The sequence below is a fragment of the Flavobacterium sp. UBA6135 genome (assembly GCF_002428305.1).
In the GTDB taxonomy this organism is placed as follows: Bacteria; Bacteroidota; Bacteroidia; order Flavobacteriales; family Flavobacteriaceae; genus Flavobacterium.
This window is the reverse complement of the sequence record NZ_DIVJ01000018.1, coordinates 1-57671: the sequence shown is the minus strand read 5'-3', so window position 1 is coordinate 57671 and position 57671 is coordinate 1. Positions and strand designations below refer to the sequence as shown.

The following is a 57671-nucleotide window of genomic DNA, read 5'->3' as shown; positions in this document are numbered from 1 at the left end:
AATCCCAATCAATATCCTGACCCGGCATATAAAAAATTTCATCTATCGAATCAAAAGCCCAAGGTTTGTTTCGCAACTTTTCGGAAGTAATTAAGAATACTTTGTTTCCTAATTTTTTCATATTGATTAAAAAATCATTCCCTTTAAAGTAATTGGAAATACAGATAAAAGTTTTAACAGTCGTATCCATAAGCTACAGGTTTTCAATAAAATTGGTTAGTAAATGCACCCCAAATGCTGAGGCGTGTTTTGTTTTTGCAAATTCATCATCAATAAATGTTACTCCAGCTACATCAATGTGTGCCCAAGAAGTATGATTATTAGTAAAAAATTCTAAAAATTTTGCTGCTGAAATAGCTCCTGCAACCGGTTTTCCTGAATAATTTTTAACATCCGCAATATCACTTTCAATATCCGATTTATAAGCATCCCATAAAGGTAATTGCCACAAACGTTCTCCAATTTCATCTCCGGATTGTTGCAATTGTTTAGATAAGGATTCATTGTTCGTAAACAACGCTCCACATTCATTGCCTAAAGTGGCTACACTACTTCCTGTTAAAGTGGCAATATCAATAACCGTTTCCGGATTGTAGTTTTTAATTAAATAAGACAATCCATCGGCCAAGATTAATCTTCCTTCGGCATCTGTATCAATGATTTCAATAGAATGTCCGCTGTAACTTCCAATCACATCACTGGGTAAAAAAGAATTGGCATCCACCGAATTTTCACAAGCCGGAACAATAGCCGTAACATGATACGGTAATTTCAAATCAGCAATCAATTGCATGGCACCTAAAACTGCCGCAGCACCCGCCATGTCACACTTCATATGAACCATTCCGGCAGTTTTGATATTCAAACCTCCTGTGTCAAAAGTAATTCCTTTGCCAACCAAGCCAATGTGCTTTTTGGAATTTTCGGGCTTATAATCAATGATAATGAATTGCGATTCATTTGCACTTCCTTTTCCTACGGAATAAAAGGCTTCCAAACCTAGTTCTTTTGATCTTTTGTTGCCAAAAACTTCAACAGAAAAACCGTATTTTTTTCCGGCTTCAACAGCCCAATCCGCTAAATGTTTTGGAGTAATTTTATTTGGAGGTAAATCTACCAAATGAAACGTTTCCAATTGGGCGTTGGCAATCTTGATACCGCGTTCAATGGCTTGTGTGTTATCCAAATACGAATTAATTTCTAAAACAAATTCTTCTGCCTCAAACGGATGTTGCTTTTTATCTTTTTTATAATGCCCCAATTGATACGTTCCCAACCATAAACCGGATATAATCGCTTCAATCATGTCATTAGATAATTCTGATGAGAGAAACAATTTGGCCTCATTTTTAAAATGTGAAAACTGTTTGGCTGAAATTCTTCGTAAAGCAGTTTTAATAGCTTTATAATCTTGATCTTTTCCCAAACCAATAAATAAAAAGATATTTTCATCTTTTTCTAAAGTATAAAGACTGTCCTTTTTTCCCGAAAAAATAGATTTTGACAGATGGATAGTATCAAAAATAATGTCTTCTTCTGTTTCCAAAAGCGGAATTAAATTTACTTTCTTAAAGATTAGGTTATTCGTGTAATGAATTTTCATTTATAAACTTTTGATTTTTTTAATTTTTGCTTTTTGCCATTGCTATTGTCATTGTCATTGTTATTGTTATTGCCATTGTAATTGTTATTGCCATTGAAATTGTTATTCTTCTTTCGTACTAAAAAACAACCACTCAATGGCTTTTGGAAATTCGTCACTCCAAAAAACTTCATTGTGTTTTCCTTGTTCGTTAATGCTTAATCGTACTTTCATTTTATCATTCAATGCATCTTTTTTTAATAATCGCTTCTTGAAATTTTTAACATGATCAATCATTGTGGCACTTTCATCGCCACCGGCATACAAATAAATTCGAGTGTCTTGAGGTTCATCCATATCTAAAAATGACAACTTGATTTTAGGAACCACCCATAAAGAAGGTGAAAAAATCATCAACTTACCAAATACTTCAGGATACATGATTCCACTGAAAATACTTACCAAACCACCCATTGAACTCCCCCCTATTCCGGTATGCTCGCGTTCGGGTTTGGTTCTGAAATTAGTGTCAACAAAAGGCTTTAAGGTGTCTGTTAAAAATCGAATGTATTTTTTTCCTTGACCGGCACCCAAAACAGTGTTGCCTACATTGTATTCTATGATTCTTTCATTATCGGCATGTTCAACTGCAATAACGATGATTTTTCCAATTTTATACTCCGCCATTACGGCTAACTTTTTATCAATTTCCCAATTGCCATACCTGGCTTTTTCATTAAATAAATTTTGAGCATCTTGCAAATACATCACAGGATAATGTTCTGTTGACGTTTCATAATCATATGGCAACAAAGCCCAAACTTTTCGTTTTTTATTCAATTGAGGGATTTCAAATTCTTCAGAAATCAAATGCACTTTTGGTAAAAAATTCGGTTTGAAAGGAAGCCAATTTTTTCTCCATTTTGCAACATGTTCTTTTTTAACGCCATTGTGTTGCTTACACGAACGATTTTCTGTTTTGTTTCCGTATTGGTCAATTTCAACTTCACTCCAATCGCCCCGAGTGAATTTGTAGAGCAATTCATCAGGATAGTTAAAATCATTTGGAAACTTGAAATGATAAAGACCTTTTCCAACTTTTTCCATTTGGAATTTTTTATCTTGAGTAACCCAAAGATTAAAATTTCCGGAAATATAAACCGGCCGTTCATCATCTTCATCAGTAGTCAGTATAAAATTGAGTTGGGGCTCTATTATATTTTTATCAGCTTGTTGTGGTATTGTATTTTCTTCTGGCTTCATGCTCGTTAATAAAGGAAAACGTAAAAATTTAAAAAGTAAATATAGGGTATTAGGATTGTGAATGAAAATATTTTTTAACAGAAATTCAATTTATGCAAGAATTGTTAGAGATTGAATGGATTAGTAACAATTAAACAAATTTGACACCTTAACTAGGCATTAAATCGCATTATTTTTAATAAATTAGCCACTTCAAATTTTATTCAACAAACAAATGAAAAATACTGCATTATCTCACATTCACGAAAGCTTAGGTGCAAAAATGGTTCCTTTTGCCGGTTATAACATGCCTGTTCAATATGAAGGCGTAACTGCAGAACATGAAACCGTTAGAAACGGCGTGGGTGTTTTTGACGTATCACATATGGGCGAATTTATTTTATCAGGTCCCAACGCATTGGCATTAATACAGAAAGTAACTTCAAATGATGCTTCCGTTTTAACGGTTGGAAGGGCACAATATTCTTGCTTACCTAATGATAACGGAGGAATTGTTGATGATTTGATTGTCTATAAATTAGAAGAAGAACAATATCTTTTGGTGGTGAATGCATCAAACATTGAAAAGGACTGGAACTGGATTGCGTCGCATAATGATTTAGGTGTTGACATGAGAAATCTATCTGAAAATTATTCTTTATTAGCCATTCAAGGTCCTAAAAGTGTAGAAGCAATGCAAACGCTTACTTCAATCGATTTAAGTGCCATAAAATATTACCATTTTGAAGTGGCCGATTTTGCCGGAATTGAAAATGTAATCATTTCAGCAACCGGATATACAGGCTCCGGTGGTTTTGAAATTTATTGCAAAAATGACGAAGTGGAACACATTTGGAAAAAAGTGTTTGAAGCCGGTGCTTCTTTTGGCATCAAACCAATCGGATTAGCAGCTCGCGACACCTTGCGTTTGGAAATGGGATTTTGCTTATACGGAAATGACATCAACGATACCACTTCGCCACTTGAAGCAGGTTTGGGATGGATTACAAAATTTACAAAAGAATTTACCAATTCCGAAAACCTTAAAAAACAAAAAGAAGAAGGCGTTACAAAGAAATTAGTAGGTTTTGAATTGTTGGAAAGAGGAATTCCACGTCATGATTACCAAATTGTGGATGCTGACGGTACTACTATTGGAATCGTAACCTCAGGAACAATGGCTCCAACTGTAGGTAAAGGGATTGGAATGGGCTATGTAAATACTGAATTTGCTGCAGAAGGTTCTGAAATTTTTATTCAAATTCGAAATAATAAAGTAAAAGCAAAAGTGGTGAAATTACCTTTTTATAAAAAGTAAAAAGGATTTTAAAATATTAGTTTTAATACTATTTTTGCAACACAAATTTTGAACAAGTAATTTCGAATAAAGAATACTGAAATAAATAGAAATGGGAAGAGCATTTGAATTTAGAAAAGCACGAAAGATGAAACGTTGGTCAGCCATGGCAAAAACGTTTACAAGAATTGGAAAAGATATCGTAATGGCCGTGAAAGAAGGTGGTCCGAATCCGGAAACCAACTCTCGTTTGCGTGCTGTTATTCAAAATGCAAAAGCCGCCAACATGCCAAAAGACAATGTGGAGCGTGCCATCAAGAAAGCATCGGATAAAGATACTGCCAATTTCAAAGAAGTATTGTTTGAAGGCTATGCACCTCACGGCATAGCAATATTGATAGAAACGGCTACTGATAATAACAATAGAACGGTGGCTAATATAAGAAGCTATTTTAATAAATGTAACGGTACGCTGGGAACACAAGGTTCAGTTGAATTTATGTTTGACCATACCTGTAATTTCAGAATTCCTGCTGAAGGTCAAGATGTAGATGAATTAGAATTAGAGATGATTGACTTTGGTGTTGAAGAAATTTTTGCTGATGAAGATGGAATTCTAATGTATGCTCCTTTTGAAAGTTTTGGTTCCATTCAAAAAGAATTGGAAAACAGAAATATTGAAATATTATCTTCCGGTTTTGAACGAATTCCTCAAATAACCAAAGAAGTTACAGCAGAACAAATGGCCGATGTTGAAAAATTATTAGAAAAAATTGAAGAAGATGATGATGTGATGAATGTATATCATACAATGCAGGAATAGATATAACAGAAACCACTTAAATACTAAAATTTTGAAGCATTTTTAATCTGAAGAAATTTGATAAGAAATTTTATTTTTAAAATTTGAAAAAAAATTACCTTTTAGGCGATAATTTTCTTTCTAAATATATGTGCTAAAGTAATTCAAACTCTCTATCTTTTCTATTTATTTTTAATGAAAATTATGGCTAATTCAATTTTTATAGAAGAATACGTGTTAGCCATGTAAACACTCAAGACAACTTTTTATCAACATTTTGGTTGACCTGTTAGAATGCCTTTCTTTTTCCATATACCTTCATAAAGGTTGAATGGTAATAACTCCAACAATGCTGTCAACACCTCTAAAGGGATGCTTATCGGAAATAAAGTTGTCAAACTAATAAGGTAAAAGTGTTGCTTCAAAATGATTACAGCATTTAAAATATAGATATAAAAACCTGTAAGTCAGGCATGAATTCATCAAACACTACTTTTTAAATAAAAAAAAATAAAAAAAACCGCCTCAAGGTGAGAGACGGTTTCGTTTATTAATTATTTAATTCATTGTAGATTTTAATGTTTTGTATTTATCTGTTAAGTCAAGTATAGAATATAAATTTAGAAGCGTCTTTTTAGATTCTACATCCTTTGAATCTAATTCAATAACTTTTTCTAAAATAGGGATTACAGTAGAAAATAATTTCTCTCTCTCTTTTCTTAAAACTTCATATCGTTTATTATCACTAGCTGACCCACCTAGTTTATTCATCTCATCAACAATTTTTGTATCAGCTTCTAATCGTAATATTGCTAAATTCTTATAAGCATTCTTATAATCATTTTTAATTTCAATAGCTTTTAAATAATACATTTCAGCATCAATATTATTATTAGCTTTAGATGAAACCACCCCTAAGTTATACAATAAATCAGCATCATTAGGACTTTTAATAAGTAATTCACTTACTACTCTCTTATAATTTTCAAAATCACCTTCATCCAAATATAAATTCGCTTCTGAAATTGCTAACGAAGCATCATTTGGATTTGATTTTCTTGCTTCAGCAATTGCTATTTTCGCTTTTTCAACCTCTCCCTTTTCAACTAAAATTAAAGCATAATTTCTATAAATCTCTCCTCTTTTAGAAGATGTTTTTTCTTGTCTGGGTTTAACATGAGTCCCCGCTTTGACAAATAAATCTCTTTCTGTCTTAGAATCAAAAGAAACTTCCTCTCCAGTAGTTTTTTCTGTTGCATAATATTGAATTGAAATTCCTGAAAAATTCATTTTCTTCAACTCATCATAATACCTTAATGCAGTATCATAATCACCTCCATTTACAGCTCCGTTTGCAGCATAATACAGATATATAGTGTCTTTTTTATTGATATTATAGGCCTCATATAATTTCAAAGTTCCTTGACTAAAACGACTTGCATTATTATCATTGATGGCTTGATGTACTAGTCCATTTTGCACTTCAACTAATGATGATTGTGATTGAGGAGTAAATTTAGATTTACCTATCTTTTTTTCAATTTCTACTACTTCTTGATACGATTTAGATGCTTGTAAAAGCTTTTCTCCTTTATCAGGTGAACGTTTTGATAACAGCATCATTGCATTACCTTTTAAAAAGTAAAATTGAGCTTTTTCAGCATCTGTAGCATTTGCTAATACCTTTTCTGCATTGGTTAATGATGTTTTAATCATTTGGTCATCAGTTGATTTCAAAGCTTTTTCAAGTGCTTTTAGTTCATCTTTCTGAGCAAATGTGCCCATGGTAATCATCGAAATAGCCAGAGCGATTGCATATTTGCTTTTCATTTTTAATTTAATTTAGTTGTTATTTATTCTTGGGTTTCATTGTTCTCTTCTGTTGGATTTTCATCTGTTGTATCATTTGAATTTTCTGAGTTATCAACAGCTTTAATTTCCTCGCTCACGTCTTCAAATTCAACTTCTTCAGCTTGTTCCTCTCGCATTACTTTTGTAACTGCAGCAATAGAATCATTTCCTTTGATGTTAATTAATCGAACACCTTGTGTTGCTCTTCCCATTACTCGTAAATCGGAAACTTCCATTCTGATTGTTAATCCTGACTTATTAATAATCATTAAATCATCGGCATCCGTAACATTATTGATGGATACTAATCTTCCTGTTTTATCAGTAATGTTTAGGGTTTTAACCCCTTTTCCACCTCGGTTTGTTATTCTGTAATCTTCCAAAGAAGAACGTTTTCCATAACCGTTTTCGGAAACTACCAAAATCTCACTGCTCATGTCATTCACAGAAACCATGCCAATCACCTCGTCTTTGTCATCTGCAAGGGTGATACCTCGAACTCCTGAAGCATTTCTTCCCATTGGTCGAGTTTTCCCTTCTTCAAACCGAACTAACTTACCGGATTTAACCGCTATCAAAATTTGACTGTTACCGTTTGTTAATTTTGCTTCTAACAATTCATCATCCTCTCTAATAGTAATGGCAGCAATTCCGTTTTGTCTCGGACGTGAATATTGTTCTAACAAGGTCTTTTTTACAATTCCTTGTTTTGTGGCCATGATTACATAATGATTGTTGATATATTCTTCATTTTTCAAATCTTGTGTACAGATGAAGGCCTTTACTTTATCATCATTTTCAATATTAATCAAGTTTTGAATGGCTCTTCCTTTTGATGTTTTACTACCTTCTGGAATTTCATAAACCCTCATCCAGAAACATTTTCCTTTTTGAGTAAAGAACAACATGTATTGGTGATTGGTGGCTACAAACAAATGCTCTAAGAAATCTTGATCTCTTGTTCCTGCACTTTTCTGACCGACTCCTCCTCTATTTTGAGTTTTGTATTCTGAAAGATTTGTACGTTTAATATATCCCGCATGAGAAATTGTAATCACCACATTTTCATCTGCAATTAAATCTTCAATGCTTACATCACCTCCTGAATATTCAATAATAGAACGTCTTTCATCTCCATATTTATCACGAATTTCAACCAATTCATCTTTGATTACTTGCATTCTCAAATCTTTGTTTGCCAACAATTCTCTCAAATGTGTAATCAATTTCATGATTTCTTCATATTCCGCACGTAATTTATCTTGCTCAAGACCGGTAAGTTGACGCAAACGCATTTCAACAATAGCTCTAGCTTGAATTTCACTTAATGAAAAACGTTCAATCAATTTCGTTCTTGCTTCATCACCATCTTTCGAACCTCTAATCAAAGCAATTACTTCATCAATATTATCTGAAGCGATGATTAAACCTTCTAAAATGTGAGCTCTTTCTTCAGCTTTACGCAAATCAAATTTAGCTCTTCGAACAACTACTTCATGACGGTGTTCCACAAAATAATGAATCAATTCTTTCAGATTCAACATTTGTGGACGACCATTTACTAATGCAATATTGTTTACACTAAAAGAAGATTGTAGTTGCGTAAACTTATATAACGTATTCAAAACCACATTTGGAACTGCATCACGTTTTAATTCATAAACAATTCGCATTCCGTTTCTATCCGATTCATCACGGATATTTGAAATACCTTCAATTTTTTTATCATTAACTAAATCGGCTGTTTTTTTTATCATATCAGCCTTGTTTACCTGATATGGAATTTCCGTTACAACAATCGCTTCTTTTCCGTTACTTTCTTCAAAACTTGTTTTGGCACGCATGACAATACGTCCACGACCTGTTTTGAATGCTTCACGGACACCTTCATAACCATAAATAATTCCTCCGGTAGGAAAATCAGGAGCTTTTATATGATTCATCAGCTCATCAATTTCAATTTCGTTATTATCAATGTAGGCCAAAGTACCATCAATAACTTCTGTCAAATTGTGAGGAGGCATGTTTGTTGCCATACCAACCGCAATTCCGGAGGCTCCATTAATCAAAAGATTCGGAACCTTTGTTGGCATTACTTTTGGTTCATATAACGTATCATCAAAGTTCAATTGAAAATCAACAGTCTCCTTTTCAATGTCGGCCATAATTTCTTCCGAAATCTTTTGCATTCTGGCTTCTGTATAACGCATGGCGGCAGGGCTATCTCCATCAACTGAACCAAAGTTACCTTGACCGTCTACCAAAAGATAACGCAAACTCCATTCTTGAGCCATACGAACCATTGCATCATAAACCGATGTATCGCCGTGTGGGTGATATTTACCTAAAACTTCTCCGACAATTCTTGCAGACTTCTTGTGAGCTCTATTCGAAAAAACTCCTAAATCATACATTCCGTAAAGAACTCTACGGTGCACAGGTTTTAAACCATCTCTAACATCAGGCAAAGCACGTGACACAATAACAGACATCGAATAATCGATGTAAGCTGATTTCATCTCATCTTCAATGTTAATAGGAATTAACTTTTCTCCTTCAGACATAAGTATTTATATTTTAAAAATTATATTTTAACAAAACGTGCTAATATAAGGAATTTGAACATTTTTTAAGATAAAAAAACGAACAAATTTCAAAGATTTATTAACAAAAAGACCTCGGTTTTTGGTTGATAAGTATATAGCATTTTAGCTTTTATTTTTGAAATATTTTTTGTCAATTTACTGTCAGCAGATTAGTCAAGGAATGGTTTTTGCTTATTTTAATCATATTCACTAAATTTACCTATAAAAAACAATTGCTATGGACGATAATTTTTCACCAAGAGTCAAAGATGTAATTAGTTACAGTAAGGAAGAAGCCCTTCGTTTGGGTCACGACTTTATTGGAACTGAACATCTGATGTTAGGTATTTTGAGAGATGGAAATGGAAAAGCGATAAACATTTTAAACAATTTAGATATAGATTTAGAGCATCTTCGAAGAAAAGTTGAGATTTTAAGTCCGCCAAATCCTATTGCCGAGATTGGCAATGAAAAGAAAAACCTACACTTAACCCGTCAAGCGGAAAGAGCGTTAAAAACTACGTTTCTAGAAGCCAAAGTTTTCCAGAGTTCTTCTATCAGTACGGCACATCTTTTGCTTTGTATCTTGAGGAACGAGAACGATCCGACAACAAAATTACTTAACAAGCTAAAAATCGATTACGATATAGCTAAAGAACAATATTTGAATATGATACCAAATAACAATGAAGAAGATTTTAATGAAAATTTTCCAAAAGCAGAATCATTTAATGATGACTCAGGACAAGATGACAGTTTAAAAGAAGGCTCTTTTAATAACCCGGGAAGCAAAACCAATAAAAAATCGAAAACACCTGTTTTAGACAATTTTGGTCGCGATTTAACAGAAATGGCCGAAGAAGGAAAACTTGATCCGGTTGTGGGTCGTGAAAAAGAAATCGAACGTGTTTCACAAATTTTAAGCCGAAGAAAGAAAAATAATCCGCTTTTAATTGGTGAACCCGGTGTTGGTAAATCTGCCATTGCAGAAGGTTTAGCGTTGCGAATCATACAAAAAAAAGTATCCCGAATTTTATTTAATAAACGAGTAGTTACACTTGATTTAGCAAGTTTAGTTGCGGGAACAAAATACCGCGGACAGTTTGAAGAACGAATGAAAGCGGTAATGAATGAATTGGAAAAAAACGATGACATTATTTTGTTTATCGATGAAATCCATACGATTGTTGGTGCCGGTGGAGCAACAGGTTCGTTGGATGCTTCGAATATGTTTAAACCCGCTTTAGCCAGAGGCGAAATTCAATGTATTGGTGCTACAACGTTAGACGAATACCGTCAATATATTGAAAAGGATGGTGCTTTGGAAAGACGTTTTCAAAAAGTAATTGTTGAACCAACTTCGATTGAAGAAACCATTACAATTTTAAATAATATTAAAGGTAAATATGAAGAACATCATAGTGTAACTTACACATCGGAAGCAATTGATGCTTGTGTAAAATTAACAAGTCGTTATATGTCTGATCGATTTTTACCGGACAAAGCCATTGATGCATTAGACGAAGCCGGTTCTCGTGTTCACATCACCAATATTGAAGTTCCAAAACAAATTTTGGAACTTGAAAAACAATTAGAAGATGTTCGTGAATTGAAAAACACCGTCGTTAAAAAACAAAAATACGAAGAAGCAGCGAAGTTGCGAGATGATGAAAAACGTATTGAAAAAGAATTAGCAATTGCTCAAGAACAATGGGAAATTGATTCTAAAAATAACCGAATTACCGTTACCGAAGATAATGTTGCCGATGTGGTTTCAATGATGACCGGAATTCCTGTGAACAGAATTGCTCAAACAGAAAGCAATAAATTAGCTCATTTACCTGAATTAATCAGAGGAAAAGTAATTGGTCAAGACGAAGCAGTAATGAAAATTGCTCGTTCGATTCAACGGAATCGTGCCGGGTTGAAAGATCCAAACCGCCCCATTGGTTCCTTTATTTTCTTAGGTCAAACCGGAGTCGGAAAAACACAATTAGCCAAAGTATTAGCTAAAGAATTATTTGATTCTGAAGATGCGTTGGTTCGTATCGACATGAGTGAGTACATGGAAAAATTTGCAATTTCCAGATTAGTCGGAGCACCTCCGGGATATGTTGGCTACGAAGAAGGCGGTCAATTAACCGAAAAAGTACGTCGCAAACCGTATTGTGTTGTTCTCTTAGATGAAATTGAAAAAGCTCATCCTGACGTTTTCAATATGATGCTGCAAGTGTTGGATGATGGTTATTTAACGGATAGTTTAGGTCGAAAAATCGATTTTAGAAATACCATTATCATTATGACTTCCAATGTGGGAGCTCGTCAATTGAAAGATTTTGGTCAAGGTGTTGGATTTGGAACTGCTGCAAAAGTTTCGCAAGCAGATGATCATTCGAAAAGTGTTGTTGAAAATGCTTTGAAAAAAACCTTTGCTCCTGAATTTCTAAATCGTATTGATGATGTGATTGTGTTTAATGCATTAGAAAAAGAACACATCGATTTAATCATCGAAATTGAATTGAAAAAATTGTATGCTCGTATTAAAGACCTGGGTTATACTTTGAATTTATCGGATAAAGCTAAAGCATTTATTGCAGAAAAAGGTTTTGATAAACAATTTGGAGCACGTCCATTAAAAAGAGCCATTCAAAAATATGTGGAAGATTCATTAGCAGAAGAAATCATTACTTCCAAAATTGGAGAAGGTGACGAAATTTTTATGGATATTGAGGAGGATGCTCAAGAATTGAGTGTAAAAATCCAAAAAGCAGAAAAACCTACGAGTTAGATATAACTAAATTATAAGCCACGAATTCGCGAATTAAAGTAAAACTATTTGTGAATTCGTGGCTTTTTTTATACCATCAATAAATGTTAGACAACAAATTAATTTTAGGTAGCGAAGAATGGTGTTCATTTCCAGAACTTGGAATTCCAACTATCAAAGCTCGCGTAGATTCCGGAGCCAAAACCTCTGCTCTACATGCCATCAACATCAGTCCGTTTATTAAAGAGGGTGAACATTGGGTGAAATTTGATATTAATCCGATTCAGAATAATGTCAAAACCATCATTCATTGTCAAGCTCCTTTGATTGATAAACGTGTGGTAAAAAGTTCTAGTGGATTTCGTGAGCAACGTTTTGTGATTCAAACGCAACTCAAATTAGGCGATTCAAATTGGGTAATAGAAATGACACTGACCAACCGAGATTCCATGGGTTTCAGAATGTTATTGGGTCGAGAAGCAATGAGCGGACGAGCAATGGTTGATCCGGAACGGAAATATTTGTTAGGTGATAATTCAACCGATAAATTAAAAGACTTGTATCCTGATGTTTTGAAAGAACGTTCGGGTTTAAAAATCGGGCTTTTGGCCAGTAATCCTGAACTGTACAGTAATAAAAGAATAATGGAAGCCGGTGAACGCCGTGGTCATGAAATGCAATTTTTAAATATCAAAGAATGTTACATGAAATTGGATGCCGACACGCCTGAAATTCATTACCGTGGTGGAAAAATTTTAAATGAATTAGATGCAGTCATTCCCAGAATTCGTCCTAATATTACGTTTTATGGTTGTGCGTTAACACGTCAATTTGAAGCGTTAAAGATTTTTTGTTTGAATTCTTCTTCCGCCATTACGCAATCCAGAGATAAATTGTATTCATTGCAATTGCTTTTGAATAATGGAATCGACATTCCAACGACAGGATTCGCCAATTCACCATTAGATACCGATGATTTAATAAAAATGGTTGGCGGAACTCCTTTAATAGTAAAACTTTTAGAAGGAACCCAAGGAAAAGGAGTTGTTTTGGCTGAAACCAAAAAAGCAGCAGAAAGTGTTATTAATGCTTTTAAAAGTTTGAATGCAAACATTTTAGTACAAGAATTCATCAAAGAAGCCAACGGTAAAGATTTACGTTTATTTGTGATTGACGGAAAAGTAGTAGCGACTATTCAACGGGAAGCATTGGCAGGAGAATTTAGAGCGAACATTCATTTAGGTGGAACAGCTTCAGTTATCAAACCAACTCGTGAAGAAAAAATTATCGCCGTCAAAGCTGCAAAAGCAATGGGCTTAAAAGTAGCCGGAGTTGATATTATCCGTTCAAGTAAAGGACCACTTTTGTTGGAAGTAAACTCTTCTCCAGGTTTAGAAGGAATTGAAGGTGCTACTAACAAAGACATTGCAGGGGAAATGATTAAGGCGATTGAGAAGAATTTTAGGGTGAAAAGCTGAATTATAAAAAAAATAATCCAAACATAAAAAACCTTCAACTATAAAATAATTTGAAAATAAAAATATTGTTTTGAATTTCAAAATTTTATATATATTTGTATAAAATAATTTTCATGCGAATTGTAACTTTCAAAAGAATAAAAGAATTTTCTGAGAATCATAATGATGCCGAAAGTGCTTTATTTGTTTGGTATTACACAGTAACTTCTAAAGATTGGAATTCGCTAAATGATATTAAAAAGGATTTTAATACGGTTGATTATGTTGGCAATAATCGTTTTGTTTTTAATATAAAAGGAAACTCGTATCGATTAGTTGCAATCATTTCGTTCAACGCAAAAAAAGTGTACATCCGATTTATTGGAACACATTCAGAATACGACAAAATAAAAGACATCAAAAATATATAGTGATGATTAAAACAGAAAAAGAATATAATGTATTGCTTCAAAGAATTGAAGAGCTTTTACGAAATAATGAAAACATTGAAAATCAAGATGCTGAAGGCTATATTGAACTAAATATTTTGTCTGACCTTGTGGCAGATTATGAGGAAACCAATTTTCCCGTTAAAAAACCAACGTTAATTGAAACAATGAAATTGCGTATGTATGAACGTGGATTAAACCAAAAGCGTTTATCGGAATTACTAGGTGTAAGCACTTCAAGAGTTAGTGAATATTTAACTGGAAAAACGGAACCAACATTAAAAACGGCAAGAGACATCAGTAAAAAATTAGATATCGATCCTACTATTGTTTTAGGTTTATAAAAAATATTCTTTTAACTTTTTAATTCTCCACCTCAATCTCAAAACTCCTTAAAAAAGCAATAGAGTTTTCAATATCATAATGCAAAATGCGATCTTCTTGTACAAAGGGAACTTCTGTTCGATAAGAAGCGATAAATTGCTCAATAAATTCACTAGATTTCAATGGTCTTCTAAATTCAATTGCTTGCGAAGCATTCATCAATTCAATAGCCAAAATGCGTTCTAAATTTTCAATTATTTTAAAACATTTTGTTGCCGCATTCGCACCCATACTAACGTGATCTTCTTGACCATTACTGGAAACAATGCTATCAATACTGGCTGGAGTTGCTAATTGTTTATTCTGACTTACGATGCTTGCAGCGGTGTATTGCGGAATCATAAAACCGGAATTCAACCCTGGATTATCCACTAAAAAAGCCGGTAATCCACGAAGACCGGAAATCAATTGATAGGTTCTTCTTTCAGAAATACTTCCTAATTCTGCTAAAGCAATTCCAAGAAAATCTAATGCCAAAGCTAAAGGTTGTCCGTGGAAATTTCCACCGGAAACGATAATATCTTCGCCTACAAAAACATTTGGATTATCGGTTACAGAATTGATTTCTGTTCGAAAAACTCTTCGCACATAATCCATTGTATCTTTTGAAGCTCCGTGAACTTGTGGCATACATCGGAAAGAATACGGATCTTGAACGTGAACTTTCTTTTGATTTATAATTTGACTTCCATCTAAAAAATCAGTAATTCGCTGAGCGGTTTCAATTTGTCCTTTGTGCGGACGAACCAAGTGAATCAATTCGTTAAACGGATCAATTCGACCATCAAAACCTTCTAACGAAATGGTTCCGATTAAGTCTGCCAAATAGGATAATTTATATGATTTTAATAAAATATGAACACCATAAGCACTCATAAACTGCGTTCCGTTCAACAATGCCAAACCTTCTTTGGATTGCAAAACGATAGGTTTCCAATTAAAATGGGCGAGTACTTCTTTAGAATGGACTTTTTTACCTTCAAAACAAACTTCGCCTTCGCCTAATAATGGCAAACTTAAATGTGCTAATGGAGCCAAATCACCTGATGCTCCTAATGAACCTTGCGTATAAATGATAGGTAAAACATCATTATTGAAAAATTCTATTAATCGTTCCACCGTTTCCAATTGAACGCCTGAATTTCCGTAACTCAACGATTGAATTTTAAGCAACAACATCAATTTTACAATCGAGTTTGGTACTTCATCGCCTGTTCCGCAAGCGTGTGATTTCACTAGATTTTCTTGAAGTTGCGAAAGATTTTCATTTGAAATTTTCACATTACACAACGACCCAAATCCAGTATTTATACCATAGATCGGATCGGTTTGCGATTGCATTTTCTTATCTAAATAATCACGACATTTCTGTATGTTGACTTTTGCTTCTTCTGATAAAGCAAGCGATTTATTTTCAAGTAAAATTTGATTGATGGTTTCCAACGAAAGTAGGTCGGAACTGATATAATGATAATGGTCCATTTATTGTTTGGTTGAGGTTTCAAAATTCCGCAAACGTTTGCATAAATGCAACATAATTGTGGTTTTTTTAATAACATTTGTAAAAATCTTCAACATTTGAGTGTTCAAATGAAAATTAATTAATTCAACTTGAAAAACTTAGTCATTTAATAGTTAAATTTAATTTTTCAACTCCAAAAAAACTTTCCCTAAATACTTTATAATATCCGAAGCAATAAAACCTCCGTAACCCATATCGTTCATGGCAAGATCAGCGGTACGACCGTGAAAATAAACGCCTAAAAGTGAAGCATCAACGGCAGAATAACCTTGAGCACGAAAACTTGTAATCATTCCGGATAACACATCGCCGCTTCCTCCTGTTGCCAGAGCTTGATTTCCTGAAGAATTTACATACACATTTTTGTCATCAATAATTAAAGTATAAGCACCTTTGATTAAAACCACCAAATGGTACATTTTAGCAAACGATTTTACTTTTTCAATTTTGTCAAAATCATCTTCCCAAATTCCAATCAATCGTTCTAATTCTTTAGGATGAGGAGTCAAAATTGAGTTCTTTGGCAGTAAATTCATCCATTCTGAATTCTCAGAAAGAATATTCAATGCATCGGCATCAATCACTAGAGGAATTTTATTCTCCTTTAAAAAGTGATATAAAGCTGCTGTAGTTTCCTCCTCTTGACCAATTCCCATTCCAATTCCGATTGCTTTTGGTTGAAGATTAAATTCAATGTTGGTTATTTTATCATAATTTTCATCAGTCATCACCATGACCTCCGGTGTGGCGGTTTGTAAAATTTCGTAACCACATTTAGGAATAAAAACCGTTGCCAAACCGCAACCTGACCGCAATGCAGCTTGCGAAGCTAAAACCATTGCTCCAATTTTTCCATAGCAACCACCAATCAACAACACATGACCTTGCGTTCCTTTATGCGAAAATTTTGAAATGGGCTTGTATCGCTTTTTTATTTTATTCAAATCGGTATAATAATAATTAGTGTGAATTGATTCGATAGATTTCACATCCAAATCAATTGGCAACAAAACAATTTCATTAATAAAACTTTCATTATCAGGTAAATAAAAAGCCAATTTTGGGAACTGAAACGTGAGAACAACATCTGAATGAATAGCAATCGTTGTTTTTTTATCCAATAATAATCCGGATGGAACATCAATGGAGACTTTAAACGATTGATGATAATTTATTTTTTGAATCAAAATTTGAAGCCAACTATCCATTTCTCTGGTTAAACCAATTCCGAAAATGGCATCTACAATAACATGATTTTCAGCTATATCAGGAAATTCAGATGCAGCATTAATTACTTCATATGTTAAATTACTTTCTTTTAAACGATCTAAATTTGAATCAAAATCAGATGAAAATTTATCAGTAAACGGAACAACATACACATGAACATCAAAGTAATTTTGTTTCAACATTCGAGCAATTACCAATCCGTCACCTCCGTTATTTCCAACTCCACAAAATATGTGGTAAACGGTTTTTTTATCTTGAAAATGATTCACCAACCACAAAAAAGCTTGCAGAGCTGCTCGTTCCATCAATTCTAAAGAAGTGATTTGCTGCTTTTCAATTGTTAATTTATCAAGTTCTTTGATTTTTTCTGCATTAAATATTTTCATCTGTATCAGATTACAAAGTTTATTGAAGTATTCGCAAAAAGTTTCAATTTTACATTTCCTATATGTAAATTTATTACATTTGTTTCAGATGAAATCACAAAAGAACATATTTTATTCAAACAACTCCTTCAATTCGTTGAACGGATTTTCTTTTGGCACATCTTCTACAACTACAACCCCATTCGGGGTATAATTTTTACATATCATCCGCATCCATGCTTATTCGAAAGAATAAAATAAAATCTACATTTTCCAGTAAAAAATAATCAAATGAAGGTATTAAAATTCGGCGGAACTTCGGTTGCCAATGCTCAAAATATAAAGTTAGTTCTCGAAATTGTTGAACAAAAATCTAAAGAAGATAAATTAATCGTGGCTGTTTCAGCCTTTAGTGGTGTTACCGATTTGCTGTTATCTGCAGCTCAAAAAGCAGCTTCAAAAGATGATTCGTATCGGGATGTCGTTTTGCAAATTGAGAAAAAACACCTCGAAGCCATTAAAGAATTGGTTCCAACTAACGAACAATCGGCTTTGTTGCATTATTGTAAAAAGAAAATTTCCTTATTGGAAACGTTGTTGGATGGTTGTTATTTGTTGGGCGAATTAACCGCTCGAACATCAGATATGATTGTGAGTTTTGGTGAGTTGTTATCGTCTTACATTATTGCTGAAGCGATGAAACAACAGCTATCAAATAGCAGTTTTAAAGATAGTCGGGAACTAATTAAAACCAATAATAACTTTGGAAAAGCTGAAGTGAATTTTGAAATTACGAATACAACTATTATTGATTATTTTAATTCTACTACCTATCAAGTTACACTCATTCCCGGTTTTATTGCTTCTTCATTAGATGGAAATACGACCACGTTAGGTCGTGGTGGCTCTGATTATACTGCTGCGATTGTTGCTGCCGCTTTGAAAGTTAAAGAATTAGAAATTTGGACCGACGTCAACGGAATGTTCACTGCCAATCCGAAAATCGTAAAACAAGCTCAACCCATTGAGAAAATCACCTACGAAGAAGCGATGGAATTGTCACATTTTGGTGCAAAAGTGCTTTATCCGCCAACAATTCAACCCGTTTTAAGCAAAAATATTCCGATTTGGATAAAAAACACCTTTGAACCGGAAGCTTTTGGAACGTATATTTCTTCTGAATCGAATCCGAACGGAAATCCGATTAAAGGAATTTCACATATTGATAAAATTAGTTTAATTACGTTGGAAGGTTCAGGAATGGTAGGAGTTGCCGGAGTTTCTAAACGTTTGTTTGAAGTTTTATCCAATCATTCTATCAATGTTATTTTTATCACACAAGCTTCATCGGAACATTCCATTTGTATCGGAATTTTAAATGCTGATGCTGATTTGGCAAAAACGGCGATTGATAAAATCTTTGAATTAGAAATTGCACAACAAAAAATCAATCCGTGTGTGGTTGAAAAAGATTTGTGTATTGTGGCTTTGGTTGGTGAGCAAATGAAAAATCACCAAGGAATTAGTGGAAAAATGTTCAGTACTTTAGGCAAGAATAACGTAAATATTCGTGCCATTGCTCAAGGTGCTTCAGAGCGAAATATTTCTGTGGTAATCAATGAAAATGATGTAAAAAAAGCATTGAACACGTTACACGAACGTTTTTTTGAAGAACAAACCAAACAGTTGAATTTATTTGTAATGGGAGTTGGAAATGTAGGTGAAAAATTCATCGAACAAATCAATCAACAAAAGAAATTTTTAAAAGAAAATTTAAAAATAAATCTGCGGGTTATTGCACTTTCCAATTCCAGAAAAATGGTTTTTGATGAAGAAGGAATTTCATTAAAAGATTGGAAAACGGCTTTGGATAGTGGTGAAAAAGCTTCAAAAGCTGATTTTATAGAAAAAACAAAAGCCCTGAATCTTCGCAACAGCATTTTTGTTGACATTACAGCAAATGCTGAAGTTTCTAAAACCTACGAACATTATCTTCGAAAAAATATTGCGGTGGTAACTTGCAACAAAATAGCTTGTTCATCTGAGTATGATAATTATTTGAATTTGAAACGTTTATCGCGAAAATACAATGCTCCTTTTTTGTTTGAAACGAATGTGGGTGCAGGTTTACCCATTATTGATACGTTGAAACATTTGATTGCTTCGGGTGATCGAATTCATAAAATTCAAGCCGTTTTATCAGGAAGTTTGAACTTTATTTTTAATAATTTTAGCGAAACCTATAACTTTCATGATGTAGTGAAAGAAGCCGGAGTACAAGGTTTCACTGAGCCCGATCCTAAAATTGATTTAAGCGGCGTTGATGTAGCAAGAAAAATTTTGATTCTTATTCGTGAAAGTGGTTATCAAATGGAAATGGAAGACATTGAAAATATTTCTTTTTTACCAAAAGAATGTATGGAAACCACAACTAATGAAGACTTTTTCAAATCGTTAACCAAACATGCAAGTCATTTTGAAAATTTGTTAAAAGAAGCAAAAGAAAAAGACTGTCGTTTGAAATTTGTTGCTAAATTCGATAACGGAAAAGCCAGTGTTGGTTTACAATTTATTCCAAAGGAAAGTCCGTTTTACAATTTAGAAGGAAAAGACAATATTGTTGAATTTTTCACCGATCGTTATGTTGATCAACCGTTGATAATCAAAGGAGCCGGTGCCGGTGCTGCCGTGACTGCTTCAGGTATTTTTGCGGATGTAATTCGGATTGGAAATGTTTAAAAAAAGTTGCTGAGTCTCTAAGTAGCTGAGTGACTGAGTTTTTAAATTCAGTAACTTTACTCAGCTACTCAGAGTCTCAGCTACTCAGCAACTCAGAAAAAAATGAACCAAATAAAAATATTCTGCCCCGCCACCGTAGCCAACTTATCCTGTGGATTTGATGTCTTAGGATTATGTTTGGAAGGCATTGGCGATGAAATGATTATTCGTAAAAGCGATGTAAAAGGAATCCGAATTACAAAAATAACCGGAGCCGATTTGCCTTTGGAAACCAATAAAAATGTAGCTGGTGTTGCCGGATTGGCGATGTTAAACCACTTGGATTTAGAATTTGGATTTGAGATTGAAATCCATAAAAAAATTAAAGCCGGGAGCGGAATTGGAAGCAGTGCTGCAAGTGCAGCCGGAGTTGTCGTTGGAATTAATGAGTTATTAGGAAACCCTTTGCATCGGAAAGATTTAATTCCGTTTGCCATGGAAGGTGAATTTTTAGCCAGCGGAAGCTATCACGCCGATAATGTTGCTCCTGCAATTTTGGGCGGATTTACGTTAGTTCGTAGTTATAATCCGTTGGAAGTTATTAAAATTACTAGTCCGAAGGATTTATATGTAACAATTATTCATCCGCATATTGAAGTAAAAACTTCGGAAGCAAGGAAAGTTTTACCTAAAGAAATTGCGTTAAAAACAGCCATTACGCAATGGGGAAATTTAGGTGGATTGATTAGTGGATTATATACCGAAGATTACGGATTAATTGGTCGAAGTTTACACGATGTGGTTGCCGAACCCTATCGAAAAAATTTAATTCCTGAATTTGATAATGTAAAGAAAGTGGCTTTGGAAAATGGTGCTTTAGGTTGTGGAATTTCAGGCTCCGGACCTTCAATTTATGCATTGAGTAAAGGAATTCAAACAGCTGAAAATGTGGGTAATAAAATTAAAGAAGTCTATTCAAAAACCGGAATTGAATATGCTATTTATGTGTCTAGGGTTTGTGATTTTGGAGTGAAAGTGTTGTAATAAGTATTTCAAAATTGTTTACATTTGTAGTATGTTATCAAAAAATCAAATACAAATTATCATAGATATTTTAAAACCATACAACCCAAAACGTATCGGTTTGTTTGGTTCATTTGCTAGAAGTGAAGAAAAAGACAGTAGTGATATTGATATTTTATTTTCATTACACAAACCGATTGGTCTTTTTACGTTGGCCAAAATTCACGATGATTTAGAATTGAAACTTCAAAAAAAAGTTGATTTAATCTCTGAGAATGGTTTAAACAAATTCATCAAAGAAAAAGTTTTAAAGGAAGCTACTTATTTTTATGAAAACTGATTCTAATAAGTTATATTTTCTTCATATTCTTGAAGCGATAGACAAAAATTAGAATTGGTCGCTAAAGACTATTCTAAAGAAGATTTTCTTTCAGATTGGTTAAAACAAGATGCAGTTTTAAAAAATTTTATTGTAATAGGTGAAGCTGTTGCTCAAATTGATGAAGAATTCAAATTGCAAAATTCAGAAATTGATTGGCGAGGAGCAAAGTCGATGAGAAATTTTATAGTTCACGAATATTTTTCTGTGGATTTGAATTTTGTTTGGGAAACAATTTTTGAAACTATTCCAACTTTTAAAAACCAAATTCAAAATCTTCTAAATCAACTTTAATATTTTATTGATTCTTTTAAATTAGAAATCAACTCTTCAACTTCCTTTTTATCAACTTTAAAAAGTAAAATTTCAATTTCTGAATCTTTTGTCTGAATGATTAATTTATCTTTTTCTTTGTAATTACTAAAACTTCCTAAATCAAAAATAAAATCAATCACTAAACTAAAAATTGATACAATCCAATTGGTTTTACCTTTAACTAAATCAACCGAAATAATAGAATTATATTCAAATTCACCATTATTTGAAGGATTATCTTCATCAATCAAATGAAAATCACTATCATTTAAAGTAAATAATAATTTCGGTTTCTTTCTTAATTCGTAAATTGTTGTCGCCATCAATTAATCCTCTTCCCTATTCTGAAACTTTGCTCGTTTACTTCCTTCGTAAATATCATATTTCAACAATCTTGCTTCTAATTTTCCGTTGAATAATTTGATTTTTCGGGATGGTTTTAATCCCACAAACTTCAATGCTTCTAAATTAGCTGTGATAAACCAAGCTTGTGTGTTGGGATAACTTTGTTTGAAAGTATCGCCAATTTCTCTATAAAATCGTTCCATATCAATATCCAAACGTTCACCATACGGCGGATTGAAAACCATATGAAGCGGACCTTCGGTTTGTTTTTCTGTTTCAAAAAAGTCTTTCTGTTCAATGGTTACATAATCATCCAGATTAGCATTTTGAATATTGTCTTGAGCTTTTCTTACGGCACTTGGAGCCTTATCAAAACCTTTAATCGTATAATGAAATTCTCTCGTTTTCTTCATCAAACTATCAATAATTTGGTCGAATAAATCATTATCCCAATCATTCCATTTTTCAAAAGCGAATTCTTTTCGGTTAATGTTTGCGGGAATGTTGCAAGCAATCATCGCAGCTTCGGCTAAAATGGTTCCGCTTCCGCACATCGGATCGAGAAAATGAGAAGTTCCATCCCAACCGGAAAGAATCAACATTCCCGCCGCTAAAACTTCGTTAATCGGAGCAATATTCGTAGCCGAACGATAACCTCTTTGATGCAACGATTCACCTGAAGTATCCAATGAAACCGTACATTGATCACGATCCAAATGAATGTGAATTCGTAAATCCGGAAAATCTTTATCTATACTCGGACGAACACCGGTTTTTTCACGAAATTGATCCACAATCGCATCTTTGGTTTTTAAAGCTACAAATTGTGAGTTATTAAAAGCTTCGGAATATAAGGTGACATCCACCACAAAAGTCTGCTTTTCGTTCATAAACTGACTCCAATCAATGCTAGAAATACCATCATATAAACTCTTGTCATTAAACACTTTAAACCATTTAATTGGCTTTAAAATTTTAAGAGCTGTTCGCAACGATAAATTGGCTTTATACATAAAACCTTTGTCTCCGGAAAAAGTGACAACTCGCGTTCCGGTTTGCACATCTTGTCCGCCTAATTGCTGCACTTCTTTGGCTAAAATCTCTTCAAAACCAAAAAAGGTTTTGGCTACCATCTTAAAATTCTTCTCCATGACTGTTTAAATCTGTAAAACTTGGCAAAAATACACTAAATTTGCACGTTCTTAAAGCATCTATCCAATTAATGTCAGAATCTAACATTCCTTCAACCCGCAACTCGCAACTCGCCACCGAAAACTGGTACGCCTCTTGGTTTGACACTCCGTATTATCATATTCTTTATAAAGACAGAGATTATGAAGAAGCACAGGCGTTTATGGATAATTTAACCGAATATTTGAATTTACCCGAAGAAGCTAAGATTTTAGATTTAGCTTGTGGAAAAGGTCGTCATTCAATTTATCTGAATCAATTGGGTTATGACGTGACAGGAGCTGATTTATCTGAAAACAGTATAAATGAAGCGTCCAAATCTTCCAATGAAAAATTGCATTTTATGGTGCACGATATGCGAATTTCATTTGAAGAAAAGTTTGATGCCATTTTCAATTTATTCACCAGTTTTGGTTATTTTGAGGATGATGCGGATAATTTAACGACGCTAAAGGCCATTCGCGACAGCTTAACTGAATACGGATTTGCAGTCATTGATTTTATGAATGTAGATTTCGTTTTAGAAAATTTAATTCCTGAGGAAACAAAAACAGTTGATGGAATTGATTTTCATATTAAACGATATGAAAAAGACAATCATATTTATAAAGAAATTTCGTTTTCGGATAAAGGAAAAGAGTTTCATTTTACCGAAAAAGTACAAGCTCTCCGATTAGCCGATTTTGAAAAAATGATGGATGAAGCGGGAATTTATTTATTGGATGTTTTTGGCGATTATAAACTCCGGAAATTCTACAAATCACAATCTGAACGTTTAATTTTGATTTTTAAATAATGCAGTACATCATTACTTTTTCGGCTGTTATTTTAGGTTTTTTGATTGCTTTGTTTTTAAAACCTCAAAAGAAAAAAAACATCAAATTATTGTTGGCCTTTAGTGGAGCTTTTTTGCTTTCACTGACGGTTTTGCATTTGCTCCCTGAATTATTTGAAGATTCTCATCATGTTCATGAAGGCGAACATGTGCATTCGAGCATTCCCGTAGGCGTTTTTATAATGATTGGAATTTTATTTCAAATTGTCTTAGAATTTTTCTCCAAAGGTGCCGAACACGGTCACGTTCACGTGCATACTGACGAAAACAATGAAGTGCATCATATTCCATGGTTATTGTTTATTAGTTTGTGTATTCACGCCTTACTAGAAGGATTTCCAATTCACGAAAATACGAATTTGGCGTATGGAATTGCGGTACACCACTTCCCTATCGCGATTATTTTGACGCTGTTTTTTGTGAATGCGAAGATGAACAAATGGATGGTTTTTGCCTTTATGTTTTCATTTGCATTGATGACACCAATCGGAACTTTATTAGCGGAACATTTGCATTTTGCTCAACATTATTCCAAAGAAATTTCGGCCATTGTAGTGGGTATTTTATTTCACATTTCTTCTACCATTATTTTTGAAAGTAATGAAGGTCACAAATTCAATTTAGCGAAAATAACAATGATTGTATTGGGGTTTTTGTTGGCGTATGTGATGGAAATGGGGCATTCGCATTAAGGTTTTCTGTTGTCGGTTGTCAGTTTTCTGATTTGGGATGACGTTATATTTCATCATTATCATCAAAAAAACTCAGATTCTCAGCTTCTCAGCAACTCAGCAACTTTTTTTGCGTCTTTGCGACTTTGCGAGAATCTTAATTTCACTTATCTTTGAGTGAAAATTTAAAGCATGACTTTCACCAAAACCACCGAACAATCTTCCAAATACGAACATCTGGAAAAGATGTCGGTTTCCGAATTATTACAAAACATTAATAATGAAGATAAAACCGTTCCATCAGCGGTTGAAAAAGCGTTGCCACAAATTGAAAAAACCGTTCAAAAAGTGGTTAGTCAATTAAAAAATGGCGGAAGACTTTTCTACATCGGAGCCGGAACATCAGGAAGACTGGGTGTTGTGGATGCTTCGGAATGTCCGCCGACGTTTGGAGTACCATTTGATTTGGTTTTGGGAATCATTGCCGGTGGCGATCAAGCCATTCGAAAAGCGGTTGAATTTGCCGAAGATGATACTGAACAAGCTTGGAAAGATTTATCGGAATTCAACATCAGTCAGAACGATTTCGTTATAGGAATTGCGGCTTCAGGAACTACGCCTTATGTGATTGGTGGTTTAGAAAAATGCAATGAAAATAACATTCCAACGGGTTGTATTACTTGCAACGAAGGTAGTCCGCTCTCACAAGTTTCACAATTTCCGATTGAAGTTGTGGTTGGACCCGAATTTGTAACCGGAAGTTCACGAATGAAAGCCGGAACCGCTCAAAAGTTGGTTTTGAATATGATTTCTACCGCTACAATGATTCAACTTGGAAAAGTGAAAGGCAATAAAATGGTGGATATGCAATTGAGTAACAACAAATTAGTTGATCGTGGTATTCGAATGATAATGAGCGAAATTCCTGTGAGTAATGAAGAAGCGGGAGTTTTGTTGGAAAAGTATGGAAGTGTGCGGAAAGCGGTAGAAAGTTATCTGTCGCAGTAATCAACCTCAGAAACTCAGTCACTCAGAACCTTAGCAACTTAAAAAATATGGATAACAAAGAACTCCTTTTTAAAGGAATAAAATATGCAGTAGGTTCCATTCCTTTGATGTTTTTGGGACCAATCCTAATTCATAATGCCTTTATGAACAAACATACTTGGATTCATTACATCGTTTTGGGTGTCGGAATCTTTGTTTGTATAACAGCCGTATCTTTGATGTTCAAAGGAATAAAAATTATGATGAAAAGTTTATTTGATGAAAACGAAAACTAATTACCTCGAGAGTGTCAAAAAACAATTTCTCTACTATAAAACGTTGGGAGAAAAAGCGATGGAGCAACTTGAACCGGAGCAACTTTTTGTTTCGGTGAATGAAGACACGAATTCAATTTCAATTATTGTGAATCATTTAGTGGGAAATATGCTTTCGCGATGGACCGACTTTCTAACTACCGACGGCGAAAAAGAATGGCGAAATCGTGATACAGAATTTGAAGAAATTCTCAAAACCAAACCTGAACTTTTAGCTCATTGGGAAAAAGGTTGGGAATGTTTATTTGATGCATTAAATGGTTTACAACCGGAACAACTAAACGAAATCATCTATATTCGAAACGAAGGTCATACCGTTTTAGAAGCTATCAACCGTCAATTAGCTCATTATCCTTACCATATTGGACAAATTGTGTTTTATGCCAAAATGATAAAGAAAACCGAATGGCAAAGTTTATCCATTCCTAAAAATAAATCCAAAAATTACAATACTGATAAATTTTCGAAAGAAAAAAGCAATAAGAATTTTACTGATGATGAATTAAAAAAATTACAATGAAAAAATTGCTTCCAATCTTATCTTTACTATTCATTTCCTGTTACCAACAAGAGCGAAACTGTGCCGATTTCAAAACCGGAAAATTTCAATTTGAACAAGAAATTGATGGCAAAATAGAAATTTCTCTTTTTGACCGAAATGATTCGTTACAAATAGAAACCTTTCGAGGTAAAACAGATACTTCCTCCGTTCGATGGTTAAATGATTGCGAATTTGTCTTGCAAAAGCTTCATCCGAAAGGCATGAAAGAAAAAAAAGCAATTCACATGAAAATTTTAACAACAAACGAAAAAAACTATACATTTGAATATTCTTTTGTGGGCGAAACTGCGAAACAAAAAGGAGTGGTTACAAAGCAATAACAAGCACTTTTTTATATTCAATTTAGTTTTAATTTTATGGAAATATTTTTAAATCCTGATACCTGGATTGCCTTATTAACATTGACATTCTTAGAGGTAATTCTCGGAATTGACAATATTATTTTCATTTCTATAGTTGCCGGAAAACTTCCGGAAGAACAACGTAAAAAAGCCATCCGACTTGGATTGTTTTTAGCAATGTTCATGCGAATAGCACTTTTATTTGGAATTACTGTTCTAATTGCAATGAAAGAACCCTTTTTTCATGTTGATTGGTCATGGTTTGATGTAGATGTCACCGGGCAAAGCATTATTCTTTTTAGTGGCGGTTTATTCCTGATTTATAAAAGCACCAAAGAAATTCGTGAAAAAGTAGAACATTCAGGTGAAGAGGCTATTAGCTTAAAAAAAGCCGCTGTAAAATCATTTGGTAATGTTATTTTTCAGATTTTATTAATTGACTTAGTCTTTTCTGTAGATAGTATTTTAACCGCAGTAGGTATGACCAATGGCGTTCCCGGTGCCTTGACAATCATGATAATTGCCGTTGTTGTTGCTGTTTCCATTATGATGTTTTTTGCCGTTCCGGTTGGTAATTTTGTAAACAATCACCCCTCAATCCAGGTCTTGGGATTAGCTTTTCTAATTTTAATTGGGTTTATGCTAATTACGGAAAGTGCTCATTTAGCTCATGCAAAAGTGTTTGATCAAGAAGTTGGAGCAGTTCCAAAAGGATATCTCTATTTTGCCATTGCATTTTCGTTAGGTGTTGAATTTATTAATATGAAAATGCGGAAGAAAACAATCGCCAAATAGTTATAACTCTAAATTAATTAAGATAACCCCGAAATAACACCATCATTGTCTATATCTATTCGTTCTGCATTTGGAACTGCAGGCAATCCGGGCATTCGCATCACATCACCTAAAAGTGGCACTACAAATCTGGCACCTGAAGAAATTTCAAACTCACGAACAATAATATCAAAATTCGTCGGGCGACCAATTAACTTCTCATTATCGGAAAAACTTGCAGGTGTTTTTGCCATACAAATCGAAAAATGACTAAATCCTAAATCGTTAATCACTTTCAATTGTGCTTTAGATTTTGGAGAAAACTCCACCGAATTGGCTCCGTAAATCGTTTTTGCTACGATGTTAATTTTATGTTCAATACTATCCGTAGGTTGATATAAAGGTTTGTAATTAGTAGTTCCCTTCTCAATTTCTTGAACAACTTTTTGTGCCACTTCAATCGAACCTTTTCCGCCATGAGCAAAAGCACTACTGACTATGGCTGTAACACCTTTTGCTTTACATAATGCTATCAATTTATCATATTCCACTTGTAGATCATCTGGAAAAGCATTGATGCAAACCACTGGATTAAATCCAAATTGCTGCATGTTTTCTATATGTTTTTCTACGTTACAAAATCCCTTTTCAATTGCTGTTACATTTTCTGATTTAAAATCATCTGCTGTTAAACCCGCATGGTGTTTAATCGCACGAATTGTTACCACTAAAACCACTGCATCTGGTTTCAAACCAGATTGTTCGCACTTGATATGCAAGAATTTTTCTGCTCCTAAATCGGCACCAAAACCCGCTTCAGTAACAACATAATCACTTAAGGACAATCCCATTTTAGTGGCAATAGAAGAATTTGTTCCTTGAGCTATACTGGCAAAAGGACCACCGTGTAAAATAGCCGGATTACCATCTATGGTTTGCACTAAATTTGGTTTAATAGCATCTTTCAATAAAGCTGCCATTGCTCCTACAACATTCAAATCGCGAGCAAAAATAGCATTACCGTCAAATGTTTTTCCAATGAAAATATTTCCTAATCGGTATTTTAAATCTTCTAAATCTTTGGCCAAACACAAAATCGCCATCACTTCCGATGCGGGTGTGATATTAAAACCATCTTCACGCATGATTCCATTTGCTTTAGCTCCAACTCCTATAATAATCTGACGTAATGAACGGTCGTTCATATCCATCACACGTTTCCAAGAAATGGATTTTGGGTCAAGATTTAAAGAATATTTCGCGTTCTGTAAATTGTTATCAATTACTGCAGAAAGTAAGTTATTAGCCTTTTCAATTGCAGAAAAATCTCCGGTAAAATGCAAGTTTATGTCTTCCATGGGAAGTACTTGAGCATAACCTCCTCCTGCAGCTCCTCCTTTTAAACCAAAAACCGGACCTAACGAAGGTTCACGTAAAACTGCAATGGCTTTTTTCCCAATACAATTCAAGCCGTCTGTTAAACCAATTGCCATGGTAGTTTTTCCTTCACCATATTTTGTTGGTGACATGGCAGTTACTAAAATTAATTTCCCTTTTGGATTACTTGATTGTAGTTCTAAAGGTAATTTAGCTTTGAACTTACCATAATATTCTAATGATTCCTCATGTATATTTATTTTTTCTGCAATTTCTTTGATGTGAAGCATTTTTGCATTTTGAGCAATTGCGATGTCAGAAGGAAAATTATCCATTTTAGTTTCGTATTATAAATTTACCGAATTTATAAATAAGTTATGGCTCAAAATAGGATAAAAATCATGTTTTAAAAAAACCTGTAAGTTTTATTTTCTTACAGGTTTTATATTTAATCTAAACTTAGTGTTATCTGACCATCATCATCTAATTCGGTATGAATATCATCAGACACATTATCTTCTCCGGAAACTTCCATCTCCTCCGGAACCTCTTCCTCGGGTTCTTCATATGGAAGGGGATCCAATAAGTTTACTTGTTTTATTTTATCAGCTGTCAACTGATTTCCAAGAGCTTTAATTCCTTTAACCGCAATGAATTGTTCAAAATCAACCGTTTGATTGTCTTTTTGAACTCCTTTTACTTTTGCAAAAATAACTTCTGCAACCGGACGCCAATCGGTGGAAACAATTTCTAACTGCGATTTTTCATTTTCCGAAATAAAGATTTCTTCTTTATTTTCATTCTCAACCAAGAAACGCTTCACATAGTAACGGTCTTTTTCACCATCATAATAAATGGCCGAAATTGGTTTTTTAGGATGCCATTTTTCCAATACAATCATGTCTTCATCAAAATGTGTCGTGAGTTCAGGAATAATGGTTTTTAATTTTCCGGATTGATTAATTACCAAAATACGATCATTCGGACGGAATTCACCCAACAACTCGCCTCTTCCATCTACATTGAGACGTTGAACGGTATCATCAAACCAAATTTTTCTTGGTCGTAAGGTGGATATTCCTTTTTCTTTTAATTCAATTTTCTTAATCGGATATTTGGTTACGGTATTTCCACGGGAAGCTCTTCCTTTGATGGCAATATCAGCAAAATCTAAATCCCATTTCAGTTTTTTAATGCTTCCCACTTGACGCAATAAAATCGTCACCACTTCCGCTTCACCATTTGGATTCGCAGAAAAATAAGAAACCATTGAACCTGCTTTTTCCTGTGTTAAATCGTAAAATTTATCTCTCGTAACTCCGGAAACATTGAATCGCTTGATGAAAGTGGAACCATTTTTACCATCGCGATAAATCATATTATAAATCGTTCGCTTATCGTTTTTGTCAAAAATGGCAATGTGAATGATGTCTTTTCCGATGAATTTTTTATCATCTACTTTCGTCACCATCATTTTTCCGTCACGGAGAAAAACAATCACATCATCAATATCGGAACAATCGGCCACGTATTCGTCTTTTTTGAGTCCGGTTCCAAGGAAACCTTCTTCTTTATTGACATATAATTTGGTGTTTCGCAACACCACTTTTGTAGCTTCAATGGTATCAAAACTTCGCAATTCGGTTTGACGTTCTCTGCCTTTTCCGTATTTATCTTTTAATTTCAAAAAGAAGTCAACCGCAAAATCAATAATATGATTCAAATGATGTTTCACTTGTTCCATTTCGGCTTCCAACTTCGCAATGGCATCATCCGCCTTATCCGAATCGAAACGTGTGATACGAATCATCGGAATTTGCGTTAATTTCTGCAAATCATCATCATTAATTTCCCGAACAAATGATTTTAAAAACGGTTTAAATCGATCATACATGTACGTATATAATGATTCTCTGTCGGAATACAATTTGAAATCAATATACATTTCTTCCCGAATGAATATTTTTTCCAAGGTAGAAAAATGCCATTTGTTTTCGAGTTCATCCAATTGAATTTCCAATTCCCGTTTCAGCAAATCCACCGTTCGATGAGTTGAAATTTTCAACATGTCCGAAACGCCTATAAACAACGGTTTATGGTTTTCAATCACACAACCCAACGGAGCAACCGAAGTTTCGCAAGCGGTGAACGCATATAATGCATCAATGGTTTTATCAGGAGAAACACCCGGCGGAAGATGAATAAGAATTTCAACCTCAGCAGCTGTGTTATCTTCAATTTTTTTGACTTTAATTTTTCCTTTTTCGTTGGCTTTCAAGATACTGTCAATCAACGTTCCGGTGTTGGTAGAAAACGGAATTTGCGTAATCACCAAGGTTTGTTTGTCCAATTGTGAAATCTTCGCACGCACACGTACACGACCACCACGCATTCCGTCATTGTAGTTGGAAACATCGGCAATTCCGGCCGTTGGAAAATCGGGAAATAAGGTAAAAGGTTTGTTTTTTAATACTTTAATCGAACAATCAATCAATTCATTGAAATTGTGTGGTAGCACTTTCGTAGATAAACCAACGGCAATTCCTTCGGCACCTTGAGCCAACAACAATGGAAATTTCACGGGAAGATTGATAGGCTCGGCACGACGTCCGTCATAGGAAACACCCCATTCAGTAATTTTTGGTGAAAATAAAATATCGTGACCCAATTTTGAGATTCGAGCTTCAATATAACGAGAAGCGGCGGCACTGTCACCGGTTAGGATATTACCCCAGTTTCCTTGCATATCAATCAGTAAATCTTTCTGACCGATTTGCACCATCGCATCACCAATACTCGCATCTCCGTGCGGATGATATTGCATGGTATGACCAACGATGTTCGCCACTTTGTTGTAACGACCGTCATCGAGTTCTTTCATCGAGTGCATAATTCTACGTTGAACCGGTTTAAAACCGTCTTCAATCGCCGGAACGGCACGCTCCAAAATTACATAGGAAGCATAATCGAGAAACCAATCCTTATACATTCCCGTCACTTTTGTGATGGTATCTTCGGGGTTTTCGTCATTTTCGTAAAAATGTTTGTTACTAAAAACTTTCACATCTTCAAAACCTTGTTCTTGGCTCGACTCGTTCAGTTCTTCGTTTTCATCGTCTGGGATGATGTTTTCTTCGTCTTCGTTCATTTATGCTGAATTTATTTTCAGTATATTATTTACTTTCAATCAATCGTTTAAAATCTTCTTTGCTTGGTAAAATGGTTTTGTATTTACTGGCAAAAATTTGTTCGTTTCCTTCCGGTAAAGTATATTCTACTAACAAGTTACTTTTGTTTTGACACAATACAATTCCGATGGTTTTATTTTCGCCTTCCAACCGCATTTCTCTGTCATAATAATTCACATACATTTGCATCTGACCTAAATCTTGATGCTTGAGTTCGCCAATTTTTAAATCGATCAGCACAAAACTTCGCAACACTCTGTTATAAAAAACCAAATCGATTCTGAAATGCTTATCATCAAACGAAATTCTTTGTTGACGAGACACGAATGCAAAACCTTGTCCTAATTCCAACAAAAAATGTTCTAATTTATTGATGATTTCTTGTTCTAATTCTGATTCAGAATACTGATGCAATTCGGGTAAACCAAGAAATTCTAAAATGTATGGATCTTTGATGATGTCTTTTGGTTTTTCAATGATTTGACCTTCTTGAGACAATTTTAAAACACCTTCTTTATCTCTACTTAACGCCAATCTTGTATATAAAGCGGAATCGTATTGTCGCTTGAGTTCACGAACGCTCCAATTATTTTTTTCCGTTTCGATTTCATAAAAACTTCGCTCATTTTCATCATCAATTCTCATTAAAAAAGAATAATGTGACCAAGTCAATTTAAAAAACGAAAACAGCGTCTGCGTTTTTTGTGTGTCAAATTCCGAAGTAATACTCTTTGTTTCTTCATTATTAGAATTCCGCAACAGTGTCTCGGATTTTGAATAAATCAAATAAAAATTTCTTATACGCTCCAAAGAATCAACAGAAAACCCTTTACCAAACTCCTTCGTCAATTCCTTAGAAAGTTCTTTTAAAACTTGTTTGCCGTACGCTGCTCTTTCTTTTCCATTTTGTTCTTCTTCTACAATCATTCTGCCTATTTCAAAATAGGTATAAACCATCGTTGAATTGATGGTACGAATAACTTGTTGCTGAGCATTTTTTAACAACGCAACAACTTGTTGAAACAGCACTTTATTTTGTAATTCTTCAGACAATCTAAAATCTTTAAAAAAATTATTTTTTTTCAATCGTATCCAACTCCACTTTCAAATTATTAATAATAAACTCTTGTCTATCCGGGGTATTTTTACCCATATAAAATTCCAACAAGGTTTCGATGGAAGTGGCTTTATCCAACATCACCGGATCTAATCGAATACTTTCACCAATAAAATTCTTGAATTCATCTGGCGAAATTTCTCCTAATCCTTTGAATCGGGTGATTTCCGGTTTTGGTTTTAATTTCTCGATAGCATCCACTCGCTCCTGCTCGCTGTAACAATAAATCGTTTCTTTTTTATTTCGAACACGGAATAACGGCGTTTGCAAAATATATAAATGTCCGTCTTTAATTAATTCAGGGAAAAATTGAAGGAAAAATGTAATCAACAACAAACGAATGTGCATACCATCCACATCGGCATCGGTAGCAATTACAATGTTGTTGTATCGCAAATCTTCCATCGATTCTTCAATGTTTAATGCGGCTTGCAACAAGTTGAATTCTTCGTTTTCGTAAACGATTTTCTTACTCATTCCATACGAATTCAAAGGCTTTCCACGTAAACTAAACACGGCTTGCGTATTCACATCGCGTGATTTGGTAATCGAACCCGAAGCCGAATCTCCCTCCGTTATAAAAAGCGTACTTTCTAAACTTCTCGGATTTTTGGCATCGGTTAAATGCACTCGGCAATCGCGTAATTTTTTGTTGTGTAAACTTGCTTTCTTCGCTCGGTCTTTCGCTAATTTCCGAATACCTGAAAGTTCTTTACGTTCTCTTTCCGCTTGCAGAATTTTACGTAAAAGTGAATCGGCAACCTCTGGATTTTTATGTAAAAAGTTATCGAGTTTTTTGGATATAAAATCGTTTATGAATGTACGAACGGTTGGACCTTTCGGACCGATATCTGTAGAACCTAATTTGGTTTTGGTCTGACTTTCAAAAACCGGTTCTTCTACTTTAACTGCAATAGCCGAAACAATTGATTTTCTGATATCTGAAGGATCAAAATCTTTTTTGTAAAACTCACGAATGGTTTTCACAATCGATTCACGAAATGCATTCAAATGCGTTCCACCTTGCGTTGTATTTTGTCCGTTAACGAAGGAATGATATTCTTCTGAATATTGAGATTTACTGTGTGTGATAGCAATTTCAATATCGTCACCTGAAAGATGAATGATTGGATAAATCATATCTTCCTCCGTAATATTTTCTTCCAATAAATCTTTTAAACCATTTTCAGAATAATACTTTTCACCGTTATAATAAATTGTTAATCCTGTATTGAGGTAACAATAATTTTTGAGCATTTTGATGATGTACTCATTACGGTATTTGTAGTTTTTAAAAATCGTTTCATCGGCAATAAACGCTACTTTGGTTCCACGACGTTTGGTTGTTTCTTGAATATCTTCTTCCAACGTTAAATTTCCGGCAGAGAATTCAGCGGCTTTTTGTTGGTTGTCACGAACCGATTCCACACGGAAATAGTTGGACAACGCATTGACAGCTTTTGTCCCCACTCCATTCAAACCCACAGATTTTTTGAAGGCTTTAGAATCGTATTTACCACCGGTATTCATTTTTGAAACGACATCGACCACTTTTCCTAACGGAATTCCGCGTCCGTAATCACGAACGGTTACTAGTTTATCTTTAATAGTAACTTCGATGGTTTTTCCTGCTCCCATCACGTATTCATCGATACAGTTATCTAACGTTTCTTTCAACAAAATATAGATACCATCATCAGGTGATGAACCATCACCCAGTTTTCCGATATACATACCGGGTCGCATTCGGATGTGTTCTTTCCAATCGAGGGAACGAATATTGTCTTCGGTGTATTGATCTTGCTCTAACATGGGGGAAAAATGATTTTGTGCTAATATAGCGGATAAAGCAAAATTTTAAAAGAAATATGATTTAAAGTTATTAAGAAAAATATTGACAGTATTGTCAGTTTGAGGTTATGCATTTTTTTTTAATATGTTTTCTTAAATCTTTATGAATTCAAAGAAAGTATCCATTGAAATTTGAGTTAGTTCAATAAACTGTATCAAATATAAAAATGCTAAGTCTTAAATATACAAACAAAACTCAATGCTATATGATCATTATTAGTAAAATAATTATTAACCAACTCATCGTAGATAAATGAAAAATCTATCAGCACCTAATTTTTCTAAGAAAATTATACTCTGTAATAATTAAATATTATAAAGAAGAATGTCAATGCCTAAATTATTTGTTGTTGTGGAAATATCATTAAAACGCTGTAATTACAGTTAATTACAAGAAAAAAGGAGTTAAAAATCTAGTTTTTTACCCCTTTTTTTAAACGATTTACCAGCGAGAAGACTTTTTTAGTGCCTTCAAGTTTGTGAGACGGTTTCTTTATAATTATAACAAGTAATTACTTAATTATAGTAATTTTCTCAGTTACAAAAACATCTTTTTTTGGATCATAAGTTTCCAAAATTAAATCACCATTTGAATCAAAATGACCATATGATGTTTTGTTTTTTCTTGTAAAAATATAGGTATTGTTAGAGGTTTGTCTTATTCTAGCATAATTTTTATTTTTCTCACTCACAACGCTATACCCTTTAGGTTCTGCCATAACTCTATATTTTTGACCATTAATAACATAAACTGACGAACGGTCTTTGTCTTTTACGTTTGGTCTTGAAGTTGTAGAAATCTCAGTTGATTCTGTTACAATAGTTGGAGTGTTTTTTACATCACGATTTACAGTGTTGTCTTTTTTATCGCCAACTTGAATTAGTTGAACTTCTTTAGAATTTTCTTCTTTGATGATTTTTTTTTCACCTTCACTGGTTTTAATTGTTGTTGTGGTAGTTTTGGTTTCGTCTTTTACATTTTTATTTTGAGCTTGACCAAAAGTAAATGTTAACAACAACAATCCGATAGAAAATAGTTTCATAATTTTTAGATTTAATTTTTAATAATGTAAATGTACTGTATCAATGCTCTGAAGTCATTACACAACTCGTTTTTTAAATTACATAATTCCCACCTTTGTTTTGCGACATTTCAAATCCAATAATTTTTAATCTTTCAATATTATAAACTATATTTGCACCCGTTTAAAAACCGATTACCCATTCCCGAAGTTTCGGGACTAACCCATTACCCTAAGATGAAAGCAGGAATTGTAGGATTACCGAATGTTGGAAAATCAACCCTTTTTAATTGTTTATCAAATGCTAAAGCTCAGAGTGCGAACTTTCCGTTTTGCACCATCGAACCTAATATTGGGGTGGTAAATGTTCCCGATCCTCGAATTGCACGTTTGGAAGAATTGGTAAAACCCGAACGAGTTCAAATGGCTACGGTTGATATTGTTGATATTGCAGGATTAGTGAAAGGAGCCAGTAAAGGTGAAGGTTTAGGAAATCAGTTTTTAGGAAATATCAGAGAATGTAACGCTATTATTCATGTGTTGCGTTGTTTTGATAACGATAATATTGTTCACGTTGACGGAAATGTAAACCCAATTCGTGACAAGGAAACCATCGACATCGAATTACAACTAAAAGATTTAGAAACCGTTGAAAAGCGTTTAGAAAAAACCAATCGTGCAGCAAAAACAGGTAATAAAGAAGCAATAGTTGAAAAAGGTTTGTTAGATAGAATTCGCGAAGCTTTATTACAAGCAAAATCGGCTCGTACGGTTATTCCTCAAAATCAAGATGAAATTGATTTGATGGAGGAATTTCAATTAATTACAACCAAACCGGTTTTGTATGTTTGCAACGTTGACGAAGCATCAGCCGTAAACGGAAACAAGTATGTGGATCAAGTTCGCGAAATGGTAAAAGACGAACAAGCCGAAGTGATTGTTCTTTCAGTAGGAGCAGAAGCTGATATTACGGAATTAGAAAGCTACGAAGAACGCCAAGTTTTCTTGGAAGATATGGGATTAAAGGAGCCAGGTTCGGCCGTTTTAATTCGTGCCGCTTATAAATTATTAAACCTGCAAACTTATTTTACAGCTGGTGTGAAAGAAGTACGTGCATGGACTATCAATATTGGTGATACTGCTCCAAAAGCAGCCGGAGTTATCCACACCGATTTTGAAAAAGGATTCATAAGAGCTGAAGTAATTGCCTTCGAAGATTATTCCAATTTCGGTTCAGAAGCCAAAGTAAAAGAAGCCGGAAAACTTCGCGTGGAAGGAAAAGAATACATTGTAAAAGATGGTGATGTGATGCATTTCCGTTTTAATGTGTAAAGCGAATAAAAAAAAGAGAAAAGAAAATAGAGGAAACTGCTGAAGAAATTCAGCAGTTTTTTACTTTTATAGAAAAATTAGTATGAAGCAACTGTTTTTATCATTTTTGATCATTTTTTTAATTTCATGTAAACAGAAAAAAGCAGAAATTGTTGGTAACCAATTTTATTTTAGTTCACCTCAGCCGGTGAACGATTCAGAGTTAAATAAATTTCCGAATAAGTTTATTGGTTTGTATGTGGATTCAGATTCTTTATTTTTTACAATAACTAAAGAAGCCATGTATTATGAAGCTAATTTTGCTTACCGAATTTCTATTTCTGATTTAGATTCATTGAAAGCCGATTTTGATTTTGTTAATGATAAGTATGTCTTTAAAAATTCCAAAGAAGAATTTAATTATAAAAGTATTGGTGATTCTTTAGAACTTTATTCCAAACAAAGAGATACTTTCTTTATCTAATCAAATGATAAAAAAGTAAAACGAATCAATAATAATTTAATTATAAATCAAAGAGATTCCATTTATTGGAAAATTACAATTTATTCCTTACAAGATGATATTCTCACTGTAAAACAACTTTATTCTGATACAGATTTAATAAAAATGGATTCAATCACAAAAATAAAATCAAAGATGATAGATTCCACATCTTTTTTGATTTCGCCTAACAAAAATGAAATTAAGAAGTTTTTGAAATTAAAGGACTTTGGATATGACAAAACTTTCAAAAAAATAAATTAAAAAAAAGTTCAAAAATTGTTAGAAGATTATCAAATGAAAAAAATAAAATCAGCTTTAAAAATAGTATTGAAATTTGTTTTATTTATAGTTTTTTTATTGATGCTTTATGTTATTTCAGCTTTTGTTTTATCTATTATTCCGGTAAATAAAAATCAATCGGAGCATACAAAAGAATACACCATTTACATCAAATCAAATGGCGTTCACACCGATTTGGTTTTACCAATAAAATCTGATTTGAAAGATTGGTCGGAGAAAATAAAATTTGAAAACATACAATCCAAAGATTCAACTCATCAATTTTTAGCATTTGGCTGGGGTGACAAAGGTTTTTATCTCGACACGCCGGAATGGTCTGATTTAAAATTCAGTACCGCTTTTAAGGCCGCCTTCAACCTTGGAACTTCGGCAATGCATACCACTTTTTACAAACAAATTCAAGAAACTGAAAATTGTGTAAAAATTGAAATTTCGAAAAAACAATATCAAAAATTAATTTCTTTCATCGAAGCTAGTTTTCAATATGACACCAACGGAGATCCCATTTTTATTGAGGCTGCAACCTATGGTAAAAATGATAGTTTTTATGTGGCTAATCGAACCTATAACTTGTTTTACACGTGCAATACCTGGACAAATCAAGCTTTAAAAAAAGCGGGGTTAAAAGCTGCTTTTTGGACTCCGGCTGATAAGGGAATTTTTTTTCATTATAAAATATAGTATCTTCTTTTCTAATTGTATAAAAAACATTAAAAAAACATTTCATCAAAATAAAACATCAAACGAATCAAAAGGTTTATTTAATTTTTTGAAGACCAAAAGCTCAAAGTCTCTTGCTACTTTTATTTTATCTTCTTCCCTTTTTCGCCTTCATCTCTTTTCATCTTCTATACTATTTTAAATTTTGAATTATTATACAGACATGAAAATATTAGTTTATGATTTCTTATTTAAATATTTTCAAATCGCTTTCATTATCCACTGTCCTTTCCCTTCAGGTAATGTGAAATAGAAACAAGCTCCGTTACCTTCTTCGCTTTCTACCCAAACAGTGCCGCCGTTTTTCTCCAAAAAGCCTTTGACTAATAGTAAACCTATTCCAGCTCCCTGTTTGGTTTCAACAGCTTTGGTAAGATTGTTCACTTGAGGTGAAAAAAGGGTACTCTGTGCTTCTTTAGCAATGCCATTGCCTTGGTCTTGAACGGCGATAATTATTTTACCTTCTTGTTCTTTGGCTGATAAAGTAATACATCCTTCTCTGTGCGAATGCTTGATGGCGTTAGAAATCAAATTTTGTAGTATAGAAAGCACCATTTTCTCGTCAGCATACACTCTGTAATCTGCACTAATTTCATTTTGAATACAGATACAACTTAAAGCTGCTGCTTCTTTTAAATTAGCTAATACTTTATTAACGGAAGGCAACAGAGTAATCGTAGTAGGATTAAATGCCTCTGCTGCATATTTTATTCGTGCCCACTCCACCAAGTAGTCCAACATATCTAATTGGTTTTTGGTGGCGGTATGGATTTCTTTCACTAGTTCTACAGCCAGTTCGGGACCAACGCTGTCAAAGTTGGTTGACAAGTATTCTGTACCTTGTATAATGGCGGAAAGCGGACTTCTTAAATCGTGAGATAAAATAGCCAGTACACTTTCTTTGTGCGAGTTGAGGTCTTCCATCTCTTTGGTATAACTTTTCAAGGCATCTTCGGATTCTTTTCTAGCAGTAATATCTCTTAATATTTTAACATACCCAATAACAGCATCTTCTTCATCTCTTAGAGGAAATACCAAACCATCTGCATAAAATGTGGTACTGTCTTTCCGAAGGTGCCAACGGATATCCGTTGAACGTCCGTTTTGCATCGCCAAATCAATTTCATTTTGGGGTATACCACTTACTTTGTCTTCATCTGTAAAGATGATGCTAAATGGTTTTCCAATAATATCATCTGTTTCGTACTGAAAAATTTTGGTAGCACCCGAGTTCCAGCTATTTACTTGCAAATCCATGTCCACCGTAAAGATGGCATAGTCATGCAAACTATCAATCACTTGACTGTAAAACGCAGTGCCGGGCACATACTGTTTTTTTAGAATTTTTACTGTTTCTAATTCTTCTTGCATGTTTATATTGATTTAGGTTATTGCTTATTTTGAGTATAAGCACTCCTATCAAAGATAGGATTTTGGTTTACCTATATTGTTGCATAACATTTATTAAATGTTGTAGTATTCACAGAAATGTAACGGATTAAAATTTAGAACATTATTGTAAGAAATGTTAATAGTCAAAACTTAAAGAATCCGAGTTCATTAGAAAAACTGCGTTGATTTTTTTAAGTTATAAATAAATTAATAGTACTCATTCGTAAAAAAACTTGTTTAATCTGAAGGATATATTAATTTTATTATCAATTAGGTATGTCTATTGTTACCTTTCATATTTATAACATTTGTTATCAAAACAATTATTTAAATTTCAATAGTAATTTGATACAATAGTTAAATCTATTTTTAAATATTAAAAAAATATTATAGTTTTTTTTTCATGTATTGGTTTAAGAAAAAATGGCCTAACTAACTAACCTTTTTAATAATACCACAAGGCTTATTTTTAAACCGGACAAAGTCCGGTTTTTTTTACCTCAATTTTATAAGAGTTTCATAAGGTCATAACATTTTATAGCATTGGTTTTCTTTATATGATGCAGAATAAATTAGTGATGGTAATCGAAAATGAGAGAATGGTGTTTTGTACCATAATCAAGTAACAAAAAAACCGCCTGATTGCTCAGGCGGTTTTCAGTATTTTAAACTAAGATTACCTAGTTTTTAATCACTTTAATAGTTTTCGTTTGGTTTTCTGAGGTTACTTTAACCAAATACGTTCCGTTCGGGAAACTTGACATGTCAACTTGACCTTGCGTTGCATTAGGTTTTGTTGCCAAAACTTGTTGTCCTAAAAGATTGTAGATTACTAAATCAGAAATCGTATTGCTGTAAGCAAAATTAAATACATCTTTTACAGGGTTTGGATACGCACTGAAACTTGATGAATCAAAAGAACCTGTGCTTAATGACACGTCAATAACTATATTATCAACATACAAATTATATTGGTTGGCTGCTGAATAAACATTAAAACCAAAATAATAAACCCCTGTAGTAGTTGGTGTAAACTCAGTTAAACTAGTAACCGGTGTGTTATTAGAAATGCTTGGCAAGTCAACAACTACATTTGTCATGGATGCAGCAGTAGCTGAAGTACCATACGCCACTTTTAATTTTTCAACATAGGCTGTAGAATTTGAACCATAGTCAAACGCAATTGAATACGTTGTTCCTGCAGTTAGATTCAATCCTTGTGTATAAAACCAAACATTTGCTGCATTTGAACCATTATAAAGGTACTGTAGCGTTTTTGTTGTAAAACCAAATCCGGGATTATTAGCAACTGTCCATAAATTACCCGTACCTACATTTTGGATAGATGTACAGTTTGGTAAAGCAGGAACTATTGCTGTCTCAAAATTCATTACATACGGAACAGTTGTAGCAATACATGCTGTTGTAAAGTTAAATGGTCCGGACCAAGTGCTTTCTCCATTTGTTCCACCACAATTAGTTCTTACGTAAAAACTATAAGCTGTATTTGGATCTAATCCTGTTAAGGCGTGAGGGTTTGTTGTTGTTCCTAAAATAGTAGGTGTTCCTGTTGGTGTAAAGCCTGCAGTTCCCCATTCAATATCCCAAACTGTTGCTGTTCCATTTTCTGTCCAACCTAAATTGGCTGAATTACTTGTAACATTTGAAACAACTAAATTGGTTGGAGCTAAACATGCCGGTGACACATCAATACTGATATCATCAAGTGAAATGTACCAAGGTGTACCATTCATAAATCCTTTTATACCAACATAATATACGCCTGATGCTGATGGAGTGAATGCACCTGTAATTTGTTGATAGTTCCCATTTACTATTCCCGTAGCAGGTACAATTGCATTGGTCATTGCAACAGCTGTTGCACTAGTACCATAACTAATCAACATATTAGAATTAGCTGCTGTAGCACCATCTTGACGAGCATATAATTCTACTGTATAACTCGTACCTCCCACTAATTCAATGGGTATAAACAACCAATCTTCATTACCATACTGCAAAAATGCATTCCAGCCTCCAGTTCTTGGTGCTCTGTTATACGTGGTTAACGTATTATTTGCTGTCCATACAGCTGTACCCGTTACTGAAGCTTGTACAAAACAACCTGAAACTGCTGTATTATGAGTATATCCCGACTCAAATCCTTCAAAATAAGGAATTGTATAAGGTATACATGGTGTAGTAAAGTTAAAAGGACCAACCCAAACACTAGTTTCACTTGTACCTCCACAACTAGCTTGAACATAATAGCTGTAAGCTGTATTTGGAGTTAATCCTGTTAAGTTGTATGGATTTGTTGTAGTTTCCAATATATTTGGTGTTCCTGTAGGTGAAAATCCAGCAGTTCCCCATTCAATGTTCCAAGCTGTTGCTGTTCCGCCTTCAGTCCAAGTTAACTGAGCAGAAGTTGCAGTAATTGCACCAACTGACGATGATGTTGGTTCCGGACAACTTGGAATGGCTTCCCAAATTACGTCATCAATATAAACTGTTGAAGTTTCACCAGGGAAACCAGGGTTTAAAATGGCTAAATGTTTCACTCCTGCAGGAACTGAAGCCGGTGGTGATATAAAAAATTGTTGTGAATTTGTAACAACGGTACCCGGTATTGTAATCTCCTCTAATGGTACAAAAGAGTTTATATCAGTCGGATCTGTTAAATACCCAACTTCAACAAAACGATTCACTTGTGTTGAAAACGCTTTGAAACGAAGTCTATGTGTTCCAGCTGATAAATTTGAAACAGAAGGTAGAATTGCACAAGCTTGTTGAGCCGGTACAGTTGTTGGTGTACTTGACACAAACATATACAATCGGTTTGAAGGTGACATTGGTGCCGTACTTCCTGTAGTTACATACAAACTAGGTGTTCCTACCAATGCTCTATCCCAACAATCAGGCATGGTTGTACTGAAATTTGATGTTAACGAATCGAAGTTCTCTGAAAATTCAGTTACATCACCACATAGCGTTTTAAATATTATTGGACCTGCCCAGGGGCTAAATTCACTACCACAATTAGAACGTACCCATACTTTATAATTTGTATTACCCACTAAGCCCGTACTTATCGTTGCTGTTGGTACGCCTCCAATAACATCCACTGGCGTAAGACCACTAGGGTCAGTAACTGTTGATAATCCAACTGCATATTGCCAAGTTGTTTCTACTCCTTGAGGAGACCAATCTAAATCTGCACCATTTGCAGTCACATTACTTACCACTATAGAAGATGGCGGTAAACAGTTAGGAGGCAAAATTGACACAATCTGTATTTGTGCAATGTTAGCGTTTGGACCATAATTTGCTGTAGGTGGAAGTGATGGATCTGGGTTGTTTGTATCACTATAATACAATATCCCTCTGTTTGAACCTGAAGGAAAAGAAGCCCAAGTAGCCGTACAACTATAATTTGGTGTATTTTCATCAACACCTATTACTAAATTACTTGTACCGTCCCAAATAAATCCTACATTCAAGGATATTTCAACCCAATCATTTGCAGTAAAAGTTAAGTTGCCTGAATATACTTGTGTTAAATTGGCAGCAGGCACCCATGCATCTGAATCTACAAATACACTCTGAGTGGTGTTACCCATATAAACCGTCCAGCTGGCAAAGTTTGCAGGTGTAGTTGGTAAAGTTGTAGATTTAAAACGAATTTTTGAAATATATGTATTTCCCGGTTCCAAAACGGCTTGTAATTCACTTGCCAAATAAATTTGTTGCGAATAGTTATAGCCATAGCAACTGTAAATAGGAAAGTAGGAACTTGTTGCACTACCGCTTCCTATATGACCCGGAGTTGCCGTTGTTAAAGAAACAAATTGCCAAGTTCCAAATTCATCATTACCACAATTGGAGCGAATCCAAAAATAATAATTTTGACTTGGTAACAAAGATGATAATGCTACAGATGTAGCTGAACTCAATACTGTTCCGGAAGGAACTGTTGATCCTGTAGGAGGAGTATTAACATCCGAATAATAATATTGATACCCCTCAGTAGGCAAAATTGCCGGAAGATTCCAAGAAACTGTAGCACTAGTAGTTAAAGCACTAGCCGTAAGAGCATCAGGAGAAGGACATGCACCTAACAACTCAGCAGTAACTGCAAAAAGATTTAAAGCATTACCTGCTAAGGATGTTTTGGTTATTTCTATACTCGAAATTACCTTGGTTTGATTGGCAACAAGAATAGGAATTTCCAATTGATACAACCTAGGGTTTCCCGAAGGATTTTCTGTTGTATTATTAGTGGTGTTTATTCTTCCGATTCCTGATATAGCTACAGGCAAAGTAGTACTATTGAACCAATCAGGAATTGTAGATGAACTTATTGTTTGAGTTGAGTTATCAGCAAATGTAATCACACCTGTGAAAGTTGAAATTCCACTTCCTGAAGTTACCAAAAATAATAACTTTTTTGCAGCAACATTGTTTGAAAATGTTAGCGTTGAAGATGAATTTTGAGCCTCAAGCTTTAATGAATTTGTACCCGTATAAGATGCTAACTGAAACGTTAGGTTGGGTGTTGCTGCAACAGCAGAAGTAATCAATCCATCTACCGGCAATCCAAAAGTTAATGCAGGGCTACTTACTGTAGCTTGAAAGTCATTTGAAACAAATGCAAAATTAACAACATCAACACCTGAAGTAGTTGATGAAGAAGCGTTACCTACACCATTTGCAATAACATCTTGTGTTAATCCGGTTGCAATTTGCAAATGCTGATACTCTTGTGCATATATAAATTGTCCTATTAAAAACACCATAAAAAGCGACATACGATCAAGCCATGGTTTCTTTTTCATTTGATTCAGAAAAGAATCATAAAAAGTAAATTTTCTCATATATTTATTATTTAATTAGTTAGCTACTAAAGTATCATTATTTTTATAAAAAAATGTTAAAAATAGAATTAAAAACAATCTGGAAGAATTTGTCTTCATCCCTCGATGGGTTTCCAACTCTTCAATGGTTGAATAAAAAAAACCGCCTGATTGCTCAGGCGGTTTTCAATATCTAAACTAAACTTTCTTAGTTTTTAATCACTTTAATCGTTTTAGTTTGGTTATCTGATGTTACTTTTACCAAGTAGGTTCCGTCAGGTAAAGCAGACATATCTACTTGACCTTGGTTTGCGTTAGGCTTAGTTGCTAACACTTGTTGTCCTAAAAGGTTGTATACATTCAAGTCAGAAATCACATTGCTATACGCAAAGTTAAAGATATCTTTCACAGGGTTTGGATAGGCTTTGAAACTAGCTGTATCAAAAGAACCTGTACTTAAATCTTCTTCAATAACGTTAACTATAAAGTCTAATGTAATTGCGTAAGATCCTGAGAAGCAAGGATTATTACCTAATCCATCACCCCCTGAAATTCTCATTCTATGAGTACCTAGAGCTGCTGAAGCCGGCAGTGTGAATGAAGCATTTAATACACCTACTCCAGGAGCAATACCTTGGAACATCAATTCAGAAGGTTCAAAAATGAAGTTATCATTTAAATCAATCCAAATGTAAGTTGTATAAGGCCATGAACCTGTATTATAAGTTAACTGAACATTTGCTAACATATTTTGATTTAATGTAATCGGAGTTGCAGTTAGATTAAAATAATAAGGAGCACTTGTAACAGCAATAGGAAAGTTTGTTGTTCCTATTAAAGCATTTGTCATACCAGAAGCATCAATAAGTGTTGGAGCAGAAGTACAATAACATCCATTAAGAGCTGTTGTAAATGATTGTTCCGTACATCCTGTAGCATCACCATTGGCATTAAATGGTACCACTTTAAAATAATAGGTTGTATTGATACTACCTACAAAAGGATAAGAAGTTCCACCTACAACAAAATTGTTTAAAACATCATTTCCACCAGCTGTTGTTCCGATAGTCAATTTATATCCATCAGAACCTGAAGCAGGATTCCAAGAAATAACGGTTGCCACATTTCCACAGTTTACATCAATTGTAGCTGTAACATTGGTTGCACAATCCGGAGCAGAAACCGGTATAGTTTGCACTTCAAAATCATCAATAAAGAAGTCTAAATCTTGACCTTCTGTTACTGTACCACTAGTGCCATAAAATGCAAATTTAACGGCATTAGTATTTACTGAAGGAATGTTATAGATTTTAGATTCACCTAAATGTGAAGGTGTGTTTGTTGCACTATAAGTTTCTAAAATCGTCCAAGTTGCACCTCCATTTGTAGACATCATGAAATAAACAAAATCATCAGAGCCTAGAGTTGGAGAAGGACCGGAAGTAATTGGAGTAGTTGCTGCATATTGGGTTGCTCCTACTTTATATTTCACTTGATAGCCCCCTGTGGTTAAATCAAAAATTGGAGTTACTAACCAACCTCTGATTGTTGTGGTGAAGATATTAATTCTAGCCGCACCTGTTGAACCTGTTCCATTTAACCAACTATCAGATGTCCAACTTCCGGCATTAGTACTTCCGGTAGGACCTGTAATTTGATCACCAGAACCTAACCTTGACCAACATAGTGCTTCTAAGGTTGCATTAGATGTATAAGTAGTAAAATTTTGCAAATAATAAGGCACAAAAGAAGCACAAGGTGTTGTAAACGTTGTTATTACAGTCCAAGCACTTTTATCAGATGTTGAACATACCGAACGAACCCATACATAGTATACAGTAGACGGTGTTAATTCTGTCAAATTAGCTGTAGTAATTCCTGCTCCCACTGCACCTGTTGCTACAGTTGTAGCATCCGGATTAGTGGATGTTGTAGATAAATAATATTCATATCCCTCTGCAGGTGCAGGTGATGCTGCTGTCCAATTTAAAGTTGCTGTAGTAGCTAAAACACTTCCAAGTGTAACTCCTGATGGTTCTACACAGGTAGGAATCACTTCCCAACTTACATCATCAATATAAATTCCAGAGCTTCCTGTAGGGAAACCAGGATTCAAAATCACTAAACTTTTAACTCCGGCCGGAATAGAAGTAGGCGGTACAAAAACAAATTGTTGTGTATTTGCAACCGCTGTACCTGGTAATTGAATATCTGTTAAATATTCAAAAGTTGACATATCTGACGTATCTGTTAAATAACCTATTTCTAAATAGCGGTCTGCTGCTGTAGCAAATGCTTTAAAACGAAGTCTGTGTGTACCTGCTGCTAAATTTGAAACCGAAGGTAAGATGGCATATGCTTGTTGAGCTGGAGTAGCCGTACTAGACACAAACATGTATAATCTATTTGATGGAGACATTGGTAGTGTGCTTCCTGTAGTTACATACAAGCTGGGAGTTCCTACCAGTCCTCTACCCCAACAATCCGGCATTGTTGTACTGAAGTTAGATGTCAATGAATCAAAGTTTTCAGAAAACTCAGTCACCTCGTTACATTGTGTTTTGAATGCAAAAGGTCCTGTCCAAAAACTTGATTCGCTTACTGAACATATTGCACGAACATAATACACATAGTTCGTATTTGGTGTAAGTGAGTTTAAAGTGAATGGATTACTGTTAGCCGAAACAATTGTACCTGTTCCTAATGTAAAGCCAGGAGCACCATACTGTATTTCCCATGCAGTGGCTGAGTCAGCTTCAGTCCATCCTAAAACTACACTGTTACTTGTAACACTAGATACTGTTAATGCTGAAGGCTCATTACAAGTTGGAATCGCTTCCCAGAATACGTCATCTATATAGGCCGTAGTTGAGGCAGGAGACGTTCCTGTTAACCCATTGTTTCTAAATGCTAAGTGTCTAACACCTGGAGGTAAAGCACCTGGAATAATATTAAACTCAAGAGCAGAAGAAGCAGCAGTACCTGGAAGTACAATTACATCAATTGTAGTATAAGTAGTCAAGTTGTTTGGGTCAGTCAAATAACCTATTTCTATTGTTCTACCTACAATAGAGGAGTGTGCTTTAAAACGAAGTCGGTGTGTATTTGCCTGTAAATTAGATAAAGGAGGTAAAATTGCATACGCCTCTGTAGCAGGAGCAACAGCCGTAGCAAACATGTAAATTCTATTAGCCGGCGTCATTGGAGCCGCACTACCTGTAGTTACATACACAGAAGCAGAGCCTATTAAGCCTCTGGTCCAACAATCAGGCATAATAGTAGTGCCAGTTGCCGTTAAGGCATCAAAGTTTTCCGATAATTCTGTTACGCCTTCACATTGTGTTCTAAAAGAAGTTGGACCACCCCAAGAACTAAATTCATTTGCTCCACAAACTGAACGTACGTAAACAAAATAAACTGTGTTAGGAAGTAAATTTGTTAATGAAGCAGTAGTTGTAGCAGCAGCTGTTCCTGTCGATGTAGGCAATTGATTGGAAGTACTCACAAAATACTCATAACCCGAAGCAGGTACTGTTGTTGGAGCAACCCATGAAATTGTAGCTGTAGTAGCTTGAACATTAGAATTTGTTACCCCGGTTGGTTCAATACATGTTGGAGTTTCTTCTACTGTAAAATCATCAAAAGCCACATACCATGGTGAACCAGTTGGTTCATTTACTCTAACTGCAAAATAATAAGTTCCTGATATTTCCGGTATAAACGTTCTACGCACTTTAAAATACGGTTGAAATCCTATTGTTGCACTTGCCGAAACACCTGGAGGAGAATAACTAGCTCCTAATTGAGTAGCACCTGTTCCTGAATTTGTAGTATTTACAAAAAAATCAACTTGCCAAGTGTTTGCATTATCCCCTTGAACATAAGACGAAAACTCATAAGAAACTCCCGCTGTTAAAGCAAAGGCCGGTGTCCAAATGAATTCATTGGTTGCCGTCCAGGAATTTGTAATATAATTGCTTCCTGATCTAGCATTAGTGTAGTTAGTTGGAACATTTCTAGAAGTCCAATCTCCATTTTGTTTGAACCAACACATTGGAAAAGAAGATATTCCAAAAGTTGTTAAATTTTCAAAACCTTCATTCCATGGTAATGTTGTAATTGGCAATCCGGAACAATTTGTGATTGTTGAAATTGAAGAATATTCAAATAATGATGAACTAGTACATGTCACCTTTGCTCTATATGCAATGTTAGTTCCTGCAAAAGCAACAGGTGTATAAACATTAGCGGTTTGACCTGTTCCTGTTGTTACGTTTGTCCAAGTTGTACCTCCGTCAGTTGATTGCTCCCACTGGAACGTTAATCCTGAAGTTCCTTCTGCATATTGTTGCAACACCAATGGTTGTGAGGTCTGTGTAGTTACTAAATTTTGATTAGCCGGTAAAACTGTCGATACAACGGGTGTACCTAAACAAGCTACCGGAGGTGTAAAAGTATACACTAAACCATTGGTAGGCATACCCGGAGTAGTAACTGTTGTATTGAAAGCCTGTGAGCTAGAATTGCCTGTACCAGCTGTAGAAGCGGTAAATAGTTGAGTAGTTGTATTAGTTCTAGTTTTAAAATCCGCATTGGTAGCACCACGTAATCCAATTTGTCTAGTCCCTGAAAAAGTTGTAGCTCCTATGGCATAGCCTGAAGGTCCGTAAACAATTTTAATTTGATTGGTCGTTTCCGATAAACGAATTTGAAAATTAATGAAAGCTACATCAGTAACACTTGCAGAATAAGAAGGTCTCCAATTTTTAAATTGGATTACAAATTCTCTGTTAGGAGCATCTCCTACCACTTCCCATCTTGTTTCAGCGGTAATTAAGTTGTTAACAAAAACACCAACTAAATCTCCTCCCCAAGCAGATACTGCACCGGAATAGGCTGTAGCAGAAGAAATTGGTGAAGATAAAAAAGTGTCAGGAGCAGTAGCTCCAAAAGTAATGAATCCATTACTATTGACTGTGCATCCTGTGTAGTTTACCCCATTGTAATTAAAATCAAATGGAATGGAACCGGCCGCAATAGTCCAGTTTTGGGAGTCAAAACTAGTTGCTGTTGTGGAAGTACCTAAAACAGTACCTCCGGTAATTTCTGTGTAGGTTTGATTACTCTGTGCAAAGGAGTACAAACTTACTTGAGCCTGAAGTTGCCAAAAGGAAAAGAAGGCAATCAGGAGTAGTGTAATTTTCTTCATAAAAAGGTTAATAATTTGAAATTAGTTAATAATTCGATAAAAGTATAAATTTAGTATTAATTTACAATAACAATATTTCTAAATTTATTTTAATATATAGTTTTTCAAAAAAAAAAAAAAATCAGCATTTAATTTCTTTTGCAGTTAGCATAATATATACTAAAACCGTCAGGTGTAATTTAATACATAATAATTAATTTAAAAAAAACAGAAGCAATATGGTAATAGAAAACATATTAATTAAGATGTTAAAAATCAATATATTACGCATATATATTATTATAAAATTAAAAATAAGTAACATAAATTTAAAATTTAACATATAATGAACAATAATCTTAATCATTGTTGACTTTTTTTATTAATTTTGTTAAAACGACTATAAAAGGGTGGTTCTACTATTGTTTAAGTTTTACTATACTTAATTTCTTTAGTAAACGCTAGTTAAATGTCTGAATAGAATTGACCTAACCAATTATTATATTTTAAACTTTCCATGAACATCTTTATCCTTTAAAAAACACCCATTAAATTAGTACTTTTCATTTATTAAAAGAACTAAAAGTACCATCAATAGCCCCAAAAATTGTAATCTATGAGTAAAAATGAGCAAGATTATAACAGCCTTTTTTATTTTGCACCGCTTCCCTGTTGGCTGTACCGCATTGACACGTTTAAAATTCTTGACGTGAATCAGGCTGCGTTAACTCACTATGGTTACAGTAAAGAAGAATTCTTATCAATTACTATCAAGGAACTTCGCCCAGAAGAAGAACTTCCCAGATTAATGGCTACTCAAACCATGATTCATGACAATGAAGGCAATATCTATTTTGGTGTTTTCACACATCAAAAAAAGAATGGGGAACGTATCCGAATGGAAACAAACGGGCATAGAATCAATTTCCAAGGCAAAGAATGTATGATGGTGATTGCTCAGGACGTTACAAAAGAGGAGACTAAGCTACAACAACTTAAAGAATCGGAGCAACGACTAAAAGCAGCCACAACTATTGCTAAATTAGGATATTGGCGATTAGACATAAAGCGTAATGTCTTTACATGGACAGATGAAGTATATAACATTTGGAACAAAAAAAGAGAAACTTTTGATGCGACTTATGTTAACTTTCTTGAAACCATTCATCCGGATGATCGTGAGGGCTTTGAAAAAGAACTCCAACTTTGTTTTGCCAATGAAAAAGAATACAATTTTATTCATCGCATTTATGTGTCGGACACTCGTGTGAAATGGGTGCATGAACTTGGTCGTTTAGTAAAAGATACAGAAGGAAATTTAATTGCCTTTGAAGGTACCGTTCAGGACATCACAGCTAGTAAGGTAGAAGAACAGCGATTGCAACTTATGAACCGTGTGATCACAGACTCCAACGACGCTGTTTTGATTACCGAGGCCGAACCCTTTGATGGGCCCGGACCTCGGATTGTTTATGTAAATAAAGCCTTTACAACAATGACCGGTTATACTGCGGAAGAAGTCTTAGGAAAAACACCTCGTATTTTACAAGGTCCGCATTCCGACAGAGTTGCCCTGGATGGATTAAAAAAAGCGATGCAAAATTGGGAATCATGTGAAGTGACTACTATCAACTATAAAAAAAATGGCGATGAATTTTGGATGAACTTTAAGGTATCACCAGTTGCCAATGAACACGGATGGTATACCCATTGGATTGCAATTGAAAGGGATGTGACCGATCAAAAGCAAAAAGAACTTGAACAAGAATTATTGGGCAAAATCAGTTTGAATTTCACTATTGAAAATGATCTCATGACTGCCTCAAAAAAATTATGTAGCACACTTATCAACTTTGGTAAGTTTGACTTAGTGGAATTATGGTTACCCAATCTTGAAAACAAACATATTCAATTGTGTGCTTATCACTGTGAAAATCCCAAAATTGAAAAGTTTTATGAACACACAAAAAACACCAAGTACTTAGAAAAAAATGAAGGTCTTCCCGGAACTGTTTGGCAAATGAAATCTTCTGTTCTTTGGAATGATATTGTTACACAAACCTCTTTTACGCGAAGTAAAGCCGCTGAAAAAGTGGGTATACGATCGGTATTAGGCATTCCCCTACTTTTTAATGATGATGTAGTGGGTGTTTTAATGATAGGCACTCAAAAAGAAGCTTACTTTCTCAAGAAATATGAGAAGGTTTTTGAGCAACTGAAATATTTTATTGGGTCGGAAATTAACCGTAAAAAATTAGAAAATGACTTGAATCATTTATATAATGCCATACCCGATATTTTGTGCATGGTTGACTTTCAAGGCAGGTTTCTAAAAATGAATAAGGCAGGATGTGAATTATTGGGCTATAGCCAAGAGGAACTGCTTTATACACCATTTGATCACTACTTACATCCTGACGACAAAGCAATTTCAGCAATTGAATTGAACAAACTTCAAAAAGGAGACACTATTTTTAAATTTGAAAATCGTTATATTACAAAAAGTGGAGCCATCGTTTGGTTAAATTGGACCAGTAACTCGGTGGTTGAAGAAAGATTAATCTATGCCTCTGCTAAAAACATCACTACTGAAAAAAACTTAAAAGAACTGAACCGTCAAGCCAATAAAATGGCTAAAATTGGAAGTTGGGAAGTAGATTTAGTACAAAAAAAGGTCTATTGGTCTGACATGGTCCATCAATTGCATGAAACCGACCCCTTGACCTATGTGCCCGACTTGGATAGTGGCATTCGTTTTTATCGAAAAGACTATATAGAGTCGGTACAACAAGCGATTGCAACTTGTATAGCAACCGGAAAAGCTTTTGATTTTGAAGCTCCTTTGATCACCGCCAAAAAAAATGAAGTGTGGATTCGAGCTATTGGCAATTCTGAATTCAGTGATGGTCAATGTAAGCGTATATATGGTAGTTTTCAAGATATAACTACTTCTAAAAAAATGGAACACCAAATCAGTGATATTTTGAAAAGTATCTCTGACGCTTTTTATGCTGTTGACCGATCTTGGAATTTCACTTATTTTAATCGTGAGGCCGAACGTTTGTTAGGACAAAAAGAGGCCTCAGTAATTGGTAAAAACATTTGGCAAGTTTTTCCAGCTACAATAGGAACTGAACTTGAGGTAACCTATCACAGAGTTGTCCAAAGCATGAAACCTGAGTCATTTGATTATTTGTTTCCGGGTGACGGTAAGTGGTATGAAATCAATGCCTATCCTTCAAATGGAGGAGTTGCCATTTATTTTAAAAATATTGATGAAAGAAAACAAGCCGCAGCAGAGTTGGAAAAGGCTTACCAAGAAAAAAACAATATCTTAGAGAGTATTGGTGATGCATTTATATCCCTAAACAATCAATGGGAAGTAACTTATTGGAACAAAGAGGCTGAGCGAGTTTTAGGTAAAAACAGAGCCGTGATTTTAGGCAAAAACTTGTGGGAGGAATATGCGGATGCGATAGATACAGACTTCTATCGAAATTATCATGAATCTATGAAAACCGGAAAAATCATGAATTTTGTTGAATATTATGCCACACTCAACAAATGGTTTGAAGCTACCACCTACCCTTCTGTTGCCGGACTTTCGGTTTATTTAAAAGATGTTACTACGAGAAAAGAATCCGATCTTCGTATTCAACAGGCCAATGAACGCTTTGAAAAAGTTACGGAAGCAACCAATGATGCGATTTGGGATTGGGACTTAGTCAACCACACCTTTTATCGGTCAAATGCCATTACTAAGTTTTTTGGAAATCAAGCCGGAAAATACCTGAAAGAAGAAAAATTTTGGCAGGATACTTTTCATCAAGAAGACCTCCCCCGAATACAAGAAAGTATTCGAGGAGCTTTATCTGATCCAAAGGTTCATCGTTGGGAAATGGAATATCGGATTATTAATGACAAAGGAGCCACACTTTATATCATTGATCGCGGAGTAATTGTTAGAGATTCAAAAGGAAAAGCTACTCGAATGGTGGGAGCCATGACTGATATTACCGAGCATAAGAATTATGAGATACAGCTTCTCAACTTAAATGCTTCTATTAAACAATATGCTCATGATTTGGAAGTAACTAACGAACAATTGGAACAATTTGCCTTTATTGCTTCACACGACTTACAGGAGCCGCTTCGAATGATTTCAAGTTTTCTTGATCAATTAAAAAGAAAATACGGGGATTTGTTGGATGAAAAAGGCCACCAATATATCTATTTTGCAACAGATGGTGCGAAGCGAATGAAGCAAATTATATTGGACCTTTTAGAGTATTCCAGAGCCGGTAAATTGAATGAAAGAAAAGAAAAAATAGATGTCAATGAAGTATTGGAAGAATATAAAATTTTAAGACGAAAAATCATAGCTGAAAAATCTGCAATGATAACAGCACTAAATTTACCGACACTTACAACTTATAAAGTTCCCTTAATACAGACACTTCATTGTTTAATGGATAATGCCATAAAATATTCCAAAAAAGACCAACCCCCAATCATTACTTTTACAGCAGAGGAACAATCCGATTCCTGGTTATTAAAGATAGCGGATAATGGAATTGGAATTGAGTCGCAATTCTTTGAAAAGATATTTGTCATCTTTCAAAGATTACACAACAGAGAAGCTTATCCCGGCACAGGCATTGGTCTTTCTATTGCAAAAAAACACGTAGAAGCATGGGGAGGTAAAATAGGGCTCACATCGACACCTGAAAAAGGAAGTGTTTTTTATTTTACGGTACCTAAAGAAACGAAAATAATTAAAAACAACCCCACTATATGAAACCTGCACATATCCTATTGGTAGAAGACAACGAGGGCGATATTGTTCTCACCATTGATGCATTTGAAGAATGCAAGGTCAAAACAAAAATAAGTGTCGCAAGAAATGGTCAGGAAGCTCTTGATTTTCTATTCAGGCAAGGTGTTTTCCAAAGTGAAAGTAAACCTGATTTAATATTAATGGATATTAATATCCCTATTTATAATGGTCATGAAGTTTTAAAAAGAATAAAGGAACATCCCGAACTAAAGAAAATACCCGTTATTATGTTAACCACTTCTTCAAGTAAAAAAGACATCAACATGGCTTATAACAACCACACCAACAGTTATGTGAAAAAACCCCTTGAAATGGAAGAATTTTTCACTACAATTCTAAAAATTGAGGAATTTTGGTTGCAATTATCCACTTTAACTGACGAGTAATATGAGTAAAATCATTAATTATCCCGATAAATTGTCTGTGCTCGTCATAGAGGACAATCCCGGCGATTTTGTTTTAATTGAGGATTATTTGCTTGAAAAATTCAAAGATGTCACCATTAGTCATTGTTCCAGTTATGCGGAATCTATACTATTTTTGGAAAAAACCAAGGAGACCCTATCAGTGCTCTTACTGGATTTGAACCTTCCGGATTTGAAAGGTTTGGATTTAATTAAAAGTATTTTATCCTATAGTTTTCATGTTCCGGTTATTGTAATCACGGGATATTCTGATTTGTCTATGGCAAAAAGCAGTCTTAAAATGGGCGTTTATGACTTTCTTGTTAAAGATGAAATCAATCCGGATTTGCTTGAAAAAACTATCATATACACTTTAAACAGAAGTAGTTTTATAAATCAAATTGATGATGCGAAGATGAACTACGAAAACCTGTTTAACTTTAGTCCACAACCCATGTGGTTATTAGATTTTACTACGTTAAAAATACTAAATGCCAATTTTGCTGCTCAAATAAAATATGGTTATTCTCTAGACGAATTTAAAGCGATGTCTTTTTTAGCCTTTCATCCCGAAGCGGAACAACCGAAGGTTAAGCAACAATTTGAGTTGAATGAAAATGGTGTTTTTGACAGTAACCATTTTACACATTTTTTGCAAAACGGGAACGAAATCAAGGTAGAAATCTATTACAAAGTGCTACAAAATGCTACATCAAACGAAATCATAGTATTATCAAATGATATCACAGAGATGATCAACCAAATCAACACGATACAAATTCAGAATGCCAAGTTACGCAATATTGCATGGACTCAATCGCATATTGTACGTGCCCCTTTATCTAGAATACTGGGAATTATTAATTTGATTGAGATGCAACCTGACAACTTCGAAGATTTGCCTTTTCTATTAAAGCAGCTCAAGATATCAACCAATGAAATGGATGATATTGTAAAGAAAATTGTAACTGAAACCAAGGGCTTTACCGAAAAATAAAAATAATTATGAAAAAACAATTGTTTATTGTAGATGATGATCAAATATACCGAATGATTGTATCATTAATGTTAAAAAGAATTGACCCTACATTACATATTAACGAATGTGAAAACGGCAAATTAGGATTAACCCGATTACAATATCTGAAAGATTCCGTTGACTCAATTATTGTTCTTTTAGATATCAATATGCCACACGTTGACGGTTGGGGATTTTTGGAAGAAATAAAAAAATCTAACTTTTATGATATCAAAAAACTGACTTTATACATGGTTACTTCTTCCACTGATGAAAGAGATATTGAAAGAGCAAGTCAATATGGATTTGTAAAGCAGTTGTTTCACAAGCCCTTAAGTATTGAAAATATTAAATCAATAATTGCCGTTACTTAAATTGGAAAAACAAGGAACTTGACCTAGCTAGTAGCCATAAAACAACTCCAAATTGGTTTAAATTTATTCCCCTTTTGTTAACAGACAAAGCGGTGCACATGATTTTGCCACTAAGAAAAGAAGGCACTAAGTGTTGGATTGTTGGACTCTTCGATTTTTGAGATTACGAAGATGAGAAAAGAGAAGTACCGGTAGTTAGAAAATG

The 57671-nt window shown here is 34.4% G+C and carries 41 protein-coding genes (1 of these 41 running past the window's edge); 24 read left to right on the top strand and 17 right to left on the bottom strand.

Going from position 1 to position 57671, the window contains the following annotated elements; genetic code table 11:
* From B3L86_RS05475 to B3L86_RS05465, 3 genes are all read right to left on the bottom strand, one after another.
* A protein-coding gene (locus tag B3L86_RS05475; RefSeq protein ID WP_291116046.1) for an ATP-grasp domain-containing protein crosses the window boundary here: on the bottom strand, nt 1-190 show its 5' end (the start). It extends 1028 nt beyond the left edge of the window; 190 of the gene's 1218 nt are visible here — the first part of the coding sequence; its start codon is at nt 188-190; its stop codon lies beyond the left edge, outside the window.
* 3 nt (nt 191-193) lie between these two features.
* Nucleotides 194-1603: a leucyl aminopeptidase family protein gene (locus B3L86_RS05470; RefSeq protein ID WP_291116043.1), complete on the bottom strand. Its 1410-nt coding sequence runs from the start codon at nt 1601-1603 to the stop codon at nt 194-196.
* A gap of 102 nt (nt 1604-1705) precedes the next feature.
* On the bottom strand, nt 1706-2845 hold the full coding sequence (locus B3L86_RS05465; protein ID WP_291116041.1) for an alpha/beta hydrolase: 1140 nt from the start codon (nt 2843-2845) through the stop codon (nt 1706-1708).
* Nucleotides 2846-3059: 214 nt separating this feature from the next.
* On the opposite strand from B3L86_RS05465, the gene gcvT reads away from it, so the two are divergent.
* Both gcvT and B3L86_RS05455 read left to right on the top strand, forming a co-directional pair.
* Entirely contained in the window at nt 3060-4142 is a 1083-nt protein-coding gene (gene gcvT / locus B3L86_RS05460; protein ID WP_291116038.1) for a glycine cleavage system aminomethyltransferase GcvT, read from the top strand.
* A 91-nt stretch (nt 4143-4233) separates the two neighbouring features.
* Nucleotides 4234-4944: a YebC/PmpR family DNA-binding transcriptional regulator gene (locus B3L86_RS05455; RefSeq protein ID WP_291116036.1), complete on the top strand. Its 711-nt coding sequence runs from the start codon at nt 4234-4236 to the stop codon at nt 4942-4944.
* Nucleotides 4945-5481: 537 nt separating this feature from the next.
* Here B3L86_RS05455 and B3L86_RS05450 read toward each other — a convergent pair.
* Together B3L86_RS05450 and gyrA are read right to left on the bottom strand one after the other, a co-directional pair.
* Nucleotides 5482-6753: a tetratricopeptide repeat protein gene (locus B3L86_RS05450; RefSeq protein WP_291116034.1), complete on the bottom strand. Its 1272-nt coding sequence runs from the start codon at nt 6751-6753 to the stop codon at nt 5482-5484.
* 23 nt (nt 6754-6776) lie between these two features.
* A complete protein-coding gene (gyrA, locus tag B3L86_RS05445; RefSeq protein ID WP_291116031.1) occupies nt 6777-9338 on the bottom strand; it encodes a DNA gyrase subunit A in 2562 nt (853 codons plus the stop codon).
* A gap of 259 nt (nt 9339-9597) precedes the next feature.
* Between gyrA and B3L86_RS05440 the strand changes: the two genes are divergently transcribed.
* The 4 genes from B3L86_RS05440 to B3L86_RS05425 all read left to right on the top strand — a co-directional run bounded on the left by B3L86_RS05440 (nt 9598) and on the right by B3L86_RS05425 (nt 14376).
* Nucleotides 9598-12147 (top strand): ATP-dependent Clp protease ATP-binding subunit, encoded by a 2550-nt coding sequence (locus B3L86_RS05440; RefSeq protein ID WP_291116028.1) that lies wholly within the window; start codon nt 9598-9600, stop codon nt 12145-12147.
* 83 nt (nt 12148-12230) lie between these two features.
* Entirely contained in the window at nt 12231-13604 is a 1374-nt protein-coding gene (gene rimK, locus B3L86_RS05435) for a 30S ribosomal protein S6--L-glutamate ligase (protein WP_291116025.1), read from the top strand.
* Nucleotides 13605-13717: 113 nt separating this feature from the next.
* Complete coding sequence (locus B3L86_RS05430) at nt 13718-14014, top strand: type II toxin-antitoxin system HigB family toxin (protein WP_291116022.1); 297 nt, start codon at nt 13718-13720, stop codon at nt 14012-14014.
* Nucleotides 14015-14016: 2 nt separating this feature from the next.
* Complete coding sequence (locus B3L86_RS05425; protein ID WP_291116019.1) at nt 14017-14376, top strand: helix-turn-helix domain-containing protein; 360 nt, start codon at nt 14017-14019, stop codon at nt 14374-14376.
* A gap of 19 nt (nt 14377-14395) precedes the next feature.
* On the opposite strand, the gene hutH is transcribed toward B3L86_RS05425, so the two are convergent.
* Both hutH and B3L86_RS05415 read right to left on the bottom strand, forming a co-directional pair.
* Nucleotides 14396-15898 (bottom strand): histidine ammonia-lyase, encoded by a 1503-nt coding sequence (gene hutH / locus B3L86_RS05420; protein WP_291116016.1) that lies wholly within the window; start codon nt 15896-15898, stop codon nt 14396-14398.
* A gap of 159 nt (nt 15899-16057) precedes the next feature.
* The gene (locus B3L86_RS05415; RefSeq protein WP_291116013.1) at nt 16058-17554 is read right to left on the bottom strand and encodes an NAD(P)H-hydrate dehydratase; all 1497 of its coding nucleotides are present in this window, start codon (nt 17552-17554) and stop codon (nt 16058-16060) included.
* A gap of 270 nt (nt 17555-17824) precedes the next feature.
* On the opposite strand from B3L86_RS05415, the gene thrA reads away from it, so the two are divergent.
* From thrA to B3L86_RS05395, 4 genes are all read left to right on the top strand, one after another.
* Nucleotides 17825-20272 (top strand): bifunctional aspartate kinase/homoserine dehydrogenase I, encoded by a 2448-nt coding sequence (gene thrA, locus B3L86_RS05410; RefSeq protein WP_291116010.1) that lies wholly within the window; start codon nt 17825-17827, stop codon nt 20270-20272.
* A 102-nt stretch (nt 20273-20374) separates the two neighbouring features.
* Nucleotides 20375-21295 carry a homoserine kinase gene (locus B3L86_RS05405; RefSeq protein WP_291116007.1) on the top strand — a complete coding sequence of 307 codons (921 nt, stop codon included), beginning with the start codon at nt 20375-20377 and terminating at the stop codon, nt 21293-21295.
* Nucleotides 21296-21326: 31 nt separating this feature from the next.
* Nucleotides 21327-21614, top strand: coding sequence for a nucleotidyltransferase family protein (locus B3L86_RS05400; RefSeq protein WP_291116004.1), 288 nt, complete (start codon nt 21327-21329; stop codon nt 21612-21614).
* 54 nt (nt 21615-21668) lie between these two features.
* Nucleotides 21669-21947 carry a DUF86 domain-containing protein gene (locus B3L86_RS05395; RefSeq protein ID WP_291116001.1) on the top strand — a complete coding sequence of 93 codons (279 nt, stop codon included), beginning with the start codon at nt 21669-21671 and terminating at the stop codon, nt 21945-21947.
* Here the strand turns inward: B3L86_RS05395 and B3L86_RS05390 are convergent.
* Nucleotides 21944-22291, bottom strand: coding sequence for a hypothetical protein (locus B3L86_RS05390; RefSeq protein WP_291115998.1), 348 nt, complete (start codon nt 22289-22291; stop codon nt 21944-21946). The two genes, B3L86_RS05395 and B3L86_RS05390, sit on opposite strands and share 4 nt — an antisense overlap.
* A gap of 3 nt (nt 22292-22294) precedes the next feature.
* Nucleotides 22295-23464: a THUMP domain-containing class I SAM-dependent RNA methyltransferase gene (locus B3L86_RS05385; RefSeq protein WP_291115995.1), complete on the bottom strand. Its 1170-nt coding sequence runs from the start codon at nt 23462-23464 to the stop codon at nt 22295-22297.
* Nucleotides 23465-23535: 71 nt separating this feature from the next.
* Here B3L86_RS05385 and B3L86_RS05380 point away from each other — a divergent pair, with 71 nt between their 5' ends.
* The 7 genes from B3L86_RS05380 to B3L86_RS05350 all read left to right on the top strand — a co-directional run bounded on the left by B3L86_RS05380 (nt 23536) and on the right by B3L86_RS05350 (nt 28030).
* Nucleotides 23536-24300, top strand: coding sequence for a class I SAM-dependent methyltransferase (locus tag B3L86_RS05380; RefSeq protein WP_291115992.1), 765 nt, complete (start codon nt 23536-23538; stop codon nt 24298-24300).
* Nucleotides 24300-25031 carry a ZIP family metal transporter gene (locus tag B3L86_RS05375; RefSeq protein WP_188361825.1) on the top strand — a complete coding sequence of 244 codons (732 nt, stop codon included), beginning with the start codon at nt 24300-24302 and terminating at the stop codon, nt 25029-25031. The genes B3L86_RS05380 and B3L86_RS05375 overlap by 1 nt, the downstream gene beginning before the upstream one ends.
* A 171-nt stretch (nt 25032-25202) precedes the next feature.
* Complete coding sequence (gene murQ / locus B3L86_RS05370) at nt 25203-26018, top strand: N-acetylmuramic acid 6-phosphate etherase (RefSeq protein WP_291115989.1); 816 nt, start codon at nt 25203-25205, stop codon at nt 26016-26018.
* 47 nt (nt 26019-26065) lie between these two features.
* A complete protein-coding gene (locus B3L86_RS05365; protein WP_188361827.1) occupies nt 26066-26293 on the top strand; it encodes a DUF6095 family protein in 228 nt (75 codons plus the stop codon).
* Nucleotides 26277-26852, top strand: a complete 576-nt coding sequence (locus B3L86_RS05360; RefSeq protein WP_291115985.1) for a DUF1572 family protein — start codon at nt 26277-26279, stop codon at nt 26850-26852. The genes B3L86_RS05365 and B3L86_RS05360 overlap by 17 nt, the downstream gene beginning before the upstream one ends.
* A complete protein-coding gene (locus tag B3L86_RS05355) occupies nt 26849-27214 on the top strand; it encodes a DNA topoisomerase IV (RefSeq protein ID WP_291115982.1) in 366 nt (121 codons plus the stop codon). Before B3L86_RS05360 ends, B3L86_RS05355 begins: the two co-directional genes overlap by 4 nt.
* A 36-nt stretch (nt 27215-27250) precedes the next feature.
* On the top strand, nt 27251-28030 hold the full coding sequence (locus B3L86_RS05350; RefSeq protein WP_291115979.1) for a TerC family protein: 780 nt from the start codon (nt 27251-27253) through the stop codon (nt 28028-28030).
* 17 nt (nt 28031-28047) lie between these two features.
* Here B3L86_RS05350 and B3L86_RS05345 read toward each other — a convergent pair whose 3' ends face one another.
* From B3L86_RS05345 to B3L86_RS05325, 5 genes are all read right to left on the bottom strand, one after another.
* A complete protein-coding gene (locus B3L86_RS05345; protein ID WP_291115976.1) occupies nt 28048-29721 on the bottom strand; it encodes a formate--tetrahydrofolate ligase in 1674 nt (557 codons plus the stop codon).
* 113 nt (nt 29722-29834) lie between these two features.
* Complete coding sequence (locus B3L86_RS05340) at nt 29835-32534, bottom strand: DNA gyrase/topoisomerase IV subunit A (RefSeq protein ID WP_291115974.1); 2700 nt, start codon at nt 32532-32534, stop codon at nt 29835-29837.
* Between the two features lie 25 nt (nt 32535-32559).
* Nucleotides 32560-33627, bottom strand: coding sequence for a PDDEXK nuclease domain-containing protein (locus tag B3L86_RS05335; protein WP_291115971.1), 1068 nt, complete (start codon nt 33625-33627; stop codon nt 32560-32562).
* 19 nt (nt 33628-33646) lie between these two features.
* Entirely contained in the window at nt 33647-35503 is a 1857-nt protein-coding gene (locus B3L86_RS05330) for a DNA topoisomerase IV subunit B (RefSeq protein WP_291115968.1), read from the bottom strand.
* 551 nt (nt 35504-36054) lie between these two features.
* Nucleotides 36055-36585 (bottom strand): hypothetical protein, encoded by a 531-nt coding sequence (locus tag B3L86_RS05325; protein WP_291115965.1) that lies wholly within the window; start codon nt 36583-36585, stop codon nt 36055-36057.
* A 216-nt stretch (nt 36586-36801) separates the two neighbouring features.
* Here B3L86_RS05325 and ychF point away from each other — a divergent pair, with 216 nt between their 5' ends.
* The 3 genes from ychF (at nt 36802) to B3L86_RS05310 (ending at nt 39361) form a co-directional block, all read left to right on the top strand.
* On the top strand, nt 36802-37896 hold the full coding sequence (ychF, locus tag B3L86_RS05320; RefSeq protein ID WP_291116078.1) for a redox-regulated ATPase YchF: 1095 nt from the start codon (nt 36802-36804) through the stop codon (nt 37894-37896).
* Between the two features lie 82 nt (nt 37897-37978).
* On the top strand, nt 37979-38359 hold the full coding sequence (locus B3L86_RS05315; protein ID WP_291115963.1) for a hypothetical protein: 381 nt from the start codon (nt 37979-37981) through the stop codon (nt 38357-38359).
* A gap of 315 nt (nt 38360-38674) precedes the next feature.
* Complete coding sequence (locus B3L86_RS05310; protein ID WP_291115960.1) at nt 38675-39361, top strand: TIGR02117 family protein; 687 nt, start codon at nt 38675-38677, stop codon at nt 39359-39361.
* A gap of 240 nt (nt 39362-39601) precedes the next feature.
* Here B3L86_RS05310 and B3L86_RS05305 read toward each other — a convergent pair whose 3' ends face one another.
* From B3L86_RS05305 to B3L86_RS05295, 3 genes are all read right to left on the bottom strand, one after another.
* The gene (locus tag B3L86_RS05305) at nt 39602-40771 is read right to left on the bottom strand and encodes a PAS domain-containing sensor histidine kinase (RefSeq protein WP_291115957.1); all 1170 of its coding nucleotides are present in this window, start codon (nt 40769-40771) and stop codon (nt 39602-39604) included.
* Between the two features lie 701 nt (nt 40772-41472).
* Nucleotides 41473-45666, bottom strand: coding sequence for a fibronectin type III domain-containing protein (locus B3L86_RS05300; protein ID WP_291115954.1), 4194 nt, complete (start codon nt 45664-45666; stop codon nt 41473-41475).
* 187 nt (nt 45667-45853) lie between these two features.
* Entirely contained in the window at nt 45854-50854 is a 5001-nt protein-coding gene (locus B3L86_RS05295) for a fibronectin type III domain-containing protein (RefSeq protein WP_291115951.1), read from the bottom strand.
* A gap of 595 nt (nt 50855-51449) precedes the next feature.
* Here B3L86_RS05295 and B3L86_RS05290 point away from each other — a divergent pair.
* The 4 genes from B3L86_RS05290 to B3L86_RS05275 are packed head-to-tail and all read left to right on the top strand — an operon-like array spanning nt 51450 to nt 57466.
* A complete protein-coding gene (locus tag B3L86_RS05290) occupies nt 51450-55631 on the top strand; it encodes a PAS domain S-box protein (RefSeq protein WP_291115948.1) in 4182 nt (1393 codons plus the stop codon).
* Nucleotides 55628-56056: a response regulator gene (locus B3L86_RS05285; RefSeq protein WP_291115945.1), complete on the top strand. Its 429-nt coding sequence runs from the start codon at nt 55628-55630 to the stop codon at nt 56054-56056. The genes B3L86_RS05290 and B3L86_RS05285 overlap by 4 nt, the downstream gene beginning before the upstream one ends.
* A gap of 1 nt (nt 56057) precedes the next feature.
* Nucleotides 56058-57071: a response regulator gene (locus B3L86_RS05280; protein WP_291115942.1), complete on the top strand. Its 1014-nt coding sequence runs from the start codon at nt 56058-56060 to the stop codon at nt 57069-57071.
* Nucleotides 57072-57079: 8 nt separating this feature from the next.
* A complete protein-coding gene (locus B3L86_RS05275) occupies nt 57080-57466 on the top strand; it encodes a response regulator (protein WP_291115939.1) in 387 nt (128 codons plus the stop codon).
* Nucleotides 57467-57671: the final 205 nt, after the last annotated feature.

What these genes read in the sequence shown, in the direction of transcription:
- hutH (WP_291116016.1), bottom strand. Translation starts at nt 15,898, where the DNA reads ATGGACCATTATCATTATATCAGTTCCGACCTACTTTCGTTGGAAACC.
- ychF (WP_291116078.1), top strand. Translation starts at nt 36,802, where the DNA reads ATGAAAGCAGGAATTGTAGGATTACCGAATGTTGGAAAATCAACCCTT.
- B3L86_RS05315 (WP_291115963.1), top strand. Translation starts at nt 37,979, where the DNA reads ATGAAGCAACTGTTTTTATCATTTTTGATCATTTTTTTAATTTCATGT.
- B3L86_RS05415 (WP_291116013.1), bottom strand. Translation starts at nt 17,554, where the DNA reads ATGAAAATATTTAATGCAGAAAAAATCAAAGAACTTGATAAATTAACA.
- B3L86_RS05380 (WP_291115992.1), top strand. Translation starts at nt 23,536, where the DNA reads ATGTCAGAATCTAACATTCCTTCAACCCGCAACTCGCAACTCGCCACC.
- B3L86_RS05440 (WP_291116028.1), top strand. Translation starts at nt 9,598, where the DNA reads ATGGACGATAATTTTTCACCAAGAGTCAAAGATGTAATTAGTTACAGT.
- B3L86_RS05430 (WP_291116022.1), top strand. Translation starts at nt 13,718, where the DNA reads ATGCGAATTGTAACTTTCAAAAGAATAAAAGAATTTTCTGAGAATCAT.
- B3L86_RS05300 (WP_291115954.1), bottom strand. Translation starts at nt 45,666, where the DNA reads ATGAGAAAATTTACTTTTTATGATTCTTTTCTGAATCAAATGAAAAAG.
- gcvT (WP_291116038.1), top strand. Translation starts at nt 3,060, where the DNA reads ATGAAAAATACTGCATTATCTCACATTCACGAAAGCTTAGGTGCAAAA.
- B3L86_RS05275 (WP_291115939.1), top strand. Translation starts at nt 57,080, where the DNA reads ATGAAAAAACAATTGTTTATTGTAGATGATGATCAAATATACCGAATG.
- B3L86_RS05365 (WP_188361827.1), top strand. Translation starts at nt 26,066, where the DNA reads ATGGATAACAAAGAACTCCTTTTTAAAGGAATAAAATATGCAGTAGGT.
- B3L86_RS05350 (WP_291115979.1), top strand. Translation starts at nt 27,251, where the DNA reads ATGGAAATATTTTTAAATCCTGATACCTGGATTGCCTTATTAACATTG.
- B3L86_RS05330 (WP_291115968.1), bottom strand. Translation starts at nt 35,503, where the DNA reads ATGTTAGAGCAAGATCAATACACCGAAGACAATATTCGTTCCCTCGAT.
- B3L86_RS05285 (WP_291115945.1), top strand. Translation starts at nt 55,628, where the DNA reads ATGAAACCTGCACATATCCTATTGGTAGAAGACAACGAGGGCGATATT.
- thrA (WP_291116010.1), top strand. Translation starts at nt 17,825, where the DNA reads ATGAAGGTATTAAAATTCGGCGGAACTTCGGTTGCCAATGCTCAAAAT.
- B3L86_RS05470 (WP_291116043.1), bottom strand. Translation starts at nt 1,603, where the DNA reads ATGAAAATTCATTACACGAATAACCTAATCTTTAAGAAAGTAAATTTA.
- B3L86_RS05295 (WP_291115951.1), bottom strand. Translation starts at nt 50,854, where the DNA reads ATGAAGAAAATTACACTACTCCTGATTGCCTTCTTTTCCTTTTGGCAA.
- B3L86_RS05355 (WP_291115982.1), top strand. Translation starts at nt 26,849, where the DNA reads ATGAAAAAATTGCTTCCAATCTTATCTTTACTATTCATTTCCTGTTAC.
- B3L86_RS05310 (WP_291115960.1), top strand. Translation starts at nt 38,675, where the DNA reads ATGAAAAAAATAAAATCAGCTTTAAAAATAGTATTGAAATTTGTTTTA.
- B3L86_RS05375 (WP_188361825.1), top strand. Translation starts at nt 24,300, where the DNA reads ATGCAGTACATCATTACTTTTTCGGCTGTTATTTTAGGTTTTTTGATT.
- rimK (WP_291116025.1), top strand. Translation starts at nt 12,231, where the DNA reads ATGTTAGACAACAAATTAATTTTAGGTAGCGAAGAATGGTGTTCATTT.
- B3L86_RS05290 (WP_291115948.1), top strand. Translation starts at nt 51,450, where the DNA reads ATGAGTAAAAATGAGCAAGATTATAACAGCCTTTTTTATTTTGCACCG.
- B3L86_RS05385 (WP_291115995.1), bottom strand. Translation starts at nt 23,464, where the DNA reads ATGGAGAAGAATTTTAAGATGGTAGCCAAAACCTTTTTTGGTTTTGAA.
- B3L86_RS05465 (WP_291116041.1), bottom strand. Translation starts at nt 2,845, where the DNA reads ATGAAGCCAGAAGAAAATACAATACCACAACAAGCTGATAAAAATATA.
- B3L86_RS05345 (WP_291115976.1), bottom strand. Translation starts at nt 29,721, where the DNA reads ATGGATAATTTTCCTTCTGACATCGCAATTGCTCAAAATGCAAAAATG.
- gyrA (WP_291116031.1), bottom strand. Translation starts at nt 9,338, where the DNA reads ATGTCTGAAGGAGAAAAGTTAATTCCTATTAACATTGAAGATGAGATG.
- B3L86_RS05360 (WP_291115985.1), top strand. Translation starts at nt 26,277, where the DNA reads ATGAAAACGAAAACTAATTACCTCGAGAGTGTCAAAAAACAATTTCTC.
- B3L86_RS05340 (WP_291115974.1), bottom strand. Translation starts at nt 32,534, where the DNA reads ATGAACGAAGACGAAGAAAACATCATCCCAGACGATGAAAACGAAGAA.
- B3L86_RS05450 (WP_291116034.1), bottom strand. Translation starts at nt 6,753, where the DNA reads ATGAAAAGCAAATATGCAATCGCTCTGGCTATTTCGATGATTACCATG.
- B3L86_RS05400 (WP_291116004.1), top strand. Translation starts at nt 21,327, where the DNA reads ATGTTATCAAAAAATCAAATACAAATTATCATAGATATTTTAAAACCA.
- murQ (WP_291115989.1), top strand. Translation starts at nt 25,203, where the DNA reads ATGACTTTCACCAAAACCACCGAACAATCTTCCAAATACGAACATCTG.
- B3L86_RS05280 (WP_291115942.1), top strand. Translation starts at nt 56,058, where the DNA reads ATGAGTAAAATCATTAATTATCCCGATAAATTGTCTGTGCTCGTCATA.
- B3L86_RS05325 (WP_291115965.1), bottom strand. Translation starts at nt 36,585, where the DNA reads ATGAAACTATTTTCTATCGGATTGTTGTTGTTAACATTTACTTTTGGT.
- B3L86_RS05425 (WP_291116019.1), top strand. Translation starts at nt 14,017, where the DNA reads ATGATTAAAACAGAAAAAGAATATAATGTATTGCTTCAAAGAATTGAA.
- B3L86_RS05390 (WP_291115998.1), bottom strand. Translation starts at nt 22,291, where the DNA reads ATGGCGACAACAATTTACGAATTAAGAAAGAAACCGAAATTATTATTT.
- B3L86_RS05405 (WP_291116007.1), top strand. Translation starts at nt 20,375, where the DNA reads ATGAACCAAATAAAAATATTCTGCCCCGCCACCGTAGCCAACTTATCC.
- B3L86_RS05455 (WP_291116036.1), top strand. Translation starts at nt 4,234, where the DNA reads ATGGGAAGAGCATTTGAATTTAGAAAAGCACGAAAGATGAAACGTTGG.
- B3L86_RS05305 (WP_291115957.1), bottom strand. Translation starts at nt 40,771, where the DNA reads ATGCAAGAAGAATTAGAAACAGTAAAAATTCTAAAAAAACAGTATGTG.